This window comes from Mycobacterium sp. (genome assembly GCF_035697385.1).
Classification (GTDB): Bacteria; Actinomycetota; Actinomycetes; order Mycobacteriales; family Mycobacteriaceae; genus Mycobacterium.
This window is the reverse complement of the sequence record NZ_DASSCY010000299.1, coordinates 1-48843: the sequence shown is the minus strand read 5'-3', so window position 1 is coordinate 48843 and position 48843 is coordinate 1. Positions and strand designations below refer to the sequence as shown.

At 66.5% G+C, this 48843-nt stretch carries 51 protein-coding genes and 1 pseudogene; 24 read left to right on the top strand and 28 right to left on the bottom strand.

Annotation, left to right across the window (positions count from 1 at the left end; genetic code table 11):
* The 4 genes from VFH65_RS25575 to pgl all read left to right on the top strand — a co-directional run.
* On the top strand, positions 1 to 405 hold a 405-nt coding region (locus VFH65_RS25575; protein WP_353325378.1), incomplete at its 5' end, for a transaldolase family protein.
* A 7-nt stretch (positions 406 to 412) separates the two neighbouring features.
* Positions 413 to 1972 carry a glucose-6-phosphate dehydrogenase gene (gene zwf / locus VFH65_RS25570; protein ID WP_353325376.1) on the top strand — a complete coding sequence of 520 codons (1560 nt, stop codon included), beginning with the start codon at positions 413 to 415 and terminating at the stop codon, positions 1970 to 1972.
* Complete coding sequence (opcA, locus tag VFH65_RS25565; protein WP_353325374.1) at positions 1969 to 2880, top strand: glucose-6-phosphate dehydrogenase assembly protein OpcA; 912 nt, start codon at positions 1969 to 1971, stop codon at positions 2878 to 2880. Before zwf ends, opcA begins: the two co-directional genes overlap by 4 nt.
* On the top strand, positions 2877 to 3614 hold the full coding sequence (gene pgl / locus VFH65_RS25560; RefSeq protein WP_353325373.1) for a 6-phosphogluconolactonase: 738 nt from the start codon (positions 2877 to 2879) through the stop codon (positions 3612 to 3614). Before opcA ends, pgl begins: the two co-directional genes overlap by 4 nt.
* Positions 3615 to 3617: 3 nt before the next feature.
* Here pgl and VFH65_RS25555 read toward each other — a convergent pair whose 3' ends face one another.
* Entirely contained in the window at positions 3618 to 3767 is a 150-nt protein-coding gene (locus VFH65_RS25555) for a hypothetical protein (RefSeq protein ID WP_353325371.1), read from the bottom strand.
* 58 nt (positions 3768 to 3825) lie between these two features.
* Between VFH65_RS25555 and VFH65_RS25550 the strand changes: the two genes are divergently transcribed.
* Positions 3826 to 4197: an ATPase gene (locus tag VFH65_RS25550; RefSeq protein WP_353325370.1), complete on the top strand. Its 372-nt coding sequence runs from the start codon at positions 3826 to 3828 to the stop codon at positions 4195 to 4197.
* A gap of 11 nt (positions 4198 to 4208) precedes the next feature.
* On the opposite strand, the gene ppc is transcribed toward VFH65_RS25550, so the two are convergent.
* Positions 4209 to 7010 (bottom strand): phosphoenolpyruvate carboxylase, encoded by a 2802-nt coding sequence (gene ppc / locus VFH65_RS25545; protein WP_353325368.1) that lies wholly within the window; start codon positions 7008 to 7010, stop codon positions 4209 to 4211.
* A gap of 232 nt (positions 7011 to 7242) precedes the next feature.
* Here ppc and VFH65_RS25540 point away from each other — a divergent pair, with 232 nt between their 5' ends.
* Positions 7243 to 7536, top strand: coding sequence for a hypothetical protein (locus VFH65_RS25540; RefSeq protein ID WP_353325366.1), 294 nt, complete (start codon positions 7243 to 7245; stop codon positions 7534 to 7536).
* Here VFH65_RS25540 and secG read toward each other — a convergent pair.
* Genes secG through VFH65_RS25515 form a run of 5 tightly spaced genes read right to left on the bottom strand, consistent with a single transcriptional unit; the run spans position 7533 to position 11599 of the window.
* The gene (secG, locus tag VFH65_RS25535) at positions 7533 to 7766 is read right to left on the bottom strand and encodes a preprotein translocase subunit SecG (RefSeq protein WP_353325364.1); all 234 of its coding nucleotides are present in this window, start codon (positions 7764 to 7766) and stop codon (positions 7533 to 7535) included. The genes VFH65_RS25540 and secG overlap by 4 nt on opposite strands.
* Positions 7767 to 7796: 30 nt before the next feature.
* Complete coding sequence (gene tpiA, locus VFH65_RS25530) at positions 7797 to 8582, bottom strand: triose-phosphate isomerase (RefSeq protein WP_353325362.1); 786 nt, start codon at positions 8580 to 8582, stop codon at positions 7797 to 7799.
* Positions 8579 to 9814 carry a phosphoglycerate kinase gene (locus tag VFH65_RS25525; protein WP_414688505.1) on the bottom strand — a complete coding sequence of 412 codons (1236 nt, stop codon included), beginning with the start codon at positions 9812 to 9814 and terminating at the stop codon, positions 8579 to 8581. The genes tpiA and VFH65_RS25525 overlap by 4 nt, the downstream gene beginning before the upstream one ends.
* A 4-nt stretch (positions 9815 to 9818) precedes the next feature.
* A complete protein-coding gene (gene gap, locus VFH65_RS25520) occupies positions 9819 to 10841 on the bottom strand; it encodes a type I glyceraldehyde-3-phosphate dehydrogenase (protein ID WP_353325358.1) in 1023 nt (340 codons plus the stop codon).
* A gap of 44 nt (positions 10842 to 10885) precedes the next feature.
* Positions 10886 to 11599, bottom strand: a complete 714-nt coding sequence (locus VFH65_RS25515) for an ABC transporter substrate-binding protein (protein ID WP_353325356.1) — start codon at positions 11597 to 11599, stop codon at positions 10886 to 10888.
* A gap of 18 nt (positions 11600 to 11617) precedes the next feature.
* On the opposite strand from VFH65_RS25515, the gene VFH65_RS25510 reads away from it, so the two are divergent.
* The gene (locus VFH65_RS25510; RefSeq protein WP_353325354.1) at positions 11618 to 11881 is read left to right on the top strand and encodes a hypothetical protein; all 264 of its coding nucleotides are present in this window, start codon (positions 11618 to 11620) and stop codon (positions 11879 to 11881) included.
* On the opposite strand, the gene whiA is transcribed toward VFH65_RS25510, so the two are convergent.
* Genes whiA through uvrC form a run of 4 tightly spaced genes read right to left on the bottom strand, consistent with a single transcriptional unit; the run spans position 11878 to position 16773 of the window.
* Entirely contained in the window at positions 11878 to 12855 is a 978-nt protein-coding gene (gene whiA / locus VFH65_RS25505; RefSeq protein WP_353325382.1) for a DNA-binding protein WhiA, read from the bottom strand. The genes VFH65_RS25510 and whiA overlap by 4 nt on opposite strands.
* The gene (gene yvcK / locus VFH65_RS25500; RefSeq protein WP_353325352.1) at positions 12852 to 13874 is read right to left on the bottom strand and encodes a uridine diphosphate-N-acetylglucosamine-binding protein YvcK; all 1023 of its coding nucleotides are present in this window, start codon (positions 13872 to 13874) and stop codon (positions 12852 to 12854) included. The genes whiA and yvcK overlap by 4 nt, the downstream gene beginning before the upstream one ends.
* Positions 13871 to 14794: an RNase adapter RapZ gene (gene rapZ, locus VFH65_RS25495; RefSeq protein ID WP_414688504.1), complete on the bottom strand. Its 924-nt coding sequence runs from the start codon at positions 14792 to 14794 to the stop codon at positions 13871 to 13873. The genes yvcK and rapZ overlap by 4 nt, the downstream gene beginning before the upstream one ends.
* Positions 14791 to 16773, bottom strand: coding sequence for an excinuclease ABC subunit UvrC (gene uvrC / locus VFH65_RS25490; protein WP_353325350.1), 1983 nt, complete (start codon positions 16771 to 16773; stop codon positions 14791 to 14793). The genes rapZ and uvrC overlap by 4 nt, the downstream gene beginning before the upstream one ends.
* A 52-nt stretch (positions 16774 to 16825) precedes the next feature.
* Between uvrC and VFH65_RS25485 the strand changes: the two genes are divergently transcribed.
* Both VFH65_RS25485 and VFH65_RS25480 read left to right on the top strand, forming a co-directional pair.
* Positions 16826 to 18727, top strand: a complete 1902-nt coding sequence (locus VFH65_RS25485; RefSeq protein ID WP_353325348.1) for a gamma-glutamyltransferase family protein — start codon at positions 16826 to 16828, stop codon at positions 18725 to 18727.
* 5 nt (positions 18728 to 18732) lie between these two features.
* Positions 18733 to 19200, top strand: a complete 468-nt coding sequence (locus tag VFH65_RS25480; RefSeq protein WP_353325346.1) for a GNAT family N-acetyltransferase — start codon at positions 18733 to 18735, stop codon at positions 19198 to 19200.
* Here the strand turns inward: VFH65_RS25480 and VFH65_RS25475 are convergent.
* Genes VFH65_RS25475 through VFH65_RS25455 form a run of 5 tightly spaced genes read right to left on the bottom strand, consistent with a single transcriptional unit; the run spans position 19187 to position 22508 of the window.
* Complete coding sequence (locus tag VFH65_RS25475) at positions 19187 to 19639, bottom strand: PH domain-containing protein (RefSeq protein WP_353325344.1); 453 nt, start codon at positions 19637 to 19639, stop codon at positions 19187 to 19189. The genes VFH65_RS25480 and VFH65_RS25475 overlap by 14 nt on opposite strands.
* Positions 19636 to 20112, bottom strand: coding sequence for a 6,7-dimethyl-8-ribityllumazine synthase (ribH, locus tag VFH65_RS25470; RefSeq protein ID WP_353325343.1), 477 nt, complete (start codon positions 20110 to 20112; stop codon positions 19636 to 19638). The genes VFH65_RS25475 and ribH overlap by 4 nt, the downstream gene beginning before the upstream one ends.
* 22 nt (positions 20113 to 20134) lie before the next feature.
* Positions 20135 to 21406, bottom strand: a complete 1272-nt coding sequence (locus tag VFH65_RS25465) for a bifunctional 3,4-dihydroxy-2-butanone-4-phosphate synthase/GTP cyclohydrolase II (protein WP_353325341.1) — start codon at positions 21404 to 21406, stop codon at positions 20135 to 20137.
* Between the two features lie 43 nt (positions 21407 to 21449).
* Complete coding sequence (locus VFH65_RS25460; RefSeq protein ID WP_353325339.1) at positions 21450 to 22049, bottom strand: riboflavin synthase; 600 nt, start codon at positions 22047 to 22049, stop codon at positions 21450 to 21452.
* Positions 22050 to 22058: 9 nt separating this feature from the next.
* On the bottom strand, positions 22059 to 22508 hold the full coding sequence (locus tag VFH65_RS25455) for a GNAT family N-acetyltransferase (RefSeq protein WP_353325338.1): 450 nt from the start codon (positions 22506 to 22508) through the stop codon (positions 22059 to 22061).
* 90 nt (positions 22509 to 22598) lie between these two features.
* Here VFH65_RS25455 and VFH65_RS25450 point away from each other — a divergent pair, with 90 nt between their 5' ends.
* Both VFH65_RS25450 and VFH65_RS25445 read left to right on the top strand, forming a co-directional pair.
* Complete coding sequence (locus tag VFH65_RS25450; protein ID WP_353325336.1) at positions 22599 to 23300, top strand: LppX_LprAFG lipoprotein; 702 nt, start codon at positions 22599 to 22601, stop codon at positions 23298 to 23300.
* On the top strand, positions 23300 to 24958 hold the full coding sequence (locus VFH65_RS25445) for an MFS transporter (protein ID WP_353325335.1): 1659 nt from the start codon (positions 23300 to 23302) through the stop codon (positions 24956 to 24958). The genes VFH65_RS25450 and VFH65_RS25445 overlap by 1 nt, the downstream gene beginning before the upstream one ends.
* Positions 24959 to 24964: 6 nt before the next feature.
* Here VFH65_RS25445 and VFH65_RS25440 read toward each other — a convergent pair whose 3' ends face one another.
* Complete coding sequence (locus tag VFH65_RS25440) at positions 24965 to 25117, bottom strand: hypothetical protein (protein ID WP_353325333.1); 153 nt, start codon at positions 25115 to 25117, stop codon at positions 24965 to 24967.
* A 152-nt stretch (positions 25118 to 25269) separates the two neighbouring features.
* Between VFH65_RS25440 and VFH65_RS25435 the strand changes: the two genes are divergently transcribed.
* The 4 genes from VFH65_RS25435 to VFH65_RS25420 are packed head-to-tail and all read left to right on the top strand — an operon-like array spanning position 25270 to position 28385.
* On the top strand, positions 25270 to 25833 hold the full coding sequence (locus tag VFH65_RS25435; protein WP_353325331.1) for a type 1 glutamine amidotransferase domain-containing protein: 564 nt from the start codon (positions 25270 to 25272) through the stop codon (positions 25831 to 25833).
* Positions 25834 to 25861: 28 nt separating this feature from the next.
* A complete protein-coding gene (locus tag VFH65_RS25430) occupies positions 25862 to 26911 on the top strand; it encodes an ABC transporter permease (RefSeq protein WP_353325329.1) in 1050 nt (349 codons plus the stop codon).
* A 3-nt stretch (positions 26912 to 26914) separates the two neighbouring features.
* The gene (locus VFH65_RS25425; protein ID WP_353325327.1) at positions 26915 to 27919 is read left to right on the top strand and encodes an ATP-binding cassette domain-containing protein; all 1005 of its coding nucleotides are present in this window, start codon (positions 26915 to 26917) and stop codon (positions 27917 to 27919) included.
* Between the two features lie 31 nt (positions 27920 to 27950).
* Positions 27951 to 28385, top strand: coding sequence for an ester cyclase (locus tag VFH65_RS25420; protein ID WP_353325325.1), 435 nt, complete (start codon positions 27951 to 27953; stop codon positions 28383 to 28385).
* On the opposite strand, the gene ribD is transcribed toward VFH65_RS25420, so the two are convergent.
* The 4 genes from ribD to fmt are packed head-to-tail and all read right to left on the bottom strand — an operon-like array spanning position 28372 to position 32349.
* On the bottom strand, positions 28372 to 29373 hold the full coding sequence (gene ribD / locus VFH65_RS25415) for a bifunctional diaminohydroxyphosphoribosylaminopyrimidine deaminase/5-amino-6-(5-phosphoribosylamino)uracil reductase RibD (RefSeq protein ID WP_353325324.1): 1002 nt from the start codon (positions 29371 to 29373) through the stop codon (positions 28372 to 28374). The two genes, VFH65_RS25420 and ribD, sit on opposite strands and share 14 nt — an antisense overlap.
* Positions 29370 to 30047 carry a ribulose-phosphate 3-epimerase gene (gene rpe / locus VFH65_RS25410; protein WP_353325322.1) on the bottom strand — a complete coding sequence of 226 codons (678 nt, stop codon included), beginning with the start codon at positions 30045 to 30047 and terminating at the stop codon, positions 29370 to 29372. The genes ribD and rpe overlap by 4 nt, the downstream gene beginning before the upstream one ends.
* Before the next feature lie 5 nt (positions 30048 to 30052).
* Positions 30053 to 31420 (bottom strand): RsmB/NOP family class I SAM-dependent RNA methyltransferase, encoded by a 1368-nt coding sequence (locus tag VFH65_RS25405; RefSeq protein WP_353325320.1) that lies wholly within the window; start codon positions 31418 to 31420, stop codon positions 30053 to 30055.
* Entirely contained in the window at positions 31417 to 32349 is a 933-nt protein-coding gene (fmt, locus tag VFH65_RS25400; protein ID WP_353325318.1) for a methionyl-tRNA formyltransferase, read from the bottom strand. The genes VFH65_RS25405 and fmt overlap by 4 nt, the downstream gene beginning before the upstream one ends.
* Before the next feature lie 57 nt (positions 32350 to 32406).
* On the opposite strand from fmt, the gene VFH65_RS25395 reads away from it, so the two are divergent.
* The gene (locus VFH65_RS25395; protein WP_353325317.1) at positions 32407 to 33186 is read left to right on the top strand and encodes an alpha/beta fold hydrolase; all 780 of its coding nucleotides are present in this window, start codon (positions 32407 to 32409) and stop codon (positions 33184 to 33186) included.
* 8 nt (positions 33187 to 33194) lie between these two features.
* Here the strand turns inward: VFH65_RS25395 and VFH65_RS25390 are convergent, their stop codons facing one another.
* The 6 genes from VFH65_RS25390 to VFH65_RS25365 all read right to left on the bottom strand — a co-directional run bounded on the left by VFH65_RS25390 (position 33195) and on the right by VFH65_RS25365 (position 40961).
* A complete protein-coding gene (locus VFH65_RS25390; protein ID WP_353325315.1) occupies positions 33195 to 33731 on the bottom strand; it encodes a LemA family protein in 537 nt (178 codons plus the stop codon).
* On the bottom strand, positions 33725 to 35545 hold the full coding sequence (locus VFH65_RS25385) for a DUF2207 domain-containing protein (protein WP_353325314.1): 1821 nt from the start codon (positions 35543 to 35545) through the stop codon (positions 33725 to 33727). Before VFH65_RS25385 ends, VFH65_RS25390 begins: the two co-directional genes overlap by 7 nt.
* A gap of 91 nt (positions 35546 to 35636) precedes the next feature.
* On the bottom strand, positions 35637 to 36290 hold the full coding sequence (locus tag VFH65_RS25380) for a hypothetical protein (RefSeq protein WP_353325313.1): 654 nt from the start codon (positions 36288 to 36290) through the stop codon (positions 35637 to 35639).
* A gap of 38 nt (positions 36291 to 36328) precedes the next feature.
* Positions 36329 to 38128: a substrate-binding and vWA domain-containing protein gene (locus tag VFH65_RS25375; RefSeq protein ID WP_353325311.1), complete on the bottom strand. Its 1800-nt coding sequence runs from the start codon at positions 38126 to 38128 to the stop codon at positions 36329 to 36331.
* 67 nt (positions 38129 to 38195) lie between these two features.
* The gene (locus VFH65_RS25370) at positions 38196 to 40142 is read right to left on the bottom strand and encodes a primosomal protein N' (protein WP_414688506.1); all 1947 of its coding nucleotides are present in this window, start codon (positions 40140 to 40142) and stop codon (positions 38196 to 38198) included.
* A gap of 54 nt (positions 40143 to 40196) precedes the next feature.
* Positions 40197 to 40961 carry a lysoplasmalogenase gene (locus VFH65_RS25365; protein WP_353325309.1) on the bottom strand — a complete coding sequence of 255 codons (765 nt, stop codon included), beginning with the start codon at positions 40959 to 40961 and terminating at the stop codon, positions 40197 to 40199.
* Between VFH65_RS25365 and VFH65_RS25360 the strand changes: the two genes are divergently transcribed.
* Genes VFH65_RS25360 through VFH65_RS25340 form a run of 5 tightly spaced genes read left to right on the top strand, consistent with a single transcriptional unit; the run spans position 40924 to position 44350 of the window.
* Positions 40924 to 41874: an alpha/beta hydrolase gene (locus VFH65_RS25360; protein WP_353325307.1), complete on the top strand. Its 951-nt coding sequence runs from the start codon at positions 40924 to 40926 to the stop codon at positions 41872 to 41874. The genes VFH65_RS25365 and VFH65_RS25360 overlap by 38 nt on opposite strands.
* On the top strand, positions 41871 to 42281 hold the full coding sequence (locus VFH65_RS25355) for an ester cyclase (RefSeq protein ID WP_353325305.1): 411 nt from the start codon (positions 41871 to 41873) through the stop codon (positions 42279 to 42281). Before VFH65_RS25360 ends, VFH65_RS25355 begins: the two co-directional genes overlap by 4 nt.
* Complete coding sequence (locus VFH65_RS25350; RefSeq protein ID WP_353325304.1) at positions 42278 to 43234, top strand: alpha/beta hydrolase; 957 nt, start codon at positions 42278 to 42280, stop codon at positions 43232 to 43234. The genes VFH65_RS25355 and VFH65_RS25350 overlap by 4 nt, the downstream gene beginning before the upstream one ends.
* Entirely contained in the window at positions 43231 to 43587 is a 357-nt protein-coding gene (locus tag VFH65_RS25345; protein ID WP_353325302.1) for a YdeI/OmpD-associated family protein, read from the top strand. The genes VFH65_RS25350 and VFH65_RS25345 overlap by 4 nt, the downstream gene beginning before the upstream one ends.
* A gap of 1 nt (position 43588) precedes the next feature.
* Positions 43589 to 44350 carry an SDR family oxidoreductase gene (locus tag VFH65_RS25340; protein ID WP_353325300.1) on the top strand — a complete coding sequence of 254 codons (762 nt, stop codon included), beginning with the start codon at positions 43589 to 43591 and terminating at the stop codon, positions 44348 to 44350.
* Here the strand turns inward: VFH65_RS25340 and VFH65_RS25335 are convergent.
* Complete coding sequence (locus VFH65_RS25335) at positions 44347 to 45387, bottom strand: AraC family transcriptional regulator (protein ID WP_353325298.1); 1041 nt, start codon at positions 45385 to 45387, stop codon at positions 44347 to 44349. The two genes, VFH65_RS25340 and VFH65_RS25335, sit on opposite strands and share 4 nt — an antisense overlap.
* A gap of 72 nt (positions 45388 to 45459) precedes the next feature.
* Here VFH65_RS25335 and VFH65_RS25330 point away from each other — a divergent pair, with 72 nt between their 5' ends.
* The 3 genes and pseudogenes from VFH65_RS25330 to VFH65_RS25320 all read left to right on the top strand — a co-directional run.
* Positions 45460 to 46830 carry a cytochrome P450 gene (locus tag VFH65_RS25330; RefSeq protein ID WP_353325296.1) on the top strand — a complete coding sequence of 457 codons (1371 nt, stop codon included), beginning with the start codon at positions 45460 to 45462 and terminating at the stop codon, positions 46828 to 46830.
* Positions 46827 to 48308 carry a flavin-containing monooxygenase gene (locus tag VFH65_RS25325; protein ID WP_353325294.1) on the top strand — a complete coding sequence of 494 codons (1482 nt, stop codon included), beginning with the start codon at positions 46827 to 46829 and terminating at the stop codon, positions 48306 to 48308. The genes VFH65_RS25330 and VFH65_RS25325 overlap by 4 nt, the downstream gene beginning before the upstream one ends.
* A gap of 151 nt (positions 48309 to 48459) precedes the next feature.
* Positions 48460 to 48843, top strand: a pseudogene (locus VFH65_RS25320) (hypothetical protein); the annotation flags it as partial.

Genomic DNA, 48843 nt, shown 5'->3' with positions numbered 1-48843 from the left:
CTGGCCTACGCGGCCTACGAGGAAGTGTTCGTCGGCGGCTCACGGTACGAAGCCCTTGCAGCCGACGGCGCACGCGTGCAGCGTCCGCTGTGGGCGTCGACCGGCGTGAAGAACCCGGACTACTCCGACACGTTGTACGTCACCGAACTGGTTGCCCCGAACACGGTGAACACCATGCCGGAAAAGACGATTGACGCGGTGGCCGACCACGGCGTGATCACCGGCGACACTGTGACCGGCAAAGCCGAAGAGTCGCAGGCGGTCTTCGACAAACTCTCCGCCGTTGGCATCGACGTGCCCGACGTGTTCCGCGTGCTCGAGGAAGAGGGCGTGGAGAAGTTCGAAAAGTCGTGGCTTGAGCTTCTCGAGGCGACGCAGGGTCAGCTCGAAGAGAAGAAGCCCTGAGCCGAGAATGACCGCCGTCAACGACAAGGCCACGTCCACCGGACAGGGCTGGCGTAACTGCCTGCGGGACAAGCGCGATAAGCGGATGCCGCGGATTCCCGGCCCGTGTGGCGTCGTGATCTTCGGCGTCACCGGCGACCTGGCCCGCAAGAAGTTGATGCCAGCGATCTACGACCTCGCCAACCGGGGGCTGTTGCCTGCCAGCTTCGCGCTCGTCGGCTTCGCCCGGCGGGACTGGGCCGACGAGGATTTCGGCAAGGTCGTGTACGACGCCGTCAAGCAGCATGCGCGCACACCGTTCCGCCAGGAGGTCTGGGACCGCCTGGCCGAGGGCATCCGGTTCGTGCAGGGCACCTTCGACGACGAGGCGGCCTTCGGCCGGCTCGCCGAGACACTCGAGAAGCTCGACGCCGAGCGCGGCACCGGCGGCAACCACGCGTTCTATCTGTCCATTCCGCCCAACGCCTTTCAAATGGTGTGCGAGCAGTTGCAGAAATCGGGCCTGGCCCGCCCGACCGAGGACCGGTGGAGCCGGGTCGTCATCGAAAAGCCGTTCGGCCACGACCTGGAGAGCGCCCGCGAACTCAATTCGGTGGTCAACAGCGTCTTTCCCGAGGAGTCGGTGTTCCGTATCGACCACTACCTGGGTAAGGAGACCGTCCAGAACATTCTTGCGCTGCGGTTCGCCAACGAGTTGTACGAACCGATCTGGAACAACAACTACGTCGACAGCGTCCAGATCACCATGGCCGAGGACATCGGACTGGGTGGACGGGCCGGCTACTACGACGGGGTTGGCGCGGCCCGCGACGTGATCCAGAATCACCTGCTGCAGCTGTTGGCACTGATCGGGATGGAGGAGCCGGTCAACTTCGGTCCGCGCCAACTACAGGCGGAGAAGATCAAGGTGCTCTCGGCCACGCAGCTGATGCAACCCCTCGATCAGACGACCGCACGCGGGCAGTACGCCGCCGGCTGGCAAGGTAGTGAGAAGGTCGTCGGACTGCTCGAAGAGGACGGATTCTCCAAGGATTCGGCCACCGAGACGTTCGCCGCCATCACGCTCGAGATCGACACCCGCCGCTGGGCCGGTGTCCCATTCTTTCTACGGACTGGAAAACGGCTGGCCCGCAGGGTCACCGAAGTCGCCTTGATCTTCAAGCGGGCTCCGCATCTGCCGTTCGACAAGACGATGACCGAGGAGCTCGGCCAGAACGCATTGGTGATCCGGGTGCAGCCCGACGAAGGGATCACGACGCGGTTCGGCTCGAAGGTGCCCGGCAGCCAGATGGAGGTCCGCGATGTCAACATGGACTTCTCGTACGGCTCGGCATTCGCGGAGGACTCTCCCGAGGCCTACGAGCGGCTGATCCTCGACGTGCTGCTTGGTGAGCCGTCGCTGTTTCCGGTGAACGCCGAAGTCGAAATGTCCTGGGAGATCCTCGATCCCGTGCTTGACGCGTGGGCGGCGGACGGCAAACCCGAACCCTACGAGTCGGGGACCTGGGGCCCGCCGTCGGCCTTCGAGATGATGCACCGGCTGGGCCGGGAATGGAGGCGGCCGTGATCGTCAAACTGCCAGCAACCAACACCAACGACGTCAACAAGAAGATCATCGGGCTGCGCGAGGAGGGCGGCGCGATCACCCTCAGCCGCGTGCTGACGCTCGTCATCGCACCGGATTCCGAGGACACCCTCGAAGACTCAGTCGAGGCCGCGAACTACGCCAGCCGGGAGCATCCCTGTCGGGTGATCGCAGTGCTTCCCGGCGACCGCAAGGCCGCACAGCCACAGCTGGACGCCGAGATCCGGGTCGGAGCCGACGCGGGCGCCGGCGAGGTGGTGGTGCTGCGTCTGCAGGGTGACCTTGCTGACCACGCCAGCAGCGTGGTGCTGCCGTTCCTGCTGCCCGACACCCCGGTGGTGACCTGGTGGCCGGCGTCTGCTCCTCCCGTTCCGGCGCAGGATCCCTTGGGCCAGTTGGCTATTCGGCGTATCACCGATGCCACCAACAGTTCCGATCCGCTGGCCGCCATCAAAGGCAGATTGCAGGGCTACACCAACGGCGACACGGACCTGGCCTGGAGTCGTATCACCTACTGGCGGGCACTGTTGGCCTCAGCAGTCGATCAGCCACCGCACGAAGCGATCAAGTCGGCGGTGGTTTCGGGCCTCAAAACCGAACCCGCACTCGACATCTTGGCGGGCTGGCTGGCGGCACGCATCGAAGGCCCGGTTCAGCGGGCGGTCGGCGATTTGAAGGTGGAACTCGTTCGGGACTCCGAAACCATCACGCTGAGCCGTCCGCAGACGGGCGTCACAGCGACGCTGACACGCACCAGCAGGCCAGAAGCGCGAATCCCGTTGGCGCGCAGGGAGGCCAAGGAATGCCTCGCCGAGGACATGCGCCGACTGGATGCTGACGAGATCTATCACGAGGCACTACAGGGCATCGACAAGGTGCAATACGTATGAGCACGTCCGTCCATACCTACCCCGATACCACGGCGCTGGTGGCGGCGGCAGGTCAGCGGTTGGCCGAGGAGATCGTCTCCGTTGTCGAGTTCCGCGGCAGGGCGATGATCGTCCTGACCGGGGGCGGCACGGGCATCGGGATCCTATCCAAACTCGCCGAAGACGACCGGATCGACTGGTCGAAGGTGCACCTGTTCTGGGGCGACGATCGCTACGTCCCCCACGACGACGGCGAACGCAACGACAAGCAGGCCCGTGAGGCGCTGCTTGACCGCGTCGGCATCCCGTCGGCCAACGTGCACCCGATGCCGGCAAGCGACGGCGAGTTCGGCGACGACCTGGACGCCGCCGCGCTCTCCTACGAACAGGTGCTGGCCGCCAACGCCGACCCCGGCGAGCCGACCCCGATCTTCGACGTGCACCTGCTGGGGATGGGCGGCGAAGGCCACATCAACTCGCTGTTCCCCCACACGCCTGCCGTCCAGGAGACCAACCGGATGGTCGTTGGGGTCACCGACTCCCCCAAGCCGCCACCGCGACGGATCACGTTGACGCTGCCCGCGATTCAGCGGTCCCGTGAGGTGTGGCTCATCGTGTCAGGTGCGGCCAAGGCCGACGCGGTGGCCGCCGCTGTCGGTGGCGCCGACCCGGTGGATGTCCCGGCCGCGGGCGCGGTGGGTCGCGATGCGACCGTGTGGCTGCTGGACGAGGAAGCCGCGGCCAAGCTGTCGTAGCCGTCAGTCCCGCGGCAGCGGAATGTCGCCGTCGGCGTCCTCGTGCCGGTCCGCCGTCGCCTCGGCGTATCCGGCGACGTAATCCGCTACGCGCCGCGCGGGGTCACCGCCGGCCGCCGATCGCGGATGGTTGAAGCATCGTCTGCATTGCACACATGTCAGACGCCCAGTCCGCTCCAGCGGTTCCCGCAACTGTGGTCAAATGACCGTCATGGCAGACAAGGGCGGCAAACCGGTGCGTACCGGACCCGAGAGGATCAGGAAGCTCGCGCAGGCGGCGCTCAACGCCGACGTCACCGTGGAACAGGTCGACACCATCCTGGAGGGCCTTAGCGAGACCCTGGTCGATCTGAACAATTCGACAGAAAATCTCGACGCAACCCTGGAACGGTTCAACGAGACGATCAACAGCATCAACGAACTGGCGCCGCGCCTCAACGCGGTGGTCGATCGGATGGAAGGCATCGTCGCCCGCGTCGAGCGCATCGTCGGCATCGGCGAATCCGTGATGTCGCCGCTGGCCGCCACCGAGCAGGCGGTACGTGGCGCCGTCAGTGCGGTGCGCCGAACCACGGGCCTCTAGGTCGCCCGCGGCTAGCCGCTGTTTCGCAACGCAGTAGCCAGTCCGCTCATCGTCAGCAAGATGCCCCGCTGGACAAGCTCATCTGTGTCTCCGGAGCGGTATCGGCGCAGCAGCTCGACCTGAAGATGGTTCAGCGGCTCCAGATACGGGAAACGGTTGAACACCGAACGCGCCAGCGCAGGGTTGTCGGCCAGCAGGTCATCTTGGCCCGTGATGAGCTTGTGCATCCGTATCGTGCGCTCGTGCTCGGCGACGATTTTGTCAAACACCCTGCGCCGCAACGCCTCATCCTCCACGAGTTCGGAGTAGCGGGCGGCCAGGCCCAAGTCCGACTTGGAAAGCACCTGCGCCATATTCGACAACACGGTCGCGAAGAACGGCCACCGCCGATAGAGATCCCGCAGCACCTCCAGCCTGCCGTCGCCGTCTCGAATCCATTCCTCGACCGCGGTGCCGGTGCCGTACCAACCGGGCAGCATGACGCGCGATTGGCTCCATGCCAACACCCAGGGAATCGCGCGCAAGTCCGATATCGACGTCGTCGGCTTGCGCGATGTCGGTCTGCTACCGATATTGAGCGCGCCGATCTCGCTGACCGGCGTCGACGCCTTGAAATACTCGACGAATCCCGGTGTCTCGTGAACTAATTCGGCGTAGGCGCGCTGCGCGCGGCCCGCCAGCTCGTCGAGCACGTCGTACGCTGGACCTGCGGCGTCGCCGAGGCCCTCGACGTCCAGCAGCGTCGCTTCCAGCGTGGCGGCGAGCAACGTCTCGAGGTTGCGGTGCGCGATCCGCGGCTCGGCGTATTTGGCGGCGATCACCTCACCCTGTTCGGTCAGGCGCAGCGAGCCGTTCACCGCCCCGGGCGGCTGGGCGAGAATGGCGTCGTAGCTCGGGCCACCGCCGCGACCGACGGTGCCACCGCGTCCGTGGAAGAGCCGCAACCGGATTCCGGTTTTGCGCGCCGACTCGACAAGGTCGAGCTCTGCACGGTACAGCGCCCAGTTCGCGGCCAGGTACCCGCCGTCCTTGTTGGAGTCGGAGTAGCCCAGCATCACTTCCTGGCTCTCGCCGCGAGCCGACACCATCGCCCGGTACAGCGGAAACTCCAGCACCGCTTCGAGAATCGACGAGCCACGCTGCAGGTCGTCGATGGTCTCGAACAGCGGCACGATGCCGACGGGGCAGTACGGACCCGACGCCCCATCACTGAGGTCGAGCAGGCCGACCTCCTTGAGCAGGACGGCGGCCTCCAGCATGTCCGAAACCGATTGGCACATCGAGATGATGTAGTTCGGCACCGCCGCTGAGCCGAACACCGCGACTGCGCGCGCAGCGGCCAAGCAGACATCGAGCTCCTTGCGGGCGAGTTCGGAAAGCTGCGCGCCGTCACCAAGTAAAGGCCGCCGGGTGGCCAGCTCGGCGGCCAGCAGCTCGATGCGGTCCGGCTCGGCCAACGACCGATAGTCCGGATGCACACCCGCCCACGCCAACAGCTCGGCGACAACCTCCTCGTGCACGTCAGAGTTCTGTCGAAGGTCCAGGCCGCAGAGGTGGAAACCGAAGACTCGCACGGCTTCTCGTAGCCGGGCCAGCCGGTCGTCGGCAAGCACCGCGCTGCCGTGCACCCGCAGTGACCGATCGACGACGTCGAGGTCCGCCTTCAGCTCTGCCGGGCTCTGGTAGCGCTCGAGCCCGAGGTCGAGCTCGTGGTCCGGCTGGCGATCCAGAATCGATGTCGCCGTCGCTGTCAGCCGCCCATGGATGACGCGCAATGCACGGCGATACGGTTCGTCGGCGCGGGCCGGCTCATGACACTGATCCGCCAGCGCCGCCAACTCGTCGCTGACCTTGACCAGCCGCGCCGACATCGACAGCTCCTCCTCGAGCGCGGTGATTTCGGTGAAGTAGTGCTCCAGCGCGGTATAGGAGGCCCTGCCGGTCGCGAGGCGGACGACGTCGGCGGTGACGTTGGGATTGCCGTCGCGGTCACCGCCGATCCAGGAACCGGGCCTCAGGATTGGCTGGTCGAGCAACTGCGCGTCGGGCCAGCGGGCGTTCAGCGCGGTACGCACCTCGGCGTTGACTTGCGGAATGACTTCGAAAAACGCCGCCCGGTAGTACCTCAGGCCGGTTTCGATCTCGTCCTGAATCTTCAACCGTGACAATCGAATCAGCGCGGTTTGCCACAACGTCAAGATGTGGCGGCGCAATTCGCGTTCGATGTCGCGGCCGTCCGCGGTTTCGGTGTGCCCGTGCAGGCGCAATCGCATCAACTCGGTGATGCGGTGCTGGGTGTCGAACACGGTGCGGCGCCGGGTCTCGGTGGGGTGCGCGGTGATCACCGGCGACACCAGCGCACCGGCGAGTGCGTCGGCCACGATCGCCGAGTCCAGTTGGGCCGAATCGAGTTTCAGGTACGTGGCGGCTAGGCTGCTGGCCTGCGGCGGTTCCCCTGCGGCCACATGCACGGCGCGGCGACGCTCCCGGTGGATGTCCTCGGCGACGTTGGCCAGCAACGCGAAGTGAGTAAACGCCCGGATGACGGGAATGGCCTGGTGGATGTCGATGCCGTCGAACATGCCGGCCAGTTCGGTGCGGTCGATCTCGGAGCGTCGCACCCGAAACGACTCGATGCGGGCCCGTTCGATGAGGTCGAAGACCTCCTCGCCGTTCTGCTCACGCACGGTGTCGCCGAGGATCGCGCCAAGCAACCGAATGTCGTCGCGCATCGGCTCGGTCGCCTCGCGGCCGACCTGCGTGCGGCGCACAGAACCGATCGGCGTTAGCGCGGTGTCGGTCCCCTCAGCCATCCCCCAAGTATCGGCGTCGCCCGAACCGCCCGCACGACGAGTCCACACCGCCCCGTCATTTCGCCCGGACAGCAAAATTTGGCCGCTTAGCCTTGATATGACCACCGGGTTGAGCGCATGCTAGGGCTTAGCAAACACAAGGTTGGGGGACCTTAAGTCTGCATACGGGATCGGACAAACAGGCTACCTCGTGAAGGCGAGGCAGATCATGAGCGCAGGTACTTTAAAGCGTTTGCGTAAGTTGTTGCCCGCTACCGTCGGCGCGGTCATGATCCCGTTCGGCGGCGTCGCACTCGGATATTCGGCGGTCGCCAGCGCCCAACCCAGCGGTTCGTCCTGGGATATCCACGCATACAACGACTGCCTGAAGACATCCAGAAACGCATACCAGTGTTGCGTCGGGTCCGGCGGTATCCCCGGACCGGGGAAGACCTGCATGAGCCCGCTGGACGTCAACCGGACCCCGGGCCCCCTGGACGACCTGCCAATCGTCGGCAAACTGCCCGGCCTTGGCGGCGTGCTCTAGCTGTATTTGATCTGCAGCGCGACGCCGACGATCGAAACGACCCAGATCCCGACGACGAAGTACGTCAGCCGGTCGAGGTTCTTCTCCACCACCGTGGACCCGGACAGGCTGGACTGCACGCCGCCGCCGAACAGGGTGGACAGACCGCCGCCCTTGGCGCGATGCAGCAGCACCAGGACCATCACCAACAAACTGGTGACAACCAGAATGATCTGCAGGGCCAATTCCATGGCCGCCAGACTACAGGCTGCGTGGTCCGATCAAGGAAGCGGCCCACCAGCGGCAATGGCCGAAAGCGTGGCGAACTGCTCGCCGTCCAGCGACGCGCCGCCGACCAACGCGCCGTCCACATCCTCCTGCGCGACGATCTCGCCGACGTTCTTGGCGTTCACCGAGCCGCCGTACAGAACCCGCACGCCGGCCGCCAGCTGCGGTGAGGCCAGCTTGCCGAGCTCGTCGCGGATCGCCTTGCACACCTCCTGAGCGTCGGCCGCGCTGGCCACCCGGCCGGTGCCGATCGCCCACACCGGCTCGTAGGCGATGACGGCCGTGCCGATCTGCTCCTCCGACAGCCCGGCCAGCGAGCCCCGCAACATCTCCACGTTGTGCTCGACGTGGTTACCGGCCTCGCGCACCTCGAGCTGTTCGCCGATGCAGATGATCGGCGTGAGTCCGTACTTGAACGCGGCCGCCGATTTCGCCGCGACGAGCGCGTCGTCCTCGTTGTGGTAGGTCCGACGTTCGGAGTGTCCGACGACGACGTAGGTGCACCCCAGCTTCGCGAGGAACGCCCCGCTGATTTCGCCGGTGTAAGCGCCGGAATCATGCTGCGAGAGGTCTTGCGCACCGTATGTCAGGCGCAGCTTGTCGCCATCGACAAGCGTCTGCACGCTGCGCAGGTCGGTGAATGGCGGCAGCACTGCAACGTCGACTTTGTCGAAGTACTTGTCCGGCAACGAGAATGCGATCTTCTGGACCAGAGCGATCGACTCGAAGTGGTTGAGATTCATCTTCCAGTTGCCAGCGATCAGCGGCTTGCGGCTCATGATTCCAGGACCTCCAGGCCGGGCAACGTCTTGCCCTCAAGATATTCCAGCGACGCCCCGCCACCGGTCGAAATGTGGGAGAAGCCGTCCTCGTCGAGGCCCAGCTGCCGCACCGCCGCGGCCGAGTCGCCGCCGCCGACAACGCTGAAGGCGCCTTTGCTGGTCGCCCCGATGATCGCTTCGGCGACGCCCTTTGTTCCCGCTGCGAACGCAGGGAACTCGAACACGCCCATCGGGCCGTTCCAGAAGATGGTCTTGGCATTGGACAGCAGCGCGGTGAACCGCTCCACCGAGCCGGGCCCGATGTCTAGGCCGATCTTGTCGGCGGGAATCCGGTCCGCCGCTACCACTTCCGCGGTCGCGTCGGCCGCGAACTTGTCGGCCACCACGATGTCGACCGGCACGTGGATCACATCGCCGTAGGTATCCAAGAGCTTTCGGCAAGTCTCGATCATGCCTTCTTCGAGCAGCGAGTTGCCCACCGAAACACCTTGGGAAGCAAGGAATGTGAAGCACATGCCGCCGCCGATAACGAGGCTGTCGGCCTTCTCCGCAAGCGACTCGATGACGGCCAGCTTGTCCGACACCTTGGAACCGCCGAGCACGACGGCGTAGGGCCGCTCGGTGGAGCTGGTCAGCTGCTCGAGCACTTTGATCTCGGCAGCCACCAGGGTGCCCGCGTAGTGCGGAAGCAATTTCGCGACGTCATACACCGACGCCTGCTTGCGGTGGACTACGCCGAACCCGTCGGACACGAAGGTGCCAGCCGAACCATCTGGGCTGCCGACCAATTCGACGAGCTGCGTGGCCAGCGCCAGCCGCTCGGCGTCGTCCTTGCTGGTTTCCCGCGGATCGAAGCGGATGTTCTCCAGCAGCAAGATGTCGCCGTCGGTCAGCCCCTCGGCGCGGGCCAGTGCGTCGGAGCCGACGACATCACCGGCCAGCTGGACGTGACGGCCGAGCTGCTCCCCCAACGCCTTTGCGACCGGGGCAAGCGAGAGCTTCGGGTCCGGGCCGCCCTTGGGCCTGCCGAGGTGTGCGGTGACGACGACCTTGGCCCCCGCGTCGGAAAGTGCCCGCAGCGTGGGCACCGACGCGATGATCCGGCCGGGGTCGGTGATGGTGTTGTCGTCGTCCAGCGGGACGTTGAGGTCCGAGCGCACCAGCACGCCACGACCCGAAACCCCTTCTGCGAGTAAGTCGGAGAGGGATTTTATGGACAATGAAGCCATCGGGCTACAGCGACTTACCGACCAGCGCGACCAGATCGACAAGGCGGTTGGAGTAGCCCCACTCGTTGTCGTACCAGGATACGGTCTTGGCCTGGTTGTCGATCACCTTGGTCAGGCCAGAGTCGAAGATCGAGCTGTGCGGATCGGTGACGATGTCGCTCGACACGATCGGCGCGTCGTAGTACTTCAGGATGCCTTTGAGCTTGCCCTCGGCGGCGGCCTTGAACGCTGCGTTGATCTCGTCGGCCGTTGCCGACTTCTTCAGCTCCGCTGTCAGGTCGGTGACCGAACCCGTCGGGATCGGTACGCGCAGCGCGTACCCGTCGAGCTTGCCCTTCAGCTCGGGCAGCACCAGGCCGATCGCCTTGGCGGCGCCGGTGGACGTCGGCACGATGTTGAGCGCGGCGGCGCGGGCGCGGCGCAGATCCTTGTGCGGACCGTCCTGCAGGTTCTGGTCCTGGGTGTAGGCGTGGATCGTGGTCATCAGGCCCTTGACGATGCCGAACTCGTCGTTGAGGACCTTGGCCAGCGACCCGAGGCAGTTCGTGGTGCACGACGCGTTGGAGATGATGTTCTGGCTGCCGTCGTACTTGTCGTCGTTGACGCCGAGCACGATCGTGATGTCCTCGTCGCTGGCCGGCGCGGAGATGATGACCTTCTTGGCGCCCGCGTCCAGGTGGCCCTGGGCCTTCGCGCGCGCGGTGAAGATGCCGGTGGACTCGACCACGACGTCGACACCCAGGTCACCCCACGGCAGCGCGGCCGGGCCTTCCTTCACCTCAAGAGACTTGATCTTGGTGCTGCCGATGACGATCGTGTCTTCGCCTTCGAGGGTGATCTCCTCGGGGTAGCGGCCAAGGATCGAGTCGAACTTCAGCAAGTGCGCCAGGCTGGCGTTGTCGGTGAGGTCGTTGACCGCGATGATCTCGATGTCGGTGCTCTTGCCCTCGGCCTTTTGCGCCGCGAGGGCCCGGTAGAAGTTGCGTCCGATTCGGCCGAATCCGTTAACGCCAACCCGGATGGTCACTTGATCTCTCCCTTAAGTCGCGGATGAAGTGCTCGCGCGCCAGCCTAGTGGACTGCGAGGTTCTGATCCGCGTAGGGATTACCCAGCCATTTTCGGCGGATCCGCTGCAGCGTCCCGTCGTCTTCCAGCTCGGCCTGCGCGACGGTCAACCGTCCAAGCAGCACCTGGTCCGCCGGCGCGACCGCGATCGCGATGTTCTCGACCGAGATGCCGATCTGTACGACCTCGACTCCCGGCATCGGCTTGACCAACTCGGTCAGCACTGGCGCCAGCTTCATGAACGCGTCGCACACTCCGGTGGTCAGGTCGGTCATGGCCGAGCGGATCGCGCCGTAGTCGTAGACACGGACGCGGGCCGCTTTTCCTTCGGCGACAAGCCTTTCGGCGATCGGCTGACTGGTGTTGCCGCGCTGCACGCCGATGGTCAAACCGTCGAGGTCGTCGACGGACCGGATGTGAGGCAGCCGGTTGGTGTCGACCGCCAACGATTGGCCGGAGATGACGTAGGGCGGGACGAATGCGGCCTTGCGCTCGCGTTCGGGTGTCACGGTCGTGCCGGCGGCGACGCAGTCGAAGGCGCCCGAGCGCAGCGCATCGAAAATTCCGTTGAAGTCGGCGCCTTCGTAGGCGATGAACTCGACTTGGGCGCCGAGGGCGTTGGCGATCTCTGTCATCAGGTCGATGTCCAGGCCGCCGTCGTCGGGCATGCCGTTGAACGGCGGGTCCGGGAACGCCGCGCCGACCGTGAGCGTCTCCATGCGATCACCGTAATTGACGTGGAAGAACCATCGACCTGCGGTGAAGGCTTCGCCGGTCGGTTCGCTCTGCCTGAGAAGCTCGGCGAGATGCTCGGGACGCACATGAGGGCGCTCGACCCAACCGACGCCGACACGCGGAAGGGATCGCTGACCAAATCGCCGCTAGCGGGCTCTGCCGCACCTGTAACGCCGAGATCTGCAGCAGGGTCGTTGCGCCGCAAGGATCACAGCCATGGTGCAGAAGTCGGCGAGACCAACTTCGAGCGGCCTGAAAGCCCCTAGGCGTCTTCGAGAAGATCCGGCGTGACGGCCGACTCGGTGTCGGGAATACCGTCTTGTTTGGCCTTGCGGTCGGCCATCGACAATAGCCGCCGAATACGGCCTGCCACAGCGTCTTTCGTCATCGGCGGATCGGCGATCCGGCCAAGCTCCTCCAGTGATGCCTGACGATGCTCGACGCGCAGCTTGCCCGCCGCGGCCAGGTGATCGGGAACCGTGTCGCCGAGGATCTCGAGCGCCCGCTCCACGCGGGCGGCCGCGGCCACCGCGGCCCGCGCCGACCGCCGCAGGTTGGCGTCGTCGAAATTCGCCAACCGGTTGGCCGTCGCGCGCACCTCGCGGCGCATCCGGCGCTCTTCCCACGTCAGCCTGGTGTCCTGGGCGCCCATCCGCGTCAGCAATGCACCGATGGCTTCGCCGTCGCGCACCACGACACGGTCGCTGCCCCGCACCTCGCGGGCTTTGGCGCTGACCCCGAGGCGCCGCGCCGCGCCCACGAGCGCCAGCGCTGCTTCAGGGCCTGGGCAACTGACCTCCAGCGCTGACGAGCGGCCCGGCTCGGTGAGCGATCCGTGCGCCAAAAATGCTCCGCGCCAAGCGGCTTCGGCGTCGGCCACGCTGCCTCCGACGACCTGTGCAGGCAGGCCCCGTACCGGCCGGCCTCGCAGATCGAGCAGGCCCGTCTGGCGGGCCAGTGCCTCGCCGTCCTGCGCCACCCGGACCACGTATCGCGTGCTCTTTCGGATGCCGCTCGCCGACAGCACGTGCACGACGGCGTTGTAGCCGTACAGGTCGTAGATGTCCTTACGGAGACGGCGCGCGATGATCCCCAAGTCGACCTCGGCCTCGACGACGACCCGTCCTGCCACGATGTGCAGGCCTCCGGCGAAGCGCAGCAATGACGACACCTCGGCGCGGCGAGCATTCACCGAATTGACTACCAATCGGCTGAGCTCGTCCTTGACCTCGGCTGTCATCGCCACGGGTCGTCACCTCTCGGTCCGTTCACTGCCGGCGTGGGCACGGTCGGCTCAATACTCGGCGTGGGAGCCATCCCACGTATGCGTACGCCCTCAAGAGCCGCGGCCAACCTCGCCGGGTCATGTAAAGGTGTACCAGGTCTGGACACGTCAGCAAACTCAACTCTGGCGTCGAGGATGTTCGCGGTGCGACGCAACTGCTCTCGCTCGCGCTCGCTGGGCACCCGGGTCGCGTCGACGATGATGTCGTGCACGGTGAAATCCGGGGCGTGCTGGGAGAGCACGTGGATATGCCGCTCGACGGAGAATCCCGCTGTCTCCCCCGGCTCCGCCACGAGGTTCAGCACCAATGCTCGGCGGGCCGCAGTGGCCTGCAGCGCCGCGGCGAGTTCGGGCACCAGGACGTGAGGGATCACACTTGTGAACCACGATCCCGGCCCCAGCACGACAAGGTCGGCGGCCATGATGGCGTCCACCGCCTGCCGGGTGGCAGGCGGATCGCCTGGCAGCAGCCGGACCCGCCGCACCTTGCCCACTGTCGTGGCGATCGCGACCTGGCCACGGATCACCCGGCTCATCCGTGGGTCGGACTCCAGGCCGGCCACGTCCGCCTCGATCCCCAGCGCGATCGGGCACATCGGCAACACCCGGCCCTTGAGGTCGAGGATGCGCCCCAGTTCATCGAGCGCCGCCACTGGATCGGCCAGCACCTCGTTGAGGCCGGCCAGCATCAGATTCCCTATCGGATGGCCGGCGAGCGCGCCGCTGCCGCCGAACCGGTGCTGGATGATGGTGGCCCACAGCCGTCCGTGCGGACTGTCAGATGCCAACGCCGCCAACGCCATTCGCAAATCACCAGGCGGCACGACGTCAAGTTCGCTGCGCAGCCGCCCCGAGGACCCGCCGTCGTCGGCGACGGTGACAACCGCCGTGACGTGTGGGGTGAGCCGGCGTGCCGCCGACAATGTTGCGTAGAGCCCGTGCCCGCCGCCGAGCGCGACGATCCGCGCACTCATTCGCGGCCCAAATCCCGATGCAACACTCGCACCGTGAGCTCGTCACCGCCCTGCAGACGCGCCGCCAGCGCCTCGGCCATCGCGACGCTGCGATGTTTGCCGCCGGTGCAGCCGATGGCAACGGTCATGTAGCGCTTTCCTTCCCGGCGGTATCCCTGGATGACGACGTCCAGCAGTTGATGGTAGGTGTCCAGGAACTCCACGGCTCCCGGCTGACCAAGCACGTAATCGCGCACCGCCGGATGCTGACCGGTGTGTGGTCGCAACTCGTCCACCCAATGAGGGTTGGGCAGGAAGCGCACATCCATCACGGTGTCGGCATCCATAGGCAATCCATATTTGTACCCGAAGGACTCCACCGTGACATTGGTGTGCGCGACCGCCTCACCTCCGAAGGCACGTTCGATGCTCTCGCGCAGCGCGGGCACCGACAGCGTCGACGTGTCGATCACCAGGTCCGCTGCGGCGCGCACGGGCGCGAGCATCGCCCGCTCGGCAGCAATGCCTTCTGCCAGAGTCTGATTGCCCTGCAACGGGTGACTGCGACGGTTCTGCTCGTAGCGGCGCACCAGGATGTCGTCGGAAGCCTCCAGGAACAGCACCCGCGGCGTGATGTTGCGGGTGGCCAGATCGCTTCGCACCCAGTCCAGATCGCCGGTGAAACCGCGCGACCGCACATCCATCACCACCGCCAGCTGCGTGATGCGTGAGCCCGCGGCCAGTCCCAGCTCGACCATCCGGGCGATCAGTTCGGGCGGCAGGTTGTCGGCGACATACCAGCCGAGATCCTCCAGCACCTTCGCTGCCGTGCCCCTGCCCGCACCGGAGAGCCCGGTAACCAGGACGACATCGATACCCGATTCAGCCGCATCTTCATCGCCGGCGCTCTCGCGCAGTCCCTCATGCATATGCTCTGTCATCCCGATGCCCTGCTCTGATCATTGCCGATTACGGGCTCGGGCGCTTCGGAATCGGGTGGGACGCCAAGCGCATCCAGCACCGCCTTCGCCGTCGAGACGCCGATGCCGGGTACCGCGGTGATCTCCTCGACGCTGGCCTCCTTCAACCTGGCAACCGATCCGAAATGCGTGACCAGCGCCTTGCGACGGTGCTCGCCGAGCCCCCGCACGGAGTCCAGGGCCGACGCCGTCATCCGCTTGGATCGCTTGCTGCGGTGGTAGGCGATCGCAAACCGGTGCGCCTCGTCACGCACCCGCTGCAGCAGATAAAGCCCTTCGCTGTTGCGGGGCATGATGACGGGGTCCGGCTCCGAGGGTACCCACACCTCCTCGAGGCGCTTGGCCAGTCCGATCACCGCGACGTCATAAACGCCGAGCTCGTCGAGTGCTGCCTGCGCCGCATTGACCTGGGGGGCGCCGCCGTCGACCACGAACAGGTTCGGCGGGTAGGCGAACTTACGCGACTTTCCTTCTGGGGCAAGCTCGGTCGGGTGCTGAGTGTCGTGCAAGTGGCGGTAGAACCGCCGCCGCGTCACCTCGGCGATCGACGCCACGTCATCGGAGCGACCCTCCCCGGCGGCCTCCCTGATCGCGTAGTGGCGGTAATCCGACTTGCGCGGCAACCCATCCTCGAACACCACCAGTGACGCCACCACATCGGTGCCCTGCACATGGCTGATGTCGACGCACTCGATGCGCAATGGCGCCTCGGCCAGACCGAGGGAATCTTGAATACTTTGCAGCGCAGCTGATCTCGCCGTGAAGTCGCCAGCTCTCTTGAGCTTGTGTTGTGCCAGGGCATCTTGGGCGTTGCGCTTCACGGTTTCAGCAAGCGCCCGCTTGTCTCCGCGCCGCGGCACCCGCAATGACACTTGGGATCCACGCAGTCCAGACAACCAGGTGGCCAACTCACCGGAGTTGTCAGGCAGGCACGGGACAAGCACCTGACGAGGCACGGGATTCGTTGTCTCGTCGGCGGCACCGTTCAGTTCAGCCTGGTCGCCGTAGAACTGTGTGAGGAACTGCTCGACGAGTTGCCCTTGACTCGATTCTCCTGGCTCGCCGGATTTTTCGACGATCCACCCGCGCTGGCCTCGCACCCGGCCACCGCGGACGTGGAACACCTGGACGGCGGCCTCCAATTCGTCCTCGGCGAATGCCACCACGTCGGCGTCTGTGCCGTCGCCGAACACCACCGCCTGCTTTTCCAGCGCCCGCTTCAGCGCCGAGATGTTGTCCCGCAGCCGGGCCGCCCGCTCGAAATCGAGTTGCTCGGCGGCCTCGTTCATCTGCTGTTCCATATCGCGGGCCAGCCGGTCGGTCTTGCCCGCGAGGAAGTCGCAGAAGTCGAGCACAATCTGGCGGTGTTCGGACGCGGAGACGCGGCCGATACACGGCGCCGAGCACTTGTCGATGTAGCCGAGCAAGCACGGCCGATCAATTTGCTTGTGCCGCTTGAACACTCCCGCCGAACATGTACGTGCCGGAAAGACCCGAGTAAGCAGATCGAGTGTCTCGCGAATGGCCCAGGCATGCGAGTACGGGCCGAAATACCGGACGCCCTTGCGCCGCGCGCCGCGATAGACCATCAGCCGCGGATACTCCTCGTTGAGCGTCACGGCCAATACCGGATACGACTTGTCGTCGCGGTAGCGGATGTTGAACCGCGGGTCGAACTCCTTGATCCAGTTGTATTCCAGCTGCAACGCCTCGACTTCGGTGTTCACCACCGTCCACTCGACGCTGCCCGCGGTCATCACCATCTGCCGGGTGCGCGGAGCCAGTCCGGAGATATCGGCGAAGTACGACGTCAGCCGGCTGCGCAAACTCTTCGCTTTGCCGACGTAGATGACGCGGCCGTGCGGATCCCGGAACCGGTAGACGCCCGGTTGGACGGGAATCGACCCCGGGGCAGGCCGGTACGTCGCTGGATCGGGCACGGATTCAGGTTACTGCCGCCGTAGGACGGGGCCGATGAACTACCGTCGAGGGATGCGGTTCTGGTCGCTTCAGAAGGTGGCGGCCCCGCTGGCCGGGGTCGTATTGGTACTGGCCGGATGCGCCGCGGAGGAGAGCTCACCGCCCGCCGAGGCGGGGCCCTGCGAGGTCGTCGCCAACGGCACACCGGCTCCAAAGACGCCGGCGGCCCCCGGCACGGGCTATCGCAAAGACATGACGGCCGCGCGTACCGCCCAATACGCGGTGGCGACCGCCAACCCGCTGGCCACCCAAGCGGCCTGCGAAGTGCTGCGCGACGGTGGAACGGCCGCCGACGCGCTGGTCACCGCGCAGGCGGTGCTCGGCCTGACCGAGCCACATTCGTCCGGCATCGGCGGCGGCGGCTTCCTGCTGTACTACGACGCCGCGGGCGGCCGCGTGCAGGCCTACGACGGACGCGAGGTCGCTCCCGCCGCGGCCACGGAGAACTACCTGCGGTGGATCTCAGACACCGACCGCACCGAGCCCAAACCCGACGCCCGCGCATCCGGCCGTTCCATCGGCGTGCCCGGCATCCTGCGGCTCCTGCAAGACGCACATGCCGAGCACGGCGAGACAGCCTGGCGTGACCTGTTCAACCCGGCCGTCACGATGGCCGACAGCGGGTTCGACATCAGCCCGCGACTGGCGGCGGCCATCGCCGATGCCGCGCCGCAACTGAAAGCCGATCCGCAGGCCGCCGAGTACTTCCTCAACCCCGACGGCAGCCCGAAGACAGCCGGCACCCGGCTGACCAACCCTGCCTACTCAAAGACGTTGGGCGTCATCGCAACTGACCCGCAGTCGTTCTACACCGGTGACATCGCCCGCAATATCGTCGCCGCGGCCGCCGATACGTCCGGTGGCCGCACCCCGAGCATGATGACGCTGGCGGACCTGTCCGGCTACACAGCCAAGCAGCGCGAACCGCTGTGCACGCCTTACCGCGGTCGCGAAATCTGCGGCATGCCGCCGCCGTCCTCCGGAGGCATCGCCGTGGCCGCGACGCTTGGCATGCTCGAGCATTTCGCGATGAGTGACCACAAACCGACCGACGTCGACCTCAACGGCGGCCGGCCAGCCGTGATGGGCGTCCACCTCATCTCCGAGGCCGAACGGCTGGCATACGCCGACCGCGACAAGTACGTCGCCGACACCGATTTCGTGCCGCTGCCCGGTGGCTCCCCCAACACCCTGCTGAACAGTGACTACCTGGCTGGCCGGGCCGCACTGATATCCGAGCAGCGCAGCATGGGCACCGCGAAACCTGGCGAGTTCGGCCTGCCGACAACGCCTGCGCCGCCGACCCCCGAGCACGGCACCAGCCAGATCAGCGTCATCGACGCGCAGGGCAATGCAGCCTCACTGACCACCACCGTGGAATCGGCGTTCGGGTCGTATCACATGGTGGACGGGTTCATCCTCAACAACCAGCTCACCGACTTCGCCGCCGAACCCACCGGCCCGGATGCGATGCCGGTGCCCAACCGGATACAGCCGGGAAAGCGGCCGCGCAGCACGATGGCGCCGACGCTGGTGTTCGACAAGCCAGGCCCCGAACGCGGTCAGCTGTATGCGGTGCTCGGCTCCCCCGGCGGCTCGGTGATCATCCAGTTTGTGGTGAAAACCGTTGTGGGAATGCTTGATTGGGAACTCGATCCGCAGCAGGCGGTATCTGCGGTCGATTTCGGTGCCGCGAACTCGCCGAAGACCAACGTCGGCGGCGAGCATCCCGTCATCGACACCTCCGACAACGGCGACCATGACCCGCTGGTGCAGGGCCTGCGTCAGCTCGGCCACCAGGTCGACCTGGCCGACCAGTCGAGCGGACTGTCGGCGATCAGCCGGGACAACCCGGGCTGGATCGGTGGCGCGGACCCGCGCCGCGAGGGACTGGTCATGGGAGACACCGGGTGACGTCGGTGACCGCGCAAGTAGCCCGGCTGACCGAATCGGACTGGCGAGTGTTCGCGGGCGTTCGGCTGAGGGCACTTACCGAGTCGCTCGGTGAGAACGATCCGCAGTACCGGCAGGAAGCCGCGTTCACCGCCGCACAGTGGCGGCGCAGGTTGCGCGACCACGCCCAGTTCGCGGCACTGATCGGCAGCCGCCCGGTCGGCTTGATCGGCGCACAGCTGGAGAACACCGACACCGTGTACCTGTACTCGCTGTGGCTGGACCCTGCGGCGCGCGGCAACGGCCTGGCCCGGCCGCTGGTCTCCGCGGCGGTCGATTGGGCCCGTGACCGCCGGGCCCGCACCGTCACGCTCCGGGTGGCCCGCGACAACACGGTGGCCCGCAGTGTCTATGAAAGCCTCGGATTCGCCATCGCGGCAGCCGAAACCGCCAGTCCTAAAGGCGAAGTGGCGATGTCGCTCAGCGTGAGTTGATGTCGGGCCGGTAGCGCTCCAGCAGGCCGCGCACGCTGTCCATCGCGTCGACGGCCCGGTTCTTGTCAACGGCCTGGATCGCCATCACCGGGACGTACTCGTCGTCAGGCAGGTCCACCCTGGCCCAGCGGGCCCCGCGCGGGAAGGACACATCGACAACGTCTGACCATGGAATCAGCTTGTCCCCGAGGAGATTTCGCACCGCTACACCAGACGCTCCGACGCGCAACCGCGGCCGGGCGAACATCAGCACGGCGCAGGCGATGACGACACCGAGCAACGCGATCGCCACCTGGTCGGCCGTCTGGAAGATCACACCGGTCGACGCGATCTTCAGCAGCGCACCGACGGTGATATGAGCGGCCAGGATCAGCGCCGCTGCGCCGTAGGCGAAGTAGGGCGTGAGGTGTGGGCGCACCTCCAGATCCCAATCACTCATGACCGCAGGTCGCGAAGCGTCAGCGCGGTGGACAGCGCCGCCGCGGCCGCCTGCGCGCCCTTGTCCTCGGCCGAGTCCGGCAGCCCCGCCCGGTCGAGCGCCTGCTGCTCGTTATTGGTGGTGAGCACGCCGTTGGCCACCGGCGTCGAGGCATCCAGCGAAACCCTCGTCAGCCCTTGAGTCACCGCATCGCACACGTAGTCGAAGTGCGGTGTCTCGCCGCGGATCACCACGCCCAACGCGACGACGGCGTCGTGAGTAGCGGCCAATGCCTGTGCGACGACCGGGATTTCGATCGCGCCGAGTACGCGCACGACGGTCGGGTTGTCGATGCCTGCGTCGGCCGCCACCTTGCGCGCGCCGTCGAGCAGCGCGTCGCAGATCTTGGGGTGCCAGGTGCTCGCCACAATCGCCAGCGTCAGCTCCGACGCATCAAGTTGTGGAAGATCGGGAACCCCTGCGCCTCCGCTCAATTCACGGCCTCGCCGCAACTACTCATAAGGCACCGCCGAATTCGCCTGGCACTGCTTCGTCGTAATCGTCCAGCCCGGTCAGGTCGTGGCCCATCCGGTCGCGCTTCGTCATCAGATAGCGGATGTTCTCCGCGTTGGCGCGCACCGGCAGCGGTACGCGTTCGATGATGTGCAACCCGTAGCCATCCAGACCGACCCGCTTGGCGGGGTTGTTGGTGAGCAACCGCATCGAGCGCACGCCGAGGTCGACGAGGATCTGTGCGCCGATGCCGTAGTCACGGGCGTCTGCGGGCAGGCCCAGCTTGAGGTTGGCGTCGACGGTGTCGTCGCCGGCGTCTTGCAGCTGATAGGCCTGCAGCTTGTGCATCAGGCCGATGCCGCGGCCCTCGTGGCCGCGCATGTACAACACGATGCCGCGGCCTTCGCGGGCCACCATCGCCATCGCAGCGTCCAGCTGGGGTCCGCAGTCGCAGCGGCGGGAACCGAACACGTCACCGGTGAGGCACTCGGAGTGCACGCGAACCAGTACGTCGTGCCCGTCGCCGTGGGGTCCGGCGATGTCACCGCGCACCAGCGCGACGTGTTCGACGTCGTCGTAGATGCTCGTGTACCCGACGGCCCGGAACTCCCCGTGGCGAGTCGGGATCCGGGCCTCCGCGATGCGTTCGATGTGCTTTTCGTGCTTGCGCCGCCACTCGATGAGATCGGCGATGGAGATCAGGGCCAGATCGTGGTCGTCGGCGAAAACCCGCAGCTCATCGGTCTGCGCCATCGCGCCTTCGTCCTTCTGGCTGACGATCTCGCAGATCGTGCCCGCCGGCTGAAGGCCGGCCAGCCGGGCCAGGTCGACGGCGGCTTCGGTGTGCCCCGGGCGGCGCAGCACCCCGCCGTCCTTGGCGCGAAGCGGCACCACGTGCCCGGGTTTGGTGAAGTCGTCGACGACGCTCGCCGGGTCGGCAAGCAGCCGCATTGTCGTGGCACGGTCAGATGCCGAAATGCCGGTGCCCACACCGTTTCTCGCATCGACAGTGACCGTGTAGGCGGTGCCGTGCTTGTCCTGGTTGACCGCGTACATCGGCAGCAGCCCCAGCTTGTCGCAGATGGCTCCGTCCAGCGGCACACACAGATAGCCGGAGGTGTAGCGGACCATGAACGCGACGAGTTCCGGGGTGGCCTTCTCGGCGGCGAAAATCAGATCGCCCTCGTTCTCGCGGTCCTCGTCGTCGATGACGACAACGGCCTTTCCCGCGGCGATATCCGCGACCGCCCGCTCCACCGAGTCCAGCCTCGTCATCACCCCAGTATGAACCACCCGCGGGCAGGGATTTATTGCCTGGTTAGTCGTCGGCTTTATCCATGAGGCGTTCGACATACTTCGCGATGATGTCGACCTCGAGGTTGACGTGCGTGCCGACCACGGCGCGGCCCAGGGTGGTGAGGTCCAGCGTCGTCGGTATCAACGACACCTCAAACCAGTCGTGACCTAGGCCGGAGATCGTCAACGACACCCCATCGACGGTGATCGAGCCCTTTTCGACGACGTATCGGGACAGCGCCGTTGGCAGGGCGATCCGCACCACCTCCCAGTGCTCCGAGGATGTGCGCGCAATCACATGTCCGGTGCCGTCGACGTGCCCCTGGACGATGTGTCCGCCCAGCCGGCTGTTGACCGCCGCGGCGCGTTCCAGGTTGACGTGACTGCCCACGCCGACGCCGCGCAGGCTCGAGCGATTTAGCGTTTCGCCCATGACGTCGGCGCTGAACGACCCGTCGGGCAGCACGTCAACCACGGTGAGGCACACGCCGTTCACCGCAATGGAGTCGCCGTGACCCGCATCGGCGGTGACGACTGGTCCGCGGATCACGAATCGCGCGAAATCGCCGAGGTCTTCCTTGCCGACAACTTCGCCCAGTTCTTCGACGATTCCGGTGAACACGCCGCCAGACTATCGAGACAGTCGCTTCTCGCCGAAGAACGTCGCCGCGGGGTTGCCGTTGAAGTTCGGTATCGGCACATACCCCTCGGACTCGTAGAAGCTGCGAGCGTGCGGCTGCCGCGGTCCGGTGTCCAGGCGCGCGATGTCGTAACCGAGCCCACGCGCGGCATCCTCCAAGGCCCGCAGAAGCGCTCGCGCCACGCCTTGCCCGCGCACCGCTGGCACCACGTACATGCGCTTGATTTCGCACGCACCGTCCGGCAACCGCTTGACGCCACCACCACAAACGGGCTCCCCATCGCGATAGCCGACCAGGAATATCCCGCCGGGCGGACCAAGGTCGGCCGCACCAGCCGAAGGCATTCCGGGCGCATTGAGGTCGAGCCCGTCGTACAGCTCACGCATTTCTTCGATCATCGCGCCCACCAGCGCGGCCCCGTCGCCTGTGTCGACGGTCACGCTCCGAAAGTCCAGCTCAGAAGCCACGATTCCACTTCTACCCCGAGTGCACCGAACCCGTCCACGCGCTAGCACCTCTACGATGCAGACATGCATTCGCGCCTAATTGCGATCTTCGCCGCCCTTTTCGCCGCTGTTGCACTCATCGCTGGGTGCTCCAGCTCGTCCGAGGACTCGGGCAAGGATCTGCCCGACGCCGCCACGCTGCTTCAGCAGTCAAGCGAGACCACCAAGAGCCAGACGAGTGTGCACCTGAAGCTGACGGTCGAGGGCGAGATCAAGGAACTGCCTATCGAGACCCTCGAGGGTGACCTGACCAACGCGCCTGCGGTCGCCGCGCAGGGCAAGGCCAACCTCCTGTTCCTCGGCCAGAAGCTCGACGGCATCAGTTTCGTGGTGGCCGAGGGCAACCTGTTCGCGACGCTGACGGCCGGTACTGCCTATCAGGACTTCGGGCCCGCCGCCGACATCTACGACGTCTCGGCCATCCTGAACCCCGACACCGGGCTCGCCAACGTGCTCGCCAACTTCTCCGATCCGAAGGCCGATGGCCGGGAGACCATCAACGGCGTCGAGGCGGTTCGCATTACCGGCAACGTCAGCGCAGACGCTGTGAACAAGATCGCCCCGCAGATCGGCGCCACCGGGCCCGTTCCCGGCACGGCCTGGATCCGCGAGGACGGCAATCACGAGCTGGTGCAGGCCAAGCTCGACCCGAGCCCCGGCAACAGCATCACCATGACGACGACCGACTGGGGTAAGCCGGTGACCGTCACCAAGCCCGCAGTCTGATGGCGGCTCCCCAGGCCACCGAGCGAGCGGCGACCAGCCGCAGAATCGCGATCAGCGCCGGCAGCCTCGCGGTGGTGCTCGGCGCGCTCGACACCTATGTCGTCGTCACGATCATGGTCGACATCATGCGCGACGTCGACATCCCGATCAACAAGATCCAGCAGGTCACACCCATCATCACCGGGTACCTGCTCGGCTATATCGCGGCCATGCCGCTACTTGGCCGTGCCTCTGACCGGTTCGGCCGCAAGCTGCTGTTACAGGTCAGCCTGGCCGGGTTCGCTGTCGGGTCGGTGATCACCGCACTGTCCGGCGACCTCACCACCTTGGTCATCGGGCGCATCGTGCAGGGCACTGCCAGCGGCGCGCTGCTGCCGGTCACGCTGGCGCTGGCCGCCGACCTGTGGGCGGCGCGCAACAGGGCGGCCGTACTCGGCGGCGTCGGCGCCGCCCAGGAACTGGGCAGCGTTCTGGGCCCGATGTACGGCATCCTGCTGGTCTGGCTGTTCAACCACTGGCAGGCCGTGTTCTGGGTCAACGTCCCCCTAGCGGTGATCGCCATGGTGATGGTCCATTTCAGCCTGCCTTCGAAGGTCAAGACCGATCATCCGGAAAAGGTCGACGTAGTGGGCGGTGTGCTGCTGGCCATCGCGCTGGGCCTGGCCGTGGTGGGTCTCTACAACCCGGAACCGGACGGCAAGCAGGTGCTGCCCAGCTGGGGGCTGCCGGTGCTGATCGGCGCCCTCGTCGCAGCGGTGGCGTTCTTCATCTGGGAGAAGATCGCCAAGACGCGGCTGCTCGAACCCGCTGGCGTGCACTTCCGACCGTTCCTCGCGGCGCTTGGCGCGTCGCTCTGCGCCGGCGCAGCCCTGATGGTGACGCTGGTCAACGTCGAACTCTTCGGCCAGGGCGTGCTGGGCCAGGACCAGAACCAGGCCGCCTTCCTGCTGCTGCGCTTCCTGATCGCACTGCCCATCGGCGCGCTTATCGGCGGCTGGCTGGCCACCAAGATCGGCGACCGCATCGTGACGTTCGTCGGCATGCTGATCGCCGCGGGCGGCTACTGGCTGATCTCCATGTGGCCCGTCGACCTCCTCGCGGCCAAGCACGATCTGGGCATCATCAGCCTGCCGATGCTGGACACCGACCTCGCGATCGCGGGCCTCGGCTTGGGCCTGGTGATCGGGCCGTTGACGTCGGCTTCGCTGCGCGTGGTTCCCGCCGCTCAGCACGGGATCGCATCGGCCGCGGTGGTGGTCGCCAGGATGATCGGCATGCTGGTCGGCATCGCAGCGCTGAGTGCCTGGGGTCTATATCGGTTCAACCAGTACTTGCAGGAGCGGCTGGCCGCGTTACCCGCGCCAACGGCCGACTCCCCCGGTGGGATCCTGGTCGCGCAGGGCGCACGCTTGACGCAGGCAACCATCGAGGCCTACACGATGCAGTACGGCGAGATCTTCGGGATCACCGCGATCGTCTGTGTGGTCGGTGGCCTGCTTGGGCTGCTGATCAGTGGCAGGCACGAGCACGCCGACGAGCCGGTGCCGGTAGCTCCGACGGATGCCGACGATGCACCAACGCAGATGATCGACGCGCCGACGCAGACCTTTGATGCGCCGACGCAGGCGATCAGCAGGGGCCGTCACCGGCCCCGGTAGCGCACCTCAGCAGCGCTCGAGGCCGCGGCGAATCAGCGGGGGCTCGGCGACCGTTGCCGGCTCATCGCCGACAAGGCCCCGGATCGCGTCGCGAATGAAGGCCTTCAGGCTCTTCGGATCCATGGGGCGAATGGGGAGCCAATCCTGCAACGCAGTCATGCTCGTCAGTCCTTTGTTCGTGCTCACCAGCGCGCAACTCGTCGGTGAAAGCGCGATTCCTGGTACGAGTGTACCGGTGTAATCGCCCCGATTAGCTGCCCGCCGCGCGGGGTAAGCGTGCGAAAGGTAACAACGCAAAGGGGAAGAAATTCATGGCAACGACACTGGACGGCAAGAAAATTGCGTTCCTCGTCGCACCCGAAGGCGTCGAGCAAGTCGAAGTCACCGAGCCGTGGAAGGCCATCGAACAGGCCGGCGGCGCACCCGAACTGGTGTCCACCGAAGTCGGCAAGATCCAGGCGTTCAACCACCTGACCCCGGCCGACACCTTCGAAGCGGATAAATCCGCCGACAGCGTCTCAGCGTCCGACTATGCCGGTCTGGTACTGCCGGGCGGCGTGGCCAACCCGGACTTTCTGCGGACCAACTCGGCGGCCGTCTCATTTACAAAAGGCTTCTTCGACGCGGGCAAACCCGTCGCGGTGATCTGCCACGGGCCGTGGACGCTCATCGAGGCCGACGTCGTTCGCGGCAGGATGATGACCTCGTGGCCGAGCGTGAAGACCGACCTCGTCAACGCCGGCGCCAATTGGGTCGATGACGAGGTTGTCGAATGCTCGCGCGGCCCAAACACTTTGGTGTCCAGCCGCAAGCCCGACGATCTGCCCGCCTTCTGCAACACCCTGATAGGCGCGTTCGCCAAAGACCCGTCGTAGTCAAACTCGTCCCGGTAACGTCGCAGGCATGCTCTTTGCCGCACTGCGCGATATGCAGTGGCGCAAGCGGCGCTTCGTCATCGCGGTCCTCTCCACCGCCATAATCTTCGCGATGACGCTCGTACTCACCGGGCTGGCGAACGGGTTTCGGGTGGAGGCCGAGCGCACCGTCGATTCGCTTGGCGTGGACGTCTTCCTGGTCAAGGCCGGCGCATCCGGTCCGTTCGTCGGAGCGACCCCGTTCGCGCCCGTGGACCTGCGACGTATCGCCGCGACGCCGGGCGTGGTCGCCGCGGCTCCCCTTGTGTATGCCGGTGGCACGGTCACTCTCGGCGACGCGACACGCAATGCCGACTTGTTCGGTGCGCCCGAGCGCGGACCGGGAATGCCCGCTGTCACCGAAGGCCGGGCACCGTCGACCCCCGACGAAGTCGCGGTATCCAGCACGCTCGGACGCGGGATAGGCGATGACATCGAGATCGCTTCCCGCAGACTGCGCATCGTCGGCATCGTCGAGAACTCCACCGCACTGGCCAACCTGCCCAACGTCTTTCTCACCACCGCGGGCGCACAGCAGCTCGTGTACGGCGGTGAGCCACTGGCCGCGTCGATCGGTGTGCGGGGCTCGCTCGACCAGATACCCGACGGCTATCGGGTTATCGACAGAGCCGGCGCGATCGAGGATCTGCTGCGGCCGCTGAAGGTCGCAGTCAACTCGATCACGATCGTGGCGATCCTGCTCTGGGTGGTGGCGGCGTTGGTCGTCGGGTCGGTGATCTATCTGTCAGCGCTGGAGCGGCTGCGAGACTTCGCGGTGTTCAAGGCGATTGGCGTTCCGACCCGCAACATCGCCGCCGGGCTCGCGATGCAGGCCGTCGTGGTGGCACTGCTTGCCGCACTCGTCGGCGCCGGGCTCTCGATGCTGCTCGGTCCGCTGTTCCCGATGCAGGTGATCGTGCCGGTGCAGGCCTTCGTCGCGTTGCCGGCAATCGCTGTCGTGATCGGCTTGATCGCCAGCGCGAGCGGATTGCATCGCGCGGTGTCCGTCGACCCCGCCCTGGCATTCGGGGGTCCTTGAGCCATGGGCGATCTCAGCATTCAGGACCTGGTGGTCGAGTACGCGAGTGGCGCAGACACCGTCCGCCCGATCGACGGCCTCAACCTCGATGTGGCCGCCGGCTCGCTGGTGATCCTGCTGGGCCCCAGCGGGTGCGGTAAGACGACGCTGCTGTCCTGCCTCGGCGGGATCCTCCGACCGACCGCAGGCGCAATCAAATTCGGTGACGTCGACGTCACTTCGCTCGACGCCCGCGGACTGTCGACATACCGCCGCGAAACGGTCGGCATCGTTTTCCAGGCTTTCAATCTCGTGCCGAGCCTCACTGCGATCGAGAACGTGATGGTGCCGTTGACCGCGACGGGCATGTCGCGCCGCGCGGCTCACAAACGGGCGGGACAGTTGCTGGCGCGGGTCGGCTTGGAGGAACGGATGACCCACCGGCCAGGTGACCTGAGCGGCGGGCAGCAACAGCGCGTGGCGGTCGCAAGGGCGATCGCACTCGATCCGCCGCTGGTGCTGGCCGACGAACCCACCGCGCACCTGGACTTCATTCAGGTCGAGGAAGTGCTGCGGCTGATCCGCGAACTCGCCTCCGGCGACCGGATGGTGGTCGTCGCGACCCACGACAGCCGGATTCTGCCGTTGGCCGATCGCGTCGTCGAGCTCGTGCCGGACTTCGCATCGACCGAACGACCGCCCGACACCATCGAGTTGGAAGCCGGCGAGGTGTTGTTCGAACAGGGCACGATGGGTGATCTGATCTATGTTGTCTCCGAGGGCGAGCTCGAGATCATGCGCGAATTGGCCAGCGGCGGCGAGGAATTGCTGAGGGTCGCCGCGCCCGGCGACTACTTCGGCGAGATCGGCCCGGTGTTCCACCTGCCGCGCTCGGCGACGGTGCGGGCGCGCACGGATGCGACCGTCGTCGGCTACACCGTGCGAACCTTCCGCGAGCGGCTCGGCGTCGGCGGGGTGCGCGATCTCATCGAACACCGGCCGCTGTCAGTCGCAGAACCCACCGATTGAACCCGGAGGGCCACTCGCCCGTCGAGGGGGCGTGAACAACTCAGCGCAGGCGCTCGCCGCCCAAGTAATCGATGCCATGAATACGGGTCGACTGGAAAAGATCCGCGACCTGGTCACCGACGATTTCGTCGACCACGGCTCCCCTGTTCCGCTGCCACCAGGACCGGACGGCTACATCGCGATCCTGACCTTCGTCACCACCGTGCTGCAGGTCCGCTACGAGATCCACGACGTCGTGTCCTGCGGCGACACGGTGGCGATCCGGGCCACCGCGCACGGTGTCAACGCGGTGTCCCCGCAGGGCATCGAAGCCACCGGAAAGCCGTTCGCGATGAAGACCGGCCACTTCTTCCGGTCCCGTGACGGCCGGCTGTGCGAACACTGGGGAGTGCGCGACGAACTCGACGTCCTCTATCAGGTCGGCGCGCTGGCACCGCCCGCGATACTGCCGGTTATGCCGGAATGAGGCTGAGCAGCAGATCCGGCCCGATCGGGTCGATGCCGTCGAACCGCCAGCGCTGCGCATGGGCGATGGACAGCACACCGACGTCGTCGACGGCAGTGATCGGACCGCCCAACAGGATTGGCGCGACGTAGGCCAGTATCCGGTCGATCACACCCGCCCGCAGGAATGCTCCCGCCAGCGTCGGCCCGCCCTCGAGCAGCACATCGGTGCGATCGGAGAGTGCCTTGATCACCTCATGTGGGTCGCGGGTGCGGATCACCATGGTCCGCGATTCGTCGTTCAAAACTCTTGCTTCAGAGGATATTTCGCGTTCCCCGACGACGACGCGAAGCGGCTGACGCTCGGCGAGGCTGCCGTCGGGTCGCCGGGCGGTGAGTACGGGGTCGTCGACGAAAACTGTTCCGGTGCCGACGATGATCGCGTCGGCAGCGGCGCGTCGGCGGTGCACGTCGGCCCTCGCGGCGTCGCTGGTGATCCATTGACTGCTGCCGTCGGCCGCGGCGCTGCGGCCGTCGACACTGGTGGCGTACTTCCATGTCACGTGGGGTAATCCGGTGCGCTGCTTGTGCAGCCACTCACGTAGCGGGCCGCCGGTGACCTCGCCGGTCAGTACGCCGGCGACCACCTCCAACCCCAACTCGGCGAGCCGAGTCGCCCCGCCCGCGGCTTGCGGGTTCGGGTCGGCGACGCCATAGGCCACCGCCGAAACCCGTGATGCCACAAGGGCATCCACACACGGCGGGGTGCGGCCATGGTGATTGCAGGGCTCGAGCGTCACGACGGCAGTGCCGCCGACGGCCTTCTCCCCCGCTCGTCGCAATGCCACCACTTCCGCATGCGGGCCGCCGGGCGGTTCGGTGGCGCCGACGCCTGCGACCTCGCCGTCGCGGTCCAGGATGACCGCTCCCACAGGCGGATTGGGATAGGTGGCGCCCTTGACCCGATTGGACTGTTCGACCGCCAACCGCATCGCGGCCTCGAGGTTCATAAGCGAAGATGCTTGGATGCCGCCGCGGCCTGCCTGCGCAACGACTCCACCGCGGCGCTGGGATCCTCGGCGCTGTACACCGCCGAGCCCGCGACAAAGCAATCCACCCCGGCCAGCGCCGCCTCTTCGATGGTGTCCTCGTTGATGCCGCCGTCGATCTCGACCACGATCGTCAGTTCTCCGGAATCGACCAGCCTGCGCGCGATGCCAACCTTCGGCAACACCTCCGGGATGAACTTCTGCCCGCCGAAGCCCGGTTCCACCGACATGATCAGCAGGGTGTCGAACTCCCGAAGAATCTCCAGGTACGGCTCCAGCGGGGTGCCAGGCTTGACCGAAAGGCCCGCCTTGGCGCCAGCGGCGCGGATGTCACGCGCGACGCCGACGGGATTGTCGGTCGCCTCGGCGTGGATAGTGACGTTGTAGGCGCCTGCCTCGGCGTACGGCGGTGCCCAGCGGTCTGGATCGTCGATCATCAGATGGCAGTCCATCGGGATGTCGGTGGTCTTCAGCAACGACTCGACGACGGGCAGCCCGAGGGTCAGGTTGGGCACGAAATGGTTGTCCATGACGTCGACGTGCAGCCAGTCCGCGCCGGTCACGGCAGCGGCTTCGTCGGCCAGCCTGGCGAAGTCGGCGGCCAGGATCGACGGCGCGATGAGCGGCTTCGGCATAGCCGTCACCCTACTTTGAGGGCGGCCGCGAACATCGCGTCGGTGCCGTGCCGGTGCGGCCACAGCTGCACATATGGCCCGTCGCCCAGGCCCTCGACCGGTTCGAACAGCGGCCGGGTATCCAGAGCGGTGACCTTGTGCCTGCGCAGCGCGTCGGCGACGACTCCGACGGTCTCAGCTAGGTGCGGCGAGCACGTGGCGTACAGCACCACACCACCGGGCCGAGTCAGCCGGATCGCCGACGCCAATAGTTCGCGCTGCAGCTTGACCAGGTCAGCCACGTCGCCGGGTTGGCGACGCCAGCGGGCCTCCGGCCGGCGCCGCAATGCGCCCAAACCGGTGCACGGCGCGTCGACAAGCACGCGGTCGAATCCCGGTTCGATGCCGGGGTCGCGGCCGTCGACCCGAAGCACCTCGACCGGAAGGCCGCGGGTGTTCTGCTCGACGAATTCCGCCCGCCGATCATTGGGTTCGACGGCGGTGACGCTGGCCTGGCTCAGTGCGGCCAGCAGCGCTGTCTTACCTCCCGGCCCGGAGCAAAGGTCCAGCCAGCGGCCACCGTCGGCCCCGTCCAGTTCGGCAAGCGTCAGCGCACGGGCAACCAGCTGGCTGCCCTCGTCCTGGACCAGCGCCTTGCCGTCGCGGATCGCCTCGAGCCGGCCGGGATCGCCGCCGGACAGGTACACCGCATACGGCGAATAACGGCCGACGGTGCCGTTCACCTGTTCGGCGAGTTCCTCGGCGGTCAGCACTCCCGGCCTGGCAGCCAGATGCACCGCGGGCCGCTCGTCGTCGCTGGCCAGCAGCGCGTCGAGCTGTCCCGCGTCGGCGCCGAGCGCGTCGGCGAACGCCTGGGCGATCCAGCGCGGATGGGCATGGCTGAACGCCGCGTGCCCCACCGGGTCGGTGGCAGCAGGCGGGGCCAGCTCGTCGACCCAGGATTGCTCGTCGCGCCCGGCGATGGTGCGCAGCACGCCGTTGACGAAACCGGCTCGCGCCGAGTCGAATTCGATACCGGCCTGCTCGACGGTGGTGGACACGGCGGCGTGGTGTTCGACGCGGGTGCGCAGCAGTTGGTAGGTGCCCAGCCGCAGCAGTTCCAGCAGCACGGGGTCGATGTTGTCGGGCGAGCGGCCTGCGGCGTGAGCGATGACGGCGTCGAGCAGGCCGCGAGTGCGGCACGTCCCGTAGGTCAGCTCGGTGGCGAACGCCGCGTCGCGGCCGGTGATTCCGCGTTCGCGCAGCAGCGCGGGCAGCGCCAGGTTGGCATAGGCGTCTTGCTCCGACACCGCACGCAGTACATCGAAGGCCGCGCGGCGGGCCGGGTCGAGCGGCTTGCGGCGCGACGGTCGCTTATCGCGGGATTGGGTCACAGCGCTCGCGCCTCATCGTCGAGGCGGGCCCCACGCGCCCAGTCGGCGGCATTCATGAGCTTCTTGCCGGGTGGCTGAATCTGGCCGAGCACCACCGGCTCTGAGCCCGTCCCGATCCGCACTCCGTCGCGGTCGACGCGAATCGCGCCGGGCGCCAGGCTGTTCGGCGAGCCCGTGTCCATACTCACGGGTCCGACCTTGACGCGCAGGTCGCCGATCATCGTCCACGCACCGGGGTTCGGCGTGACCGCGCGGATGCGTCGGTCCACGACATGGGCAGGCAGGTCCCAGCGCACCCGCGCCTCCTCGACGGTGATCTTCGGCGCGACGGTGACACCGTCCGCAGGCTGCGGGACAGGGGTCAGCGAGCCGTCGGCGATGCCGTCCAGCGTCGTCTCCAGCAGCGCCGCACCCGAAATCGAAAGCCGCTCAAGCAGATCCCCTGCGGTATCGGCTGGCCGGATAGTTTCGGTGACCACGCCGTAGACCGGTCCCGAATCGAGTGCCGGTTCGATCTGGAACGTCGTCGCACCCGTCACTGTGTCGCCTGCGGCGATCGCCGCCTGCACCGGAGCCGCGCCGCGCCAGGCCGGCAACAGCGAGAAGTGCAGGTTGACCCAGCCGCGGTCGGGTACAGCGAGCAATCGCTCCGACAGCAGCGCACCGTAGGCGACCACCGCACAGCACTCCGGCCCCAGCTCCGCCAGTTCGGCGATGAACTCGTCGGAGTTGGGCCGCGCCGGCCGCAACAGCGGGATGTCGTGTTCGAGTGCCAGCCGGGCCACCGGCGACGGTGACGGTTTCCCCCGCCGACCCGCAACGGCGTCCGGACGGGTCAGGACCGCCACCACGTCGTGGTGCGGCGACCCGATGAGCCGACGCAACGAAGGGAGCGCGGGCTCAGGAGTACCGGCGAAGACAAGACGCACCGCGCCAGTGTAGAAGCGGCCATCTGGACACACAGGTTTGCGTGGTTGAATCCCGGCGTGGATCGACGATCTTTCGCTACGGCCGTCGCCCTTGGCGGCGCAGCCGCCGTCTTGGGTGCGCGGCCCGCGCACGCTGCCCCGCCGCCCGAGCCAATGCCACGGGCCCGCAATGTCGTGTTGGTGCACGGCGCATACGCGGACGGATCGTGCTGGTCCGATGTCATCCCGCATCTGCAGGCGCGCGGACTCAATGTTGCCTCGGTGCAGAACCCGTTGCGCACCCTCGAGGAAGATTGCGACTTCGCGCGCCGCACGCTGGCTTTGATGGACGGACCGACAGTGCTTGTCGCGCACTCGTATTCGGGCATGATCGTGACCGAAGTCGGTGTCGATCCCAAAGTGACGGCACTGGTGTACATCGCGGCGCGAGCACCCGACGCCGGCGAGGACTACACCGCGTTGGCCGCTCAATACCCGACACCCCCGGCGAGCGCAGGCGTGGTGAAGGCCCCCGACGGTTATGCCCAACTGTCCGAAGAGGCGTTCCTGAGCGACTTCGCCCAAGATGTCGACCCGTTCCGGGCCAGAATGCTCTATGCCGTACAGGGCCGGATATCAAGCGAACTCTTCACCGGCCGCACGACACAGGCGGCCTGGCGTGACAAGCCGACTTTCTATGCCGTCTCCAAGAACGACCGCACGATCAATCCGGATCTCGAGCGATTCATGGCACATCGCATGAACGCCTCGACGATCGAACTCGACGCAAGTCATCTGTCGATGGTGTCCAAGGCCAAAGAGGTCTCCGACCTCATCATCCGGGCCGCGGGCGCCTGAGCGGGTGACTAGCGCGGGGTCTGGTAGTACTCGCGCTCGTCGACCCCGGCCAGCGGCGCGACGAACATCCACGGGATCGTGCTGAGCAGCCGGTTCAGCGTGGCCACCGAGTCGTTGTAGTACTGACGCGCGAAGGCCAGCTTGTTCTCGGTGTCGGCGAGATTGTCCTGCAGGTTCAGGAAGTTGTTCGACGAGTTGAGCTGCGGATAACTCTGGCCAAGCGCCAGCAACGGGGCCAGCGCGGAGTCGAGATCCTTTTCGGCGGCGCTGCGCTGCGCCACGGATTTCCCCGCCGTCGCCGAGGTCAGCGCCGCGCGGGCATTGGTGGCGTGGTCGAGGATGCCCTTCTCGTGTGTGGCGAAGGTCTGCACGGTGTGCACCAGGCTCGGGATCAGCGACGCGCGGCGGGTCAGCTCCACGTCGATACCGGACAGCGCCTCGGCAACACGAACGTCGGCCGACCGGATCTTGTTGTAGCCCAACACGAATCCGATCAGCACCAGCACCGCGAGCACCAGCACAACGATCAGCAGGAATCTCACCATGAGCCGCCTCCTCCTCCGCCACCGCCGCCTCCGCCGCCACCGCTGGAGCCGCTGCTGCTGCTACTGCTGCCGCCGGAGGACGACGATGTCTGCGATGCCGTGTACGCGCCGATCGACGACGATAACGCCGAATCGAAGCTGTCAAAATCCGTCCCGCCGCCGGAACTGCCGACGAATCCCGAGCGGGTGGACGACGACGAGTTGTACCAATCCGGTTGCGGCGCAGGGCTACCCGTCGCGGTCTCGTACTTCTTGGCCCACTGCGAGGCCACGCCCGCAGCCACCGCGAACGGAACGTAGGCGGTGTAGAGATCCTTGCGGGCCGAGAAGTCGAACCGGGTCTCGGCCGAATCGGTGGCAAGCATGCGGTGGAATCCACCGACGCGCGACCAGAGTTCGCGCCCGGCCGGTGTGCGCCTGCTGCCGACCCCGTCGGCCCACGCCCGCACTGAGAACACGAAGAACGCCGCGAACGGCAACGCGCACATGGTGACCGGCAAGCCCCAGCGGAAGAAACCGAAGAACATCAGGATGAAGGAGATGGCGTTGGCGGTGCGGACCCACAACTCCTTCTTCCGCTTGACCATCAAGCCGTTGTCGTAGGCCCATTTGTGTACGGCAACGGCCATGTCGGTCTTGGCCTTGTTGAGCTTCTGGCCGGACTTCACGGCCTTCTTGGCATCGAACTCGCCGCCCGGTTTCATCACCTTGAGCGCGGATCCGACCGCGATGCTGACCGGGTCGACATCGGCCCACGCACCCGGTTCGCCTTTGGCGCGGATCTTCCAGTGTTTCTCGCTGACCTGACTCAGGTCGATCAGGCCGCGCTCGGCGAGGTAGAACAGCGTCGCGGTGAGGCCGTTCTTGGGCACCGATTCGGTCCGGATGTATTCGGCCTGCACCGGGCCGATGCCCGGCGGGGGTGCGTATTGCAGCGGGAATCCGGGGGAAGGTTCGACGGTGGTGCGGTACCACAGGAAGGCGCCGAGCCCGAAAGCCACGGTGAGCCCGGCGATCCACAGCACACCGGCCAACGACTGGCCGAGGATGCGGTCCCAGGTGTAGGGCCACGGCAGGCTGACTTGCGCCGGCGTCGGCACATCCACGCCGACACGCACCGTGACCGGGGTCCTCGGCGCGAGGTTGAGCGCCCACAGCTTCACCGTGTTGCCCTCGACGCTCAGATCGCGGCAGTCCCGGCCCACGCCGTACCCGACGGAGCACTGCGCAAAAGTCACCTCGTCCGGCAAGGTGATCGAGATGTCGGCCCGCTCGATCTTGTTGTTCCACGCCGGCGCGATCACGTTCCAGAAGAACACCGATTGCGCCGCCGTGACTTGGCCGGTCGACGCCGCGAACTGCTTGTCCGCGCCGATGGTTCCGCGGTCGAGGACTCCAGGGATGCTGTAGCGGATCTCGAAGACGTGAGTTCCCGAGGTGAGGTATCTGTCCGGATCGCCGATCTTGGCGACGCGGAATCGCTCGCCCTGCTCCCACAGCATCTGGTAGGAGACGGCCCTGCCGTCGAGCAATATCGACGTGATTTCGGGCCGCTGCCGCAGCTGGGGATTGTTCTGGTTGGCGACGTCCCAGTACCGGAATATGCCGTGCCGTCCACCGGGAAACTCGGCGGTGATGGTCTCCACCGCGTCCAGTTGTCCGTCGCTGCCGACGACGAAGTCCGCCCGATAGTTGCTGAAAACCACGGGGTCTGCGGCCTCGGAGGCCTCCGCGCCGCCGCGGAACACCAGCGGCCACAGCAGCCCAAAAGTTATGAGCGCCAACGGGAACAGCCACTTGAACAGCCGTCCCATGCTGACCTCCTGTTCGGCACTGCGGACCCTGTCGGAGTGCCTTGCCCCGCAACACCTTATGTGCAATGGCGTGATTTGCGCGCCAGTTGACCTACAACAGGCCGTCGTTCGGCAGGTTCGCCGCGTCCGCCTCCAGCTCGGCGAAGGTCATTTGCAGCACCACAACAGAGTCGTTGACCGCGCTGACCTCCGTGTCATCCAGCGAAACGCCCATGGTGCGGGCAGTCGCCGACAGCTCGAGCAGCCCGGCGTAGACGGTGGCCACCTCGTCGACCGCGGCGGTGAGCCTCTCGAGCAGTTTGGCGCGTCGCGACCTCAACCGGTCGATCGTCTTCTTGATCGACTCCGCGGCGTGCTCACCCTGGCCGGACACCTTGCGGGCGGCCACGATCGCCTCGTCGAGCGCGTCGACCGCGGTCGCCACCTGCAACACGGAAGGGCGGGCGGCGTCGGCCGCAGCCAGGGCATCCTCTGCCTTGCCCTGCACCACATCCGGCAGTGCATCGGTCTGCAACCCCCGCAACGAGCGCACGTGACCGTCGAGGAGGTTGATCAGCTCCTGCTGCCGAGTGCCCGCCTTCAGCTCCGGCACCGGCTCGCCGCGCGACCGCGTGAGAGCACCGACCACCGCTGCGGTGCCGAACATCACGCCGGCGGTGGCCGCGGACAGCGGGAGGGACGCGCCGAAGGCCCACACCGCGCCACCGCCGAACGTCGACAACAACACCGCCCAGGGGTCGCTCACGGCGGCCAGCAAGCGCGCTCGGAGACGACTGCCCGCCATCAGAAGTTCGACAGCACGTTCGTGAACACGGTGTTGATTGTCGCCGGGTCGGTGGCGTCGTACGCGGCAGCGCGCGACGCCTCGGAGATCCGTTTGAGCGTGTCCAGGTCCGCGTCCTCGCCGTAGGCGATGGTGAACACCCGGATGCCGCCTTCGGGGGCTTGGTCGGTGAGCTGCTGGATCAGGCTGTCGGCGTCATTGTCGTCGGGGTATTCGTTCTTGCCGTCGGTCATCACCACGATCGCGTTGATCGAGTCAGGGCCGGCGCTGGCCCGCACGGCCTCTGTCGCCCTTCGCGTGACGGCATACAGCGGCGTGCCGCCCGACGGGATGAGCTGCTCGATGCGGTTGATCATCAACTGCCGCCGCGGGCCGAGTGGTTCGATCGGGATCTCCTGGAAGTAGACCTGTTGTTGCCACGGAAACACCCACAACCCGACCTCGTCGGTGTCGGACAGCTGGCTCAGCCCGTTGACCGCCGCTTCCTGGGCCAGTTCCAGCCGGGTCTTCCCGGCGCCCGCCGACGTACCCATCGAGCCCGACACGTCCAGCACCAGCAACACGTGCGCCGGCTTGCGCAGTTCGGCCCACGTGCCGCGGACCGCCGACAGCACGGGCGGGCTCGGCGGGGAGAGGGTGAAGCCGACATCCTCCCTGAGGTACTCGCTGTCGCGGACGGCGCTGCCGGGTTGGCCGTCGTGCGTGCGGAAGCCTTCGTTGGTGAACAGTTCCTGCTGGGCGGGCTCGCGCAGAAAGTCCAAGAAGTCCTTGGCGCCGGCCTGCTTGCCTGCGTCTGACCACTGTGCGTCGAGCACCGCGTAGGGGTTGTCGCTGAGGAGGGTGCCCTCCTTGGGATATACGGCGACAAGTGGCACTCGCGGCTTGTCATGCTGCCCCTTGGTCTGGAGGTTGCCGGTGGGGTTGCCGGAGTTGTAGTCCAGTACCGACTTCTCCTCGATGGCGACCGCGCTGACGTACCCGAGTGCGGCTCCTGCGTCGTCGGCCCGCTGCAGGTTCGCCAGGTAGGTCAACGTGGTGTCGCCGTAGTGCACGACCGACTTCTCCACTCCGGCAACGAAATCCCGCACCCGCGGTTCCTTCAGTGTGTCGAGTGTCAGGTCGCTCGACGTGCCGGTGGCTGCCACGAACGCCCCGACCGTCGCGGCGAGCCCGGACGTGGACATATTGGGATTGGTCTTGCCCAACTTGAACTCGCCCCACTCGGGGTGCCCCTTGGCCGCCCAGCCGCCGGGGTCATTGGCCAGGCTCAACAGGTCCGACCAGCCGATCGGCGTATCGGGCCAGCCCAATGCCCTGGCCATCGGCTCGGGCATCGCGAGCACGAGCGGCGTCGACACGACGGATTCAGTCTCGGCGGGCAGGATGTCGGGCCGGTCGTGCGAGGAGCGGTCGAAGCGGAGCAGTTCCAGCCATGTCGACGCCGCGGGTGACCATGCATCGGGCGCCGGTCCCCACTCCTCGTCCTCCCAACTCTGTTGCGCGAGCCGCGACTCGGCCAGCCCGGACGCCATGGAGGTGACCTTGATGCCGTAGCAGTTGCCGTCCACTTCCCGGTCGGACGAGTTGTACCGACCGGCGGCCTCGGTCATCAATGCGGCCTTCTCGCTGGACGCGACAACGGCCACGGTGGTGCAACCCTCGCGCGGGGCTGCCGAGGTGTCACCGTCGCCGCCACGCTGGTTCCACCAATAGACCCCGCCGATGAAGACGAGGCCGGCGATTGCCGCCGCCAGCAATGCCTTGCCGTTCTTGCCCATGATGCGTGCCCCTCGGGTCATCCGGGCCGGCTAGCCCGGCCCCAATTTTAGGGGTATTGCATGGCTTGTTACCGGCAGTGCGAGCAAACTACCCGATGTGCAGCGGGTCGATCTGCACCCGAGTCGGCTGCTGATCGTGGCGGGCACTGAGCACACCGGTGGCGCGTCGCAGCGCCGCCGCGAGCGCAAGGCCTCCTGCACGGGGCACCCGGACCAGCATCCGGCTCACCGGGCTCTCGGCCGGGGTACCCGGCGGCCGTCGCGCACCGGCAGGCAGGTCGACTGGGCCGAGCACGTCGGCATCGTCTGGCAGCACTGCGGTTTCGAGCAGCGCGTTGACCGCTGCGGGCGAACCGTCGACGGCAGCGATGTGCACGGCGGGCGGAAGTGCGACTTCTGCGCGTGAGTCGAGTTCGGCCTCGGCATGGCCGACCGGATCCCAACGGATCAGCGCCTGCACGGTTGGGATCTCCGACTCGGCGACGATCGCGACGACCCCGCCGTCATCGCGGCCGCGCACCAGCGCGGTGGCGGCCATCCATCGCCGCAGCGCGTCCTCGGCTGCACGCAGGTCCTGGCGCCCGAGCAGGGCCCACCCGTCGAGCAGCAGGGCCGCTCCGTAGCCGCCGTCGGCCACCGGTTCCGCACCCGGCGTCGCGACGACGACCGCGGGCTCCCCAGGCACCGACGCGATCATCGCGTCGCCGCCCGACGTGACGACCGTCGTACCGGGAAACGCCCTGCCGAGTTCCTCCGCAGTGCGTCGCGCACCGACGACAGTCGCTCGAATGGCATCGGAACCGCAACGCGCGCAACGTAATCCGGGCTCATGCCGACCACACCACCGGCACACAGCTCCTGCGGTGTCGCGGTCGGGCAGCGACAGCGGGCCGGTGCAGTGCCTGCAGCGCGCGATAGTCCGGCATCGGGCACAGGCCAGCGCGGGCACATAACCACGTCGCGGCACCTGCACAAGCACGGGCCGGCCTGCCTCCAACGCGGTCCGCGCGGCTCGAAGCGCCATCGACGGCAGCCGAGCGGTGCGGGCGGCGGGGTCGCGCTCCTGCTCGTACCCGCTGTCCTCGAGCGCGACGACGCGCGGCGCCCTGGCCCTGACCACGGGGCGCGGCGCCACCAGGTCGTGCGCCCAGCGGCTGCGCACCAGCGCCTGCGACTCCGCGGTGCGGGCGTATCCACCGATCAGGGCCGCGCAGCGCAGCTGATGCGCGCGCAGCATCGCCACCTCGCGGGCGTGCGGGTAGGGCGCGCGCGGTTCGGCGAGCGTGTCGTCACCGTCGTCCCACACCATCACCAGGCCCAGATCATTAACGGGCGCGAACACGGCGCTGCGGGTACCGATCACGAGGCGGGCGTCGCCGCGAAGCGCCGATAGCCATCTGCGGTAGCGCTGTGCGGGGCCGAGTCCTGCCGACAACGCCGCCACCCGCGGTTCGTCGACGAGCCGGACGGCGGCATCACGCAGCGCGTCAACGTCGCGCTGGTCCGGGACGATTGCGAGCACACCACGGCCGGAATCGACTGCCACCGCTGCGGCTTCGGCAAGCCGGTCGGTCCATTTCTCGCCGGGCAGCGCCTGCCAGACCGCGCGGGCGGCGCGGCCATCGCGCAGCGCCGTCAGGAACTGCTCACCACGCCCGTAGGTGGCCCACGCGGCGGGGTCGATGGGTTTGACGGCCAGTGGCGCCAGTTCCGGCGCGGTTTGCTTTTCGACGTTCGCATGCCGCGGCGGGACCGCCATCCGCAGCACATCTGCCCGGGTGCCTGCGTATCGCGCGGCCACCGCGTCGACCAACCTGCGCACGTCGGTGGTCAACACCTGCTCTGCCGACACCACCCGCTCAAGCCAGCCCAGTTTGCCGACATGGTCTGTGTCCGAACGTCTTTCGAGAATGAACGCGTCCACCAGCCTGCCATGAAACCGCACCCTCACCCGCACGCCAGGCTGCGCGTCGTCGGACTGCTCAGCGCTCACCAGATAATCGAACTCGCGGTCAAGGTGGGGCACCGACAGCATCGGCAGCACGCGCGCGATGGGCTCGTGCTCGGCCTGCTGGCGGGCGTTCGACACCTAAGAAGGTGTAGCAGACGGTGCAGACGACCGACCAAAGAAGAATCCGGCGGTGATGAGCAGCAGCGACGTCGCGTACGCCCACCAGATCGGCACCGCGAGCGCCTCTGTGTTCGTTGGCGCCAGTACGAACTTTCCGATGCCGATCATCGCGTCCGAGACCGCGAAACACACCGCACCCAGCGCGGTCCACGGCGTCGGGAGCCGGGCCAGCAGCGCCGCGCACACCATCGCCCCGAGCACCGCGATGTAGAGCGTCACCGGCACTGCCATTCCCTCGTCGATCAGCCGCGGCCAGAACCAGACGAGAAGCGCGATACAGGCCACGACCGTGACCGCCGCGGCTGCCAATCGGGGCTTGGACGACGCGACCAGCGGGATGAGGGCTGCCAGGAAGCACAGGTGCGCGACGAGGAAGGCCGCAAGGCCAAGCACGAACGACGGCGCCCACCACGGCATGGCCAGCAAGAAGTCGCCCGCTGCGGAGAACACCAGCGCGCCGAGGAGCCAACGACGTTCCCGCGCTATCGGGTGCGTCAGCGCGGCGACAGCGAGCAGCACCGCCGCGGCGGCCTTGACCGCGGGCTGCAGCGTGAACTGGCCCGTCAGCTCGGCGCCCAGTGGTTGACGCAGCGCCGTGATGACCAGGAATATCCCGTAGCCGGCGCCGACGGCGGCCGCCGCCACCCACAGCAGCCTGGTTCGCGGGTGTGCGTACGGTGTCCCCATGTCCGTCGCTGAGGAGAAGCCGGCCGTCGACGCCATCTTGCTGAAGGTACTGGAGGCCGTTCCGTTTCAGTTGACAACCGACGGTGGCGTCGAGGAGTCGCGGCAGCGGTTCCGTGACCTGCCCCGTCGGGAAGTTCACCCCGAAGTGCGCAGCGAGGACCGCACCATCGAGGGTCCTGCGGGGCCGATTCCGATCCGGGTGTACTGGCCACCGGCCGGCAGTGACGACGCGCTGCCGCTGGTGGTGTTCATCCACGGCGGCGGATGGTCGGTCGGCGACCTCGATACCTATGACGGCACGGCACGTGGCCATGCGGTCGGCGCAGGCGCGGTGGTGGTGTCGGTGGATTACCGGTTGGCTCCCGAGCACCCCTACCCCGCTGCGGTCGAAGATGCTTGGACCGCAACGCAATGGGCGGCTGAACACGCCGCTGAGCTTGGCGCTGACCCCGGCCGTATCGCCGTCGTAGGCGACTCGGCGGGCGGCAACCTGGCGGCGGTGGTGTCACAGCTGGCGCGTGATGCGGGCGGGCCGCGGATCATCTTCCAGCTGTTGTGGTATCCGGCGACGACATGGGACACCTCGCTGCCGTCCTTCACCGAGAACGCGAACGCGCCGGTCCTCGGTGTCGGTGCGGTGAAGGGCTTTTCGCGGTGGTACGCCAGGGGCGTTGACCTAACCGATCCCCCGGCAACGCTGGTGCCTGCCCGCGCCAAGAGTTTCGCCGGGCTGCCGCCTGCCTATATCGCCGTAGCTGGCCACGACCCGCTGCGCGACGACGGCACCCGGTACGCCGAACTGCTGGCCGCTGCGGGCGTGCCCGTCGAGGTGCACAACGCCGAGACGCTCATCCACGGCTATCTGGGCTATGCGGGGGTGGTGCCAGCCGCCACCGAAGCGACCGCGTGCGGATTGTCCGCGCTGCGAAAGGCGTTGCAGCTCACATGAATTCTGTACAAACAGTGCACGCCTTCTGGGATGAGGTATGGAATGCGCACGACCCGTCGGCGGTCGACAGGTTTGTCGTCGACGACTTCGTCATCGTCACCGGCGGTGAGACGATCTCCGGCAAAGAGAACTTCAAGGATTGGGTGGCGGGCTTCCTTGCGAAGGTCAACGAACTGCACCTCGAGGTGATCGAGTCGTTTCAGAACGACGATGGCAGCCGGGTCGCCTCACGGTGGCTGCTGACCGGCAAGAACAACGGGTTCCTCGGCACCGAGCCGGATCAACAGGACATCGCGATGACGGGCACCGCGGTGTGGGCCGTAAACGGAGACGGAAAGCTGCTAACCAACTGGGTCGAGAGGGCATCCTGGGAGCAGTTCCAACGACTGACAGGAGCCGGAAAATGACCGCGAAGCCCGGTATCGATCCGACCATGCAAGCGCTTCTCGACGCGTTCCCGTTCAAATTCACCGCCGACGACGGCGTCGAGGTGGCCCGCGAGCAGATGCGTCAGCTCAAGGCGCCCCCGGAACTCTTGCCCGACATGCGGATCGAAGAACGCACGATCGGCTACGGCGACATCGCCGACATTCCGGTCCGCATCTACTATCCACCGGTCGCGCAACACGAGAACCTCCCGGTCGTGGTGTTCTACCACGGTGGTGGCTGGTCGATCGGTGACCTCGACACCCACGATCCGGTGGCCAGATCCCACGCCGTAGAAGCCGAGGCGATCGTGGTGTCGGTGGACTACCGGCTCGCCCCCGAACACCCGTACCCGCAGGGCATCGAGGACTCGTGGGCAGCGCTGCAGTGGGTCGGCGAGCACGCAGGTGAACTCGGCGGCGACCCCACCCGCATCGCGGTGGCCGGTGATTCGGCCGGCGGCAACATCTCGGCGGTGATGACGCAGTTGGCCCGTGACCATGGCGGGCCGCCGGTGGTGTTCCAGCTCCTGTGGTACCCCTCCACCACGGGCGACATGACGCTTGCCTCGATGGTCGAGAATGCCGACGGCCCGATCCTCGACCGCGACGTCGTTGCCGCATTCCTCGGGTGGTACGTACCGGATGCCGACATCAGGGAGCACGCCAAGCTGCCTACCACGCTTGCGCCGGCGAACACCGCGGACCTAACGGGTCTACCGCCGGCGTACATCGCCACGGCAGAGTATGACCCCCTACGCGACGACGGCGCTCGGTATGCGGAATTGCTCACCGCCGCAGGGGTTCCCGTCGAACTGCGTAACGAACCGACTCTAGTGCACGGATTCATCAGCTTTGCACTGGTCGTTCCTGCCGCGGCCGAGGCAACCAGCCGCGGACTGGCGGCGCTGAAAGCCGCGCTGCACCGCGGATGACCGAGCGCGAGGTGCTCGACGTTCGCACAACGGCCGAATGGGAGGACTGGTTGTCGCGCAACCACGATGAAGCGTCGGAGATCTGGGTCCGGCTCTTCAACAAGAACGCACCGGAGCCGGGCATGTCCTACGGCGAGGCCGTCGAGGTCGCCTTGTGCTTCGGCTGGATCGACAGCATGGCCCGCAAGTACGACGAGGTGTCACGCGTCCAGAGATTCAGCAGCCGCAAGCCGCGCAGCCCCTGGTCTGCATCGAATGTCGAACGGGTGCAACGTCTCATCGACGCGGGGCGCATGCGGGAGGCGGGGCTACGCGAGGTAGAAGCTGCCAAGAACGACGGACGGTGGCCCTGACATGCAGATGACCGGCAACACGGTTCTGATCACGGGCGGCGCGACGGGTATCGGGTTCGCGCTCGCCGAGCGATTCTTGACTGACAACACCGTTATCGTCTGCGGACGACGCGAAGACAAGCTCCTCGACGCACAGGCGAAGCATCCGCAACTGCATGTCCGTGTCGCCGATCTCTCCCGGTCGGATGAGCGCATCAGCTTAGCCGCCTGGCTATTGGCAGCCTTCCCCGACTTGAACATCTTGGTGAACAATGCCGGCGTACAGCGCGAATTCCACGTCGGCACAGACGATCTCGCCGATCAATTCGAGCAGGAGAACGAGATCGACGTCAACTTGACCGCTCCAATCCATCTCACGTTCCTGCTACTGCCTCAGCTTCTCAAGCAGGAAACCGCCGCGGTGGTCAACGTTTCGTCCGGACTCGGACTGGTTCCGATCGCCGTGATGCCTGTTTACTGCGCGACAAAGGCTGCGATGCAGTCATTCAGTACGTCGCTGCGCTATCAGCTGCAGGACACCAACGTCAAGGTTTTCGATCTCGCGCCACCTGTTGTGGAGACGGACCTGGACAAGGGCGCACGGGCCCGCCGCGGGCAGGCGCAGCGGGGTATTTCGCCCGAGCGCGTCGCCTCCGAGACGTTGCGGGGCATGGCCAGGGACACCTTCGTGATCAACATCGGAATGGTTCGGGCGTTGCGGATCGCGTCACGAGTTGTGCCGAACAGAATGCTCAAGGTCATCAACCAGAAAGCTGGCGCCTAGCCTGTCCGCGTCCGTGGATAAGCGCTCGGCGGAACACCGTGCCAGCGCTTGAAGGCGTGACAGAACGTCGAAGTGTCGGTGTAGCCCAGTCGCTTTGACACCTCTTCCACGGTGAGCCCGACATTGCACAGCAGGTCGACGGCCAGCGTGGAGCGCGCCTCGTTCAGCAGCGCACGAAAGGACGTGTCCTCGTCGGCGAGTTGACGGCGAAGTGTGCGCGGGTGGACGTCAAGCTCGGCAGCCACCTCGGGCAATGTCGGGAAGCGCCCGGATTCGCGAAACAGCTTGGAACGCACCACAGCAGTGATCCCGCGGCGCTGTTCAGATCGCTGCATCAGCACATCACACTGCGCGATGCACATCTGCAATGTGTGGCTGTCCGCCTGCGGCAACGGTTCGTCGAACATCGCGCGGGGAAAATGCAGACGGTTGTGCGCGCGGCCGAATTCCCTGTTCACGGCGGGCAACAGTTGCAGCAAGGGCGCGACAACTTCTGGATCGAGTGTCGCCTCGACGGTCACCTGATCGGCATACCGCGCAACGACCGGAAGCGCGAATTCGCTTACTGTCATGACTATCCCGGCGACATCACGCTCGAGGAAGAACCCGCGGACGTCGACCGGCAGATGGTCGACCTCGAACTCGAGAATGCAGCTCTGCGCACCCTCGAACAGCTTCACCTCGATGTTCAACATGGTCAGCGAGAAGTAGCGCATCGAGATGCCGAACAACTCGCGGAACGTGGCGCACGACATCGCGGCGAAGCCCAGCAGGCCGAGATGCGTCAGCCGGAACCTGCTGCCGACTTCCATGCCAAGACCGGCTGCGTCCGGCAGCACGGCCAGCAGCCTGCGCACCGCGACGATCTCGTCTGACGCCACCACCACCGCCTCGGGGTCGTGGAGGTCATCCGGCGCGATCCCGGTCCCGGCGAGGAGGTCGGAGGTCGCGACACCGCGCTCGTAGGCGACCTCGCAGAGCACCCGGGTCGTGTAGACCGGACGCCGGAGGTCGGGCGACCACGTCGTCGAAGCCATCTGTCCTAAACTCCCAACTCTCTGTCCGATAGTCCCATTCCGATTGCGGGCTGTCACTCCTACCGTTGGTTCATGGCGGCACCAGCGGCGCGGCTGAGCACGTTGACCATGACCCGCGAGGCGATCACCATCGGTTTCGACGCAGAGGGTGGCTTCCTCGCGCGGACGCGTGGGCATGACATCACGCGGTTCCGTTGTGCCGGAAGGCGATTCGTCTCGATCAGCCACCCTGACTACGTAGACCACGTGCTGCACCGAGCCCGGCAGCGATACGTCAAATCCAACGAATACGAGGCCATTCGTGCCGCCGCGGGGATCAATCTGCTGACCGACGAAGGCGACTCCTGGGCGGCCCACCGGACCACGCTCAATCCAACTTTCGCCCGGCGCCATCTCAACGAGATAGTCGACCTGATGATCGATCCGATCGAACGCATCACCGCCGAGGTCACGGCCGAGCAGCAATTCGACATGCACGCGACGATGGTGGAGGCCACGTTGCGAGTAGTGGCGAACGCGCTGTTCAGCCAGGATTTCGGGCCGCTGGTGCACAGCATGAAGGACCTCACCACACGCGGGCTGCGGCGCACAGAGCGGCTGGCCAGGATCGGCCTGTGGGGGCTGATGCCGCGACACGTCTACGACGCGTTGAGCTGGTGCACGTTTTCGGGTGTGCCGCTGCCGCCGCCGCTGCGGGAGGGTCAGAAGGTCGCGCTCGCGCTGGACGCCGCGGTCAATGGCGTGCTCGACGAGCGGATCGCTCATCCGACCGACTCCGCCGACCTGCTCAACGTGCTGTTCAACGCCGACGGCGGGACATGGCCGCGGCAGCGGATCCGCGACGAGGCACTGACCTTCATGCTCGCCGGCCACGAGACGACTGCCAATGCGATGTCGTGGTTCTGGTACCTGATGGCGCAGAACCCACACGTCCGCGACCAGATGCTCGCCGAGATCGACGATGCGCTCGGCCGTCGCCGGCCGAGCGCGGCCGATCTGAGCCGCCTGCCGTGGACGACCGCATGCCTGCAGGAGTCGCAGCGGTACTTCTCCGCGGTGTGGATGATCGCGCGTGAGGCGATCGAGGACGACATCATCGACGGGCACCACATTCGCGCCGGCACGACGGTGCTCATCCCGATCCATCAGGTCCACCACGACGAGCGCTGGTGGCCGAACCCCGAGACCTTCGACCCGACCCGCTTCCTCGGTGAGGCCGGCAAGGACCGGCCCAGGTCGGCGTACCTGCCGTTCGGCGGCGGACGACGGATCTGCATCGGGCAGAGCTTCGCGTTGATGGAGATGGTGCTGATGGCGGCGATCATGAGCCAGCAGTTCACCTTTGACGTCGTGCCGGGCTTTCCTGTGGAATTGGAGGCGACGCTGACGCTGCGGCCCAAGCACGGCCTGCACGTCATCGCACACAGGCGGGAGGCCGTATGACAGATCCTGACTACGACACCGTCATCGTCGGCGCCGGTTTTTCCGGTATCGGCAGCGCAATCGAACTGGACAAGGCCGGCCTTGGCAACTACCTGGTGGTCGAGGCAGGCGACGGACCGGGCGGCACGTGGTACTGGAACACCTATCCCGGTATCGCCGTGGACATTCCGTCGTTCTCATACCAGTTCTCCTTCGAGCAGAGCACGAACTGGTCGCGCACGTATGCGCCAGGACATGAGCTGAAGGCCTACGCCGAGCATTGCGTCGACAAGTACGGTCTGCGCCCCAAGATCCGGTTCAACACTAAGGTCCTCGGCGCCGACTTCGATGACCAGACGGACCTGTGGCGCATCCGCACCGACCCTGGCGACGTCGTCACCGCCAGGTTCCTCGTGAACGCCAGCGGTGTGCTCATCACACCCAAGCTCCCCGACATCGACGGCGTCGACTCGTTCGCCGGCGTGACCATGCACACCGCGCGCTGGGACCACGACCAGGACCTGACGGGTAAGCGCGTCGCGATCATCGGAACGGGCGCGTCTGCGGTGCAGGTGATCCCCGAAATCGCGCCAATCGTCAAGCAGCTCACCGTTTTTCAGCGCACTCCGATATGGTGCTTCCCCAAGTTCGACGTGCCGCTATCAGCTCGTCAGCGTTTTGCGATGCGCATACCCGGCGTCAGGGCCGTGCAGCGACTGCTCAGCCAGGCCTTTGTGGAATTGACGTTCGCTCTCCCCGCGCAGTACTTCACGGTCAACCCGATGGCCAAGAACATGTCGAAGGTCGGCGAGGCCTACCTACGCAAGCAGGTGCGCGACCCGATGGTGCGCGACAAACTCACCCCCCGCTACGCGGTCGGCTGCAAGCGGCCGGGCTTCCACAACACCTACCTGTCGACGTTCAACCGCGACAACGTCCGATTGGTCACCGAACCGATCGACAAGATCACCGGGTCCGGTGTCGCGACCACCGACGGCGAAACCCACGACGTCGACGTGCTGATCCTGGCGACCGGGTTCAGGGTGATGGACACCGACGATCTCCCGACCTACCCGGTCACCGGGCCCCGCGGCCGGTCGTGGAGCAGCTATTGGGACGAGCACCGACTGCAAGCCTACGAAGGCGTGAGCGTGCCCGGATTCCCCAACTTCTTCACCGTGTTCGGGCCGTACGGATACGTCGGGTCGTCGTACTTCGCGCTGATCGAGGCGCAGACCCACCACATCGTGCGCTGCCTGAAACGCGCCAACCGCCGCAACGCTCGGCGCGTCGAGGTGACCCAGGAAGCCAACGACCGCTATTTCGCCGAGATGATGCGCAAGCGGCACCGGCAGATCTTCTGGCAGGACAGCTGCAAGCAGGCCAACAGTTACTACTTCGACAAGAACGGCGATGTGCCGTTGCGGCCGGCCAGCACGCTGGAGGCGTACTGGCGCAGCCGCCGCTTCCCGCTCGACGACTACGCGTTCACTTCCTAGCGCGAGCAGACGCAGAATCGCGTTACCCGAGGGCGATTCGTGCGATTCTGCGTCTGCTCGGCGGCGAGCGTATTTCCACAGTTGGGATTTCATCCCCATCTCGGGCGGTCAGGCTTATGGTCGGGCGCTCGAATAGTCGATCGTCTCCGATGTGCATCCCAATGCTCTGGCTCTGTTGGAACGGGTTGGCGGGTTCGCCACCAGCGCACAGTTGCTCACGGTGATGACTCGTCAGCAACTCGACATCCAAGTCAAGAAAGGTGGACTGTTTCGCGTCTGGTACGGCATCTATGCGGCCGCCGAACCGGACCTGTTGGGACGGTTGTGCGCCCTTGATCTCTTCATGGGCCAACATGCGGTCGCGTGTTTGGGTACCGCGGCGGCTTTGTACGGGTTCGACACCGAAAACACCACTGCCATCCACGTGCTCGATCCGGGAGTCCGGATGCGACCCACTACAGGTTTGATGGTCCATCAGCGGAACGGCAGTCGGCTGCAGCGGGTCGCAAGCCGGCTTGCGACGGCCCCCGGGTGG

Excerpts from the sequence above, each read along its gene's own strand:
- zwf (WP_353325376.1), top strand. The coding sequence starts at position 413 with ATGACCGCCGTCAACGACAAGGCCACGTCCACCGGACAGGGCTGGCGT.
- pgl (WP_353325373.1), top strand. The coding sequence starts at position 2,877 with ATGAGCACGTCCGTCCATACCTACCCCGATACCACGGCGCTGGTGGCG.
- VFH65_RS25550 (WP_353325370.1), top strand. The coding sequence starts at position 3,826 with ATGGCAGACAAGGGCGGCAAACCGGTGCGTACCGGACCCGAGAGGATC.
- ppc (WP_353325368.1), bottom strand. The coding sequence starts at position 7,010 with ATGGCTGAGGGGACCGACACCGCGCTAACGCCGATCGGTTCTGTGCGC.
- secG (WP_353325364.1), bottom strand. The coding sequence starts at position 7,766 with ATGGAATTGGCCCTGCAGATCATTCTGGTTGTCACCAGTTTGTTGGTG.
- tpiA (WP_353325362.1), bottom strand. The coding sequence starts at position 8,582 with ATGAGCCGCAAGCCGCTGATCGCTGGCAACTGGAAGATGAATCTCAAC.
- VFH65_RS25525 (WP_414688505.1), bottom strand. The coding sequence starts at position 9,814 with ATGGCTTCATTGTCCATAAAATCCCTCTCCGACTTACTCGCAGAAGGG.
- VFH65_RS25515 (WP_353325356.1), bottom strand. The coding sequence starts at position 11,599 with ATGGAGACGCTCACGGTCGGCGCGGCGTTCCCGGACCCGCCGTTCAAC.
- whiA (WP_353325382.1), bottom strand. The coding sequence starts at position 12,855 with ATGACAGCCGAGGTCAAGGACGAGCTCAGCCGATTGGTAGTCAATTCG.
- yvcK (WP_353325352.1), bottom strand. The coding sequence starts at position 13,874 with ATGAGTGCGCGGATCGTCGCGCTCGGCGGCGGGCACGGGCTCTACGCA.
- rapZ (WP_414688504.1), bottom strand. The coding sequence starts at position 14,794 with ATGACAGAGCATATGCATGAGGGACTGCGCGAGAGCGCCGGCGATGAA.
- VFH65_RS25485 (WP_353325348.1), top strand. The coding sequence starts at position 16,826 with ATGCGGTTCTGGTCGCTTCAGAAGGTGGCGGCCCCGCTGGCCGGGGTC.
- VFH65_RS25475 (WP_353325344.1), bottom strand. The coding sequence starts at position 19,639 with ATGAGTGATTGGGATCTGGAGGTGCGCCCACACCTCACGCCCTACTTC.
- VFH65_RS25465 (WP_353325341.1), bottom strand. The coding sequence starts at position 21,406 with ATGACGAGGCTGGACTCGGTGGAGCGGGCGGTCGCGGATATCGCCGCG.
- VFH65_RS25450 (WP_353325336.1), top strand. The coding sequence starts at position 22,599 with ATGCATTCGCGCCTAATTGCGATCTTCGCCGCCCTTTTCGCCGCTGTT.
- VFH65_RS25445 (WP_353325335.1), top strand. The coding sequence starts at position 23,300 with ATGGCGGCTCCCCAGGCCACCGAGCGAGCGGCGACCAGCCGCAGAATC.
- VFH65_RS25440 (WP_353325333.1), bottom strand. The coding sequence starts at position 25,117 with ATGACTGCGTTGCAGGATTGGCTCCCCATTCGCCCCATGGATCCGAAG.
- VFH65_RS25435 (WP_353325331.1), top strand. The coding sequence starts at position 25,270 with ATGGCAACGACACTGGACGGCAAGAAAATTGCGTTCCTCGTCGCACCC.
- VFH65_RS25430 (WP_353325329.1), top strand. The coding sequence starts at position 25,862 with ATGCTCTTTGCCGCACTGCGCGATATGCAGTGGCGCAAGCGGCGCTTC.
- VFH65_RS25425 (WP_353325327.1), top strand. The coding sequence starts at position 26,915 with ATGGGCGATCTCAGCATTCAGGACCTGGTGGTCGAGTACGCGAGTGGC.
- ribD (WP_353325324.1), bottom strand. The coding sequence starts at position 29,373 with ATGAACCTCGAGGCCGCGATGCGGTTGGCGGTCGAACAGTCCAATCGG.
- rpe (WP_353325322.1), bottom strand. The coding sequence starts at position 30,047 with ATGCCGAAGCCGCTCATCGCGCCGTCGATCCTGGCCGCCGACTTCGCC.
- VFH65_RS25390 (WP_353325315.1), bottom strand. The coding sequence starts at position 33,731 with ATGGTGAGATTCCTGCTGATCGTTGTGCTGGTGCTCGCGGTGCTGGTG.
- VFH65_RS25385 (WP_353325314.1), bottom strand. The coding sequence starts at position 35,545 with ATGGGACGGCTGTTCAAGTGGCTGTTCCCGTTGGCGCTCATAACTTTT.
- VFH65_RS25375 (WP_353325311.1), bottom strand. The coding sequence starts at position 38,128 with ATGACCCGAGGGGCACGCATCATGGGCAAGAACGGCAAGGCATTGCTG.
- VFH65_RS25370 (WP_414688506.1), bottom strand. The coding sequence starts at position 40,142 with ATGCTGTCGGTGCCCCACCTTGACCGCGAGTTCGATTATCTGGTGAGC.
- VFH65_RS25360 (WP_353325307.1), top strand. The coding sequence starts at position 40,924 with ATGTCCGTCGCTGAGGAGAAGCCGGCCGTCGACGCCATCTTGCTGAAG.
- VFH65_RS25365 (WP_353325309.1), bottom strand. The coding sequence starts at position 40,961 with ATGGCGTCGACGGCCGGCTTCTCCTCAGCGACGGACATGGGGACACCG.
- VFH65_RS25355 (WP_353325305.1), top strand. The coding sequence starts at position 41,871 with ATGAATTCTGTACAAACAGTGCACGCCTTCTGGGATGAGGTATGGAAT.
- VFH65_RS25350 (WP_353325304.1), top strand. The coding sequence starts at position 42,278 with ATGACCGCGAAGCCCGGTATCGATCCGACCATGCAAGCGCTTCTCGAC.
- VFH65_RS25345 (WP_353325302.1), top strand. The coding sequence starts at position 43,231 with ATGACCGAGCGCGAGGTGCTCGACGTTCGCACAACGGCCGAATGGGAG.
- VFH65_RS25340 (WP_353325300.1), top strand. The coding sequence starts at position 43,589 with ATGCAGATGACCGGCAACACGGTTCTGATCACGGGCGGCGCGACGGGT.
- VFH65_RS25335 (WP_353325298.1), bottom strand. The coding sequence starts at position 45,387 with ATGGCTTCGACGACGTGGTCGCCCGACCTCCGGCGTCCGGTCTACACG.
- VFH65_RS25330 (WP_353325296.1), top strand. The coding sequence starts at position 45,460 with ATGGCGGCACCAGCGGCGCGGCTGAGCACGTTGACCATGACCCGCGAG.
- VFH65_RS25325 (WP_353325294.1), top strand. The coding sequence starts at position 46,827 with ATGACAGATCCTGACTACGACACCGTCATCGTCGGCGCCGGTTTTTCC.